Origin of the sequence: Tatumella sp. JGM91 (genome assembly GCF_018257575.1) — a bacterium.
GTDB classification, from domain to species: Bacteria; Pseudomonadota; Gammaproteobacteria; order Enterobacterales; family Enterobacteriaceae; genus Tatumella; species Tatumella punctata.
Map to the genome: position 1 here is coordinate 1 of NZ_JAERJP010000020.1, position 57,671 is coordinate 57,671.

Sequence of the window (57,671 nt, forward strand, 5' to 3'; positions counted from 1 at the left end):
GTGGATGCGCATTATAGGGAGTTAATTTTTTCTGGCAAGGGTTTATTTTAAATTAATTACTGACTGGCGGGTTTTTATGCTTATCGCCGTAAAAACCCACAAACCAGGCCCCTGAGGCAGCAAAAGCGGACATTAAATGTCCGCTTTTGCTGGTAAACAACATCCTGATTACTGATGTGCGACTATTTTTCCGTCACTGACATCCATTTCGATGATTTTTCCCGGCACTAAATCTCCGGACAATATCTGTTGTGCCAGCGGGTTTTCTATTTCCTGCTGTATTGCCCTTTTCAGTGGACGCGCACCATATACCGGATCGAACCCGGTCTGTCCCAGCAGTTTCAGAGCATCATCCGAGATATGCAACTGATAGCCACGCTCCTCAAGACGATGGTACAAACGTTGCAACTGAATCCGGGCAATTGAAGCGATATGTTCTGCCCCCAGCGGATGGAAGACCACCAGTTCATCTATACGGTTGATAAACTCCGGACGGAAATGGTGTCCGACAACACTCATTACCAGTGCTTTCATCTCGCCGTAGTCCAGTTCACCAAACCGTTCCTGAATTAAATCAGAGCCCAGATTAGAGGTCATGATGATAACCGCATTACGGAAATCAACAGTGCGCCCTTGTCCGTCAGTCAGGCGTCCGTCATCCAGCACCTGTAACAGAATGTTGAATACATCCGGATGCGCCTTCTCAACTTCGTCGAGTAAGATAACTGAATACGGACGACGTCTGACGGCTTCGGTCAGGTAGCCGCCTTCTTCGTAACCGACATAACCCGGAGGTGCCCCCACCAGCCTGGAGACCGAGTGTTTTTCCATAAACTCGGACATATCGATACGCACCATGGCTTCATCACTGTCAAACAGAAAATCAGCCAGTGCTTTACACAATTCTGTTTTACCTACCCCTGTCGGGCCGAGAAACAGGAAAGAACCTACCGGCCGGTTCGGATCTGCCAGTCCGGCACGGCTACGACGGATAGCATTAGACACAGCTTCGACGGCTTCATTTTGTCCGATGACACGACTGTGTAACGACTCTTCCATCCGCAACAGTTTATCCCTTTCTCCTTCCATCATCCTTGCCACCGGGATACCGGTCCAGCGGGCCAGTACATCTGCAATTTCAACGTCAGTTACGCGGTTACGTAACATTTTCATTGATTTGCCTTCGGCCTGAGTGGCTGCTGCCAGCTGTTTTTCCAGATCAGGTATTTTGCCGTACTGTAATTCTGACATTTCCGCCAGGTCACCCGTACGACGAGCCTGTTCCAGAGTGATACGTGCCTGCTCCAGTTCAGCTTTAATATTCTGAGTACCGCTTAATGAGGCTTTTTCTGCTTTCCATTCTTCATCAAGCTCAGCATATTCACGTTCTTTCTGGCTGAGTTCCGTCTCCAGCATTTCCAGCCGTTTTACACTGGCATCATCTGATTCTTTCTTCAGTGCCTGCTGTTCCAGTTTTAGCTGGATAATACGACGTTCCAGCCGATCGAGTGATTCAGGTTTAGAATCAATCTGCATACGAATGCTTGACGCGGCTTCATCAATAAGGTCAATGGCTTTATCTGGCAGCTGACGATCAGCGATATAGCGGTGCGACAGATTCGCCGCTGCAACAATTGCCGGATCGGTAATTTGTACGTGGTGATGTAATTCATAACGTTCTTTCAGGCCACGCAGAATCGCAATGGTGTCTTCAACTGTCGGCTCAGCGACCAGTACTTTCTGGAAACGACGCTCCAGTGCGGCATCCTTTTCTATATATTGACGATACTCATCCAGGGTAGTCGCGCCAACACAATGCAGCTCACCTCTTGCCAGGGCTGGTTTAAGCATATTACCGGCATCCATCGCACCATCGGCTTTACCGGCCCCAACCATAGTATGCAGTTCATCAATAAACAGGATGACGTTACCTTCCTGTTTTGACAGATCATTGAGGACACCTTTCAGCCGTTCTTCAAATTCCCCGCGGAATTTTGCCCCGGCCACCAGCGCCCCCATATCCAGAGCCAGTACCCGGCGCCCTTTCAGGCCCTCAGGAACTTCGCCATTAATAATTCGCTGGGCCAGTCCTTCAACAATCGCTGTTTTACCGACCCCGGGTTCACCGATTAATACCGGGTTGTTTTTAGTACGCCGTTGCAGTACCTGAATGGTTCGACGAATTTCTTCATCACGGCCTATCACCGGATCCAGTTTGCCCTGCTCTGCCCGTTCGGTCAGATCGATAGTATACTTTTGTAATGCCTGCCGTTGATCCTCGGCACCTTGTTCATTCACTTTTTCGCCCCCACGCAACTGATCTATCGCACTGGTAAGTTTTTCACCGGTCGCCCCTGTTGATTTTAGTATATCAGCCAGAGATCCGCGTGATTCCAAAGCAGCAAGTACAAAGAGTTCAGATGAAATAAAACTGTCACCGCGTTTCTGCGCCAGTTTGTCGCACACATTCAGGACGCGAATTAAATCCGCAGAAGGCTGAACATCACCATCGCTGCCTTCCACCTGTGGGAGCTGTTTAATCGCCCCGGTGATCTTCTCCTGCATTGCCGCAACATCCAGCCCGGCAGAGGAGAGTAAAGGACGCACCGATCCGCCTTCCTGAGACAGTAATGCACTCATAAGGTGGAGAGGTTCGATAAATTGGTTGTCGTTACCGAGCGCTAATGACTGAGCATCAGCCAGTGCTAATTGAAATTTATTGGTCAGACGATCCAGACGCATAATTCCTCCTGTTAAAGGTCAAAATGCTACAGGAGATTAAATGAGGCCAATCCCTCAGATATTCAAGTTTAATGACCCGGAAAACAAAGAAAAATTAATACGGGCTGGATCGTCCAGCGGCTAAGACTATATCAGCCACACCAAAGTTGCCATACGTCCGGTGATACTCTCTCTGCGATAAGAGAAAAAATCTTCACTTTGCTGATAGGTACAACGCCCGCCGCCCGAAACAGCAGTCACTCCGGCGCGGTTTAATCGCTGAGTAGCAAGTAACCAGAGGTCAGCCATAAATTTATGATTACGCGGACGGAAAGCCTGTCCGGCGGCTTTATCCACCGTCACAAAAGCATCGCGAACTTCAGGCCCTACTTCAAAAGCCTGCTGACTGATCGCCGGGCCCATCCAGGCAAGAATCTCAGACGGCGGGCAGTCAAACCCGTCCACTGTTTTTTCCAGCACACCATCGCACAAGCCACGCCATCCGGCATGGGCCGCGGCGACCTGGCGGCCATCCCTCGAACAGAAGATCACCGGCAGACAGTCAGCGGTCATTACCGCACACACCTGACCGGCGACTGTTGTCCGGCAGGCATCAGCAGTCATCGATTCTTCCGGGCCTGCGGGTAGCGAGACTACCCTGCTGCCATGCACCTGTGTCAGCCAGACAGGCATCGCGGGTAACCCGGCAATCTGGCACAACTGTCGGCGGTTGCTTTCAACATGTTGCGGATCATCCGCAACATGCGCTCCCAGATTAAAGCTGCTCCAGGGGCCCTGGCTGAATCCGCCAGTACGGGTTGTGGAGCAAGCTCTGACATTGGCCGGGGCCGGCCAGTCCGGGATAATCAATGAACTCATAACCAGTCCATTTCATCTTTATGTAATTCGGTGTCGGCTTTCATTGCTTCAATCAGTTCCACCATATCCTCAGGCAATGCCGCATGCCACTCCATCTGAATACCGGTTATCGGATGGTATAAACGCAGCATGGTGGCATGCAGGGCCTGCCGGTCAAATTTCCGTAATACGGAAATAAAGTCGTCAGATGCTCCTTTGGGTGGCCGCGGGCGTCCGCCATATAATTGATCACCAACCAGCGGGTGGCTCAGATGTGCCATATGGACACGGATCTGGTGAGTTCGTCCCGTTTCAAGCCGCAGGCGTAAGCGAGTATAAGCACGAAAATGCTCCATAATGCGGTAATGGGTCACCGCTGGCTTACCCATCGGATGCACACTCATATGAGTACGCTTAGTCGGGTGGCGGGAAATCGGTTCATCGACCAAACCACCAGCCGTCATTGTACCAATCGCCACCGCTTCATATTCACGGGTGATTTCACGACGTTGCAGGCAGTCAACCAGATGTTTCTGTGCCTGTACCGTTTTTGCCACGACCATCAGCCCGGTGGTGTCTTTATCCAGTCGATGGACAATTCCGGCACGCGGTACGTCGGCAATCGCCGGATAATGATACAGTAAGGCATTAAGTACCGTGCCATCCGGATTGCCCGCTCCCGGGTGTACCACTAGACCTCGCGGCTTATTGATAACTAAAATATCATCATCCTCGTAAACAATATCGAGTGCGATATCCTGAGGTTCCCAGCGGGCCTCTTCTTCAATTTCGGCATCAATGTTTACCTGCTCGCCACCAAAAACTTTTTCTTTCGGGATCGTTGCTGTCACCCCGTTAAGGGTTACCCGTCCCTGCAAAATCCAGTCTTTTATGCGAGAACGTGAATAATCAGGGAACAATTCCGCCAAAGACTGATCTAAGCGTTGTCCAAGTTGCGCTTCGGAGACTGTCGCGGTGAGTTGTACTTGTTGTGCCATATAAGCTTCTTTCGTTAACGTTGGGTTTTCACGGCAAAGCCGTTTACTATAATGTGCTATCTTAGCTGATCATCACCGGAAGCTTCACAGAAAGCTTCTGCTAAAACTTTGAGGATAATCATTTCGTCATGACGCGTATGAAACATCTGGTGGCCGTTGCCACTCTGGGCCTGGCATTGGTGGGATGTTCCGGCTCTAAAGACATCGTCCCGGACAACCCACCGTCAGTTATCTATGCAACTGCCCAGCAAAAATTGCAGGACGGGAACTTTAAAGCAGCGATTACCCAGTTGGAAGCTCTGGATAATCGTTATCCGTTCGGGCCTTACTCCCAGCAGGTACAGCTTGATCTGATCTACGCTTATTATAAAAATGGTGATATGCCAATGGCACAGGCAACCATTATCCGCTATATGCGTCTGAATCCGACCAGCCCGAATATTGACTATGTCCTGTATATGAAAGGCCTGACGGACATGTCACTGGATGAATCAGCGTTGCAGCATTTCTTCGGAATCGATCGTTCTGACAGAGACCCGAGTAATGCACGCCAGGCGTTTACTGATTTTTCTCAGTTATTACAAAACTACCCGCAAAGTCAGTATGCGGCCGATGCAAGGCAACGGATGGTGGCTTTGAAAGACCGCCTGGCAAAATATGAACTCTCTGTGGCGCAATTCTATACCAAACGTGGTGCCTATGTCGCGGTTGTTAACCGTGTAGAGGGTATGCTCAGTAATTATCCTGATACCCGGGCTACTCATCAGGCACTGCCTCTGATGGAAAATGCTTACCGTCAAATGCAGATGAATACTGAAGCCGCTAAAGTGGCTAAACTGATCGCCGATAACCGCAGTAAATAACGACTGTCTGAATCTGATTCAGCACAGGCCGTCATCAGACTAATGCTTGTCAGTTAAGCCTTTAAGAACGCCGCTGCGGATAACGCGGCGGCTTCTTTTTTTCCGCCTGCAGATAATCGCTCTGCCGATGTCCGGGTAACACGAAATTTTCAGCCATCGCTCTGAGGTAGCATTTTTACGGCAGACAACAGGTCAGCTGAATTTCTCTGCCATTTTCTCAAAACCACCGCTTTGACAAAAAGTGACTTTATTTTGTGATGCAGATCACATTATTGTTAGCACAAGCCGTTATTCTGGTAGTCAACCTATGGTAACGAGAGAGGTAAGTGCGATGATCATTAATATCACCAGCAAACAAATGGAAATTACCGACGCTATCCGCAACCATGTTGAAGAGCGTATTACCAAACTTGAGAAATGGCAGACACCGTTGATCAACCCGCATATCGTACTCTCGAAAGAACCTAAAGAATTTGTCGCAGATGCGACCATTAATACCCCTAATGGTCCACTGGTCGCGACCGGCCGTCACCAGGATATGTACGCGGCTATCAATGAACTTATTAATAAACTGGAACGCCAGTTGAATAAAGTTCAGCATAAAGGTGAAGCACGAAGAGCTTCAGCCAGTGTAAAAGATATTATTCCTGCCGAATAATCCTTGTGATTGATGACGCGCCTTCGGGCGCGTTTTTAGTTGACGCATCCCGCAGCAAAAGCTACTCTCGGACTCTGTCAGTTAAGGAATATCACATGCAGACTACCCTGTTTTTCTTCTCATTCTTTTTTAGCCTAATCGCTCCCGGGAGATGATTCGTCCTGTAAGAATGAATGAGAAGACGAACAGAAAAGCCTCCCCCAGGGAGGCTTTTTTATTGGGACTAAAATAACAGGATACAGGTGACAATGATGAGTGCCGACCACTCTTTAGAGCATTTGCGGGACAAAATCAGCCAGCTGGATAATCAGCTGCTGGCATTACTGGCCGAACGACGGGATGTTGCAGTCGCAGTCGGTAACTTTAAACTGGCAACCCACCGGCCGGTCCGCGATGCAGAAAGAGAAAAACAGCTGCTTGAATTATTGATTAATAAAGGTAAAAAGCTATCGTTAGACAGCCATTTTGTCACCCGTGTATTTCAGCTGATTATTGAAGAGTCGGTCCTGACTCAGCAGGCATTATTGCAAAAAGCGCTCAATCAGCCTCAGGAAAACAGTGCCAGGATCGCTTTCCTCGGACCTAAAGGTTCGTATTCACACCTCGCTGCCCGCCAGTATGCATCACGGCACTTCGCCCACCTGACCGAGATTGGTTGCAGTAAATTTCAGGATATTTTACAACAGGTGGATTCCGGTCTGGCGGATTATGCCGTGCTGCCACTGGAGAACACCAGTTCAGGGTCGATTAATGATGTCTATGACCTGCTACAACATACCCGGTTACATATTGTCGGAGAAATGACCCAGCCGATTGATCACTGCGTATTAGTCCCTGCAGAAACATCACTGGACGACATCACTACAGTGTACAGCCATCCACAGCCTTTCCAGCAATGCAGTCAGTTTCTGAACCGCTACCCTCATTGGAAAATTGAGTACACAGAAAGTACCGCGGCTGCAATGGAAAAAGTCGCGGCCATGCAGGATAAAGGTGCTGTGGCTCTGGGCAGTGAGGCCGGCGGTAAACTCTATAATCTGCAGGTACTGGAACGTAATCTGGCCAATCAGCAGCAAAATATCACCCGCTTTATTATCCTGGCACGTAAACCGGTTCGCGTATCCGAGCAGGTCCCTGCAAAAACGACCTTACTGATGGCTACGGGGCAACAGTCGGGAGCTCTGGTCGATGCGCTGCTGGTACTGAGAAAACAGGGGCTGATTATGACAAAACTGGAGTCCCGTCCTATTCACGGGAATCCGTGGGAAGAGATGTTTTACCTCGATATTCAGGCCAACGTTCATTCGGCAGCAATGAAACAGGCGATTGAAGAGCTGACGGCACTGACCCGTTTTATTAAGGTTCTGGGCTGTTACCCGGGAGAGGATGTTATTCCCGTCTCCGCAGGCTGACAGCAATTACGGGCACCGGAAAGGTGCCCGTGAAAGATCATCCGCAAATATTATTGGCGATTATCATTCGCCGAACGTAACAGTCCGCGACTTTCGGCAAGAAACGAATCAGCGTAGTCACCAAACCAGTGTTTAATCCCCCGGAAGCTTTCAATAAATGCAGCTTTATCCCCGCTTTCCAGCAGACTTATCGCCTCACCAAACCGCATATAATAACGTTTGATTAATGCCAGATTTGATTCCGAAGACATAATAATATCCGCATATAACTGGGGATCCTGAGCAAATAAGCGCCCCACCATTGCCAGTTCGAGACGATAGATAGGTGATGACAAGGCCAGTAACTGAGCAAGATCGATATTTTCTTCCGCTAAGTGCAACCCATAGGCAAAGGTCGCAAAATGACGTAACGCCTGAATAAAGGCCATATTCTGGTCATGTTCCACGGCACTGGTGCGATGTAAACGTGCCCCCCATACCTGAATTTGTTCAAGCAGCCACTGGTAAGCTTCCGGCTGCCGTCCGTCACACCATACCACCACCTGTTTTGCCAGGCTTCCGCTGTCCGGGCCAAACATCGGATGAAGTCCGAGTACCGGTCCCGGATGCGCAGCCAGCATCGCCTGTAATGGTTTATTTTTGATCGACGAGAGATCCAGCAGAATACAGTTTTCCGGTAACGGTGGCAGCTGATTAATCACCTGCTCAGTCAGATGGATAGGTACACTGATGATCACCATCCCTGCACCGGCAAGCAGCTGTTCAGCCTGTCCCCAGTCATCTTTGTCCAGTGAGCGAACCTGATACCCTGACAAGGTCAGCATTTTGCTGAATAGCTGCCCCATCTGGCCATTTCCTCCGACAATCACTACCGGCCCCAAATCAGGCTTCAGTGTTTTAAATCCTTTATCATTTTCACTGGAGTAGGATTCACGCATCACCCGGCGCAAAACGTCTTCAATCAGATCGGCAGGAACCCCAAGCTGTTCAGCTTCCTTACGCCGCGAAGCCAGCATACTGGCTTCACGTTCAGGGACATAAATGGGTAGCCCGTAACGACTTTTTACTTCACCAACTTCTGCAACCAGTTCAAGACGCTTCGCCAGTAATTCCAGCAGTGCTTTATCTGTTTCATCAATTTTATCGCGTAGCGCGGTCAGCTCTGCCACCATGACTTATAACACCTCTGTTGAGGTCTGCCGCGCAAAGCACATATCCTGATGGATATCGCGTAGCAGATTCTCTGTCGTTTCCCAGCTAATACAGGCATCGGTCACCGAGACGCCGTAACGCATTTCAGAACGTGGCTGTTCGGATGACTGATTCCCTTCATAAATATTACTTTCCAGCATTAATCCAATAACAGAACGGTTGCCGTCTTTGATTTGTGCCATCGCTGACTCTGCTACCGCTGCCTGACGGCGGAAATCTTTACTGGAATTGCCATGACTGCAATCTATCATCAATGAAGGTTTCAATCCTGCCTTCTGCATTTCTTTTTCACAGGCAGCAACGTCTGTCGGGCTGTAATTCGGGGTTTTTCCGCCACGCAAAATCACATGACCATCCGGGTTACCACGGGTCTGTAGTAAACTGACCTGCCCCGCCTGATTGATCCCCATAAAGCGATGGGGCATAGCTGCGGCACGTAATGCATTAATCGCAGTACTCAGGCTGCCATCGGTACCGTTTTTAAAGCCAACGGGTAAGGATAAGCCGGATGCCATTTCACGGTGAGTCTGGGATTCTGTGGTGCGGGCTCCGATAGCTGCCCAGCTGAAAAGATCCCCCAGATATTGTGGCGAATTAGGATCCAGCGCTTCAGTGGCCAGAGGCAGCCCCATCGCTACTAATTTCACCAGCAGTTCGCGGGCAATATGTAACCCCTGTTCAACATCAAAAGATCCGTCCATATGCGGATCATTAATCAGACCCTTCCAGCCGACTGTCGTACGTGGTTTTTCAAAATAAACACGCATCACCAGGCAAAGACTGTCGCTGTATTTATCCGCCAGCACTTTATAACGACGGGCATATTCGAGAGCTGCCTCAGGATCATGAATCGAGCATGGTCCGCACACCACCAGCAAACGACGATCTTTTCCCGAAATAATGTCAGAGATAACCCGGCGGGATTCAGCAACCTGTAATGCCTGCTGTTCTGTGAGCGGAAAGCGGGCTTTCAGCTGTTGCGGGGTAATCATTATCTGTTCATCAGTAATATGTACGTTATTCAGTGCATCTTTGTGCATGGTTAGGATCCTGTTGATATGGCCGCTGACAGTCTGATTATATTTACTGCTCGACAGACTATCACAATAAGTAAAGTATTCAATCCATATGGTGTACACTTATGTTTACAAAAATCAATTTAAAGCCTTAATCTCACTCTTAATGTAAACATTTGATTACACCAATCCTGGATAAACTACTGAAGTTATTAGTGTTCGATAAATAAGAGTAAAAAGCCTGGCGGTGTTGTTTTCTGCTAACGGGAATGACAATAGGCCGGGGTTCCGGGCGCAAGAAAACTATACATAGAAATAAACAGCCCCAGGCTATCCGCAGACTTTCCTGACGGGGATATCGGGAAATGAATGGCTGCGAACTTTTTGTTATGTCTCTATTTCTGAACCTTGCTGATGGCCGAACCCGGCCTTTTTAGTACAGGTTCCGCGTGGCTGATGTCTCTCTGATCGTAGCGGGAATTACCGAAGGATGACAGACAGCACCTTTCCCCGCGCAGCAAAAACGGGACAGGTTAGCGAAGATTAAACGTACTGATGACAGGAACAAAGGGCGTTGCAGACACCGGACAGCTGGCTGAGCAGTACTGAACCTGTTCTTGTTCTGCAACGATCAAAGTATGCGCGGGCAGGTCTCTGGCAACTTTAGCGCCGGAGACCTGCCTGCGTACCCTGTGTTCTAAGGATGAAAAGCATTATTTAAAATAATTGAGGTAATCACCCCGGTCGCGACCGCCACCAGCACATAATTACCATCAATATAGGACCAGCGGTGACCATGGGGTGGTTCCGGTAACCCGCGCCGTTGCCAGTCATCTACACGGTAGTCTGGCCCGCGGAAATCATGGGGAACATAGCCTCCCCGCTCAAAATGATGTCCCTGCCAGGCAAAAGAGTCTCTTTCATCAGGGCCTGGTCCATGCCGGTGTGGTCCGCCATGAGGGCCCGCTGGCCCGTAGTCACCGCCTCTCCATCCGCGGCCATCATGATCATGATATCCGTCGCCGGGTGGTCCGCGGTGATCATAGTCATCCGCACTGGCAGATACAGAAGATATTGCCGCAAAAAGTAGCAGTGCTGAGGTCACTAAGACCTTCCGTGATTTAGCCATCTTTTCCTCCGGAAATTGATATTGCCTGTGCTCATCCGTCAGTGCGACAAAGCACCATTGAGAATGATTGAAGTAATTATTCCGGTCGCTGCGGCCATCAATACATAATTACCGTTGATATTGGCCCAGTAATGACCCTGTGGCGGCTGATTTAATCCGCGGGCACGCCAGTCATTCACACGGTATTGCGGTCCGCGGTAATTTTGCGGCATCTCATGGCCTCTGCGGAAATCGTTACCATGAAAAGCAAAACGCTCAGCCTGCCGGTGACGGGGCGATCCGCCGCCGTGTTCCCCTGCCTGCTGAGACCGGTACTGACCATTATCCGGACGCTGTCCCGGCCCGTTCCCCTGCTGTTGTCTGTTATCCGGACGCTGTTGAGACATATTGCCCTGATGCTGTGGCCCGTTCTCCTGCTGTCGGGGGACAAACTGACCTCCCTGCTGATCGCCGGGAGCTGCCATTGCGGATGAAATCATAACCCCATCGGTGAGCAGTACTGTGGTTAATAAAGCAATAGTGATACGTTTCATTGTTATGTTCCTCACAGGAAATATGCCGGTAATTATGCTGAAGCCCTGTGAGCATGTTATGGGGATTATTCCTGGTTTAATTTTCAGGAGTGTGAACAGGCATTACATCGATGAGTTTTCTTAACGTAATCTTTACTCTGCCGCCATTAACTGACCAGCCACAGACGACAGCGTAAGAATAAAACAACATCGTAAGAAGAAGTGGTGAATAACCGGGGATAGTAATTTCTGCCAGAAATCGCCGGCAGCCCTCTCCCTGCCCCTGAGGACAGGGAGAGCTGTGCAGATTATTTACGCAATGTATCCTCTCCCCAGGCAACCCATTTATAGGTTGTCAGGGCTTCCAGGCCCATCGGGCCACGGGCATGGAGTTTCTGGGTACTTACCGCCACTTCGGCCCCCAGACCAAACTGACCTCCGTCAGTAAACCTTGTACTGGCATTGACATATACCGCTGAAGAATCGACCTTATTGACAAACTGATTGGCATTTTTCAGGCTGCGGCTGAGAATACCGTCTGAATGCTGGGTCCCGTGCTCACGGATATGGCTGACGGCCTGGTCGAGTGAAGAAACCTGTTTGACATTCAGATCCAGGGACAACCATTCATCATCATATTCTGCAGCTCTGACCCGCTGTACGTCCGGCTGAAACTTGCGGATTTCCGGCAAAATATTTTCGTCAGCATGCAGAGTGATCTGCTCAGCAGCCATACGCTGGCAGAAACGCGGTAAAAATTCGGTAACAATATCCTGGTGGATAAGCAGGGTTTCCAGTGAGTTACAGGCACTTGGTCGCTGTTTTTTAGCATTAACAATAATCTCCAGCGCTGCGTCAGTCTCCATTGTTTCATCAACATACAGATGACAAACCCCGATGCCGCCGGTGATCACCGGGATCGTCGACTGTTCACGACAGAGTTTATGTAACCCGGCACCGCCCCGCGGGATCAGCATATCAATATAACGATCCATCTTCAGCATTTCGCTGACCAACTGACGATCCGGATTCTCGATCGCCTGGATAGCAGCTTCAGGGATATCATGGGCCGCCAGTGCTTTCTGAATCACTTTTACGGTCATGGCATTGGTCCGGAAGGTTTCTTTTCCTCCGCGTAAAATAACCGCATTCCCCGTTTTCAGACACAGAGAAGCAACGTCTACCGTTACATTCGGCCGGGCCTCATAAATTACTCCGATCACCCCTAAAGGTACCCGCCGGCGCTCAATGCGCAGACCACTGTCCAGTAAACCACCATCGATTAACTGACCCACCGGATCCTTCAAATGACATACCTGGCGGACATCATCAGCAATCCCTTTTAGCCGTTCAGAGGTAAGGGTCAGACGATCCAGTAAGGCTTCCCCCATACCATTTTCTCTTGCCCGCGCAACATCTTCGCCATTCGCCGCCAAAATAGCAGAAGACTCATGTTCCAGCATACTGGCTATTGTCAGCAGTACCTGATTTTTTTGTTCTGTTGTTAAAACAGATAGCTGATAAGAGGCTGCCCGCGCGGCTTTACCCATAGTTTCCAGCATAACAACTCCTTAACTGACAATCATATCGTCGCGGTGAACCGCAACCGGACCGTATTCATACCCCAGTATTTCACTGATTTGCTGACTATGATGACCAGCAATCATCCGCAACGCATCACTGTTATAGCGTGAAACACCGTGAGCGATATCCCGCCCCTGCAGGCTGCGGATAGAAATAACTTCCCCCCGGGAAAAATCGCCCTGAATCTGGCAAATACCTTTGGGCAACAGTGAACTGCCGCGCTCCAGTAATGCATTCAGTGCACCGTCATCAATGGTAATAGTACCTGCAGGAGGTGCGCCGAAGATCCAGTGCTTACGGTTTTCAAGCCGGTTTTTCTGAGCGTGGAACAGGGTACCGGCAGGCTGACCGTTAAGAATATTGTTGATTAATACCGGCTGGCTGCCACTGGCAATAATCACATCAATCCCGGCGCGACAGGCTACATCAGCCGCCTGCAGCTTGGTTGCCATTCCTCCGGTCCCCAGGCCGGAAACACTTCCGCCGGCGATCATTCTTAATTCATCATCAATAACATGCACATCGCTAATCAGCTGTGCCTCAGGGTTATTTCTTGGATCAGCGGTGAACAATCCCTGCTGGTCTGTCAGCAACAGTAATTTATCTGCGCCGGAGAGTATGGCCGCCAGCGCCGATAAATTATCATTATCACCGACTTTAATTTCTGCCGTTGCAACGGCATCATTTTCGTTGATCACCGGAATAATGCGGTTATCCAGTAATGCATGCAGCATATCTCTGGCATTCAGGAAACGCTCCCGGTCTTCCATATCGGCACGGGTAAGCAGCATCTGACCGACATGTAAGCCGTAAATAGCAAATAACTGTTCCCATACCTGAATCAGCTGACTCTGTCCGACGGAAGCCAGCAGCTGTTTAGAGGCGATAGTGGGGGGCAGTTCGGGGTAATCCAGATGCTCACGTCCTGCCGCAATAGCGCCGGACGTCACAATCACTATCCGGTGTCCGGCATCAATAGCCTGCGCGCATTGCCGTACCAGCTCCAAGATATGTGCACGATCTAACCGGCGTGAACCGCCGGTTAGTACACTGGTCCCCAACTTGACCACCAGGGTCTGACTGCCACTCATAAGTCCTGCCACCTAACCAATAAACAAACCTTCCTTTTAGCAGGTGTCGCACAGGAATCCAACCTTTTATCCATAGGGATCAGCAGATAAAAAATTTTCCTGCCCGCCACAGGGGGGATTTTTATTTTTTTTACCAAAAATACCGGTGTGTCATAAATCTTTAATGGTTGTTAAGTAAAAAGTTGCTGCGCTTTCAGAATTTTTCGATAACAAACATTTAAATAACCGGGATACCACCTTATGAAAAAGACCACTGTGGCACTTTTATTATGCAGCCTGACCTCTGCTGCTCATGCTGCTCAGGTATATAATAAAGACGGCAATACCCTCGATTTTTACGGTAAAGTAAAAGCCGAGCACTACATGAGCGATAATAAAAAAGCTAACGGCGATACTTCATACGCCCGTATCGGCTTTAAAGGTGTCACCCGAATCAATGACCAGTTGTCCGGCTACGGCCAGTGGGAATATCAGTATAACCTGAATAACTCTGAAGGCTCCGATGCCAACTCCGGTAATAAAACCCGCCTTGGCTTTGCCGGTTTGCGTAACCCGACCTTAGGTTCTATCGACTACGGCCGTAATTACGGTGTTCTGTATGACGTTGAAGCCTGGACCGATATGTTCCCTGAGTTTGGCGGAGACGGTACTGCGCGCGCAGATAACTTTATGACCCAGCGTGCAACAGGCTTACTGACCTGGCGTAACAATGATTTCTTCGGCCTGGTTGATGGTTTACGTTTTGCCGTACAGTATCAGGGCAAAAATGATGATAACACCACTAATGCCCGTACAGATATTACCCGTCAGAACGGCGACGGTTTTGGTGCGTCTTTAGGTTATACCCTGGGTGACAGCGGTGTCAGCCTGATGAGTGCCATTACCAGTTCTAACCGTACCAAAAGCCAGCAGGCTGCAACCTATGGTCACGGTGATAAGGCTAACTCTTGGGGCGCAGGCATAAAATATGATGCGAACCAGATTTACCTGGCCGCTATCTTTACCCAGACAACCAATATGACGCCTATCAGTGGTACTAACCGTATTACCGGAACCTCTGTGACCGGCGCAGCCAATAAAGCGCAGGACGTCGAATTGGTGGCACAGTATCAGTTTGACAATGGTCTGCGTCCGTCACTGGGCTATGTACAGACGAAAGGCAAAGATATTGAAAATGGTATTGGCGATGCTGACCTGGTGAAATATATCGATGTCGGCGCTACATATTACTTCAACAAAAATATGTCTACTTTCGTTGACTACAAAATTAACCAGCTGAAAAATGATAACCGTCTGTCACTGAATACCGATAACGTTGTTGCCGTCGGTCTGACCTATCAGTTCTGATATTAATCAGCCAGTTTCTCGGGGGCAGATAATTATCTGCCCCCGAGAGTTATTCGCTTTTCGCCACCAGAGACTCAGCCCCGGCAGCCGGCGTTAATACAACATCCATTTTCTGTAATAACGCATCCAGCCGCGGAAAAAACTTTTGCAATGTCTGTTCAACACTCTGTTGATCTTCCCCGGCCTTAATATCCCGGACTTGCCAGTTGCCTTCTTTATCAAACAATCCGTAATGGTAGTGGTAAGTAAAATGATTTTCTTCTGCTTCCAGTGTCAGCCACCAGCCGAGAAATTCGCGTTTTTCCGGCGCCGGTTTAACGTTGACACAGACGGCCAGACAATCGAAAAAGAAACTCTTATCTCCGCATTTATCTTCTCTGAGATAAGGGCCAAGCTCATTAAAACGTCGTAAAAGACGCCCTCTCAGTTGTCCGCCAGGTAAGGCCATCACGTCATCTCCATTATGTGTTTGGTCAGTTTTTAATAAGCCTGTCAATAATATCAGCGCTTACGTTTAATTACTGCTCAACTGCTGAGCCATCCAGTCACTGATCTGAACCATCCCGTTTTCAAAAGAGGCCATCACCGGAGAATCTGCAATACAGAGTAATTTACCCTGCGCCGATGAATTACAGATCAGGGAGGAGTCTTCCACCGGGCTGTAAATATCATTTTTCCAGTAGGCTGATAATACAGGCACCGGAGTCCTTCGGCCGAGTAATCCCTGAACTTTCAGAGAATAAGCATTCATTTCTGCCGCCAGAGTCGTATCACTGCGGGTGGTTTTTCCCAGCCTGCTGGCCAGAATATCCAGAAACATATCTGGCACAGCCTGTTGCAGTGCTTCGTCGGTCAGCAGACTATGGACGATCGGCGCCTGACAGGCAACAGCGCGTATACGCGGAATTTCAAGATAGGCCAGCCGGACCGCGACATTCGCCCCGAAGCGTTGTCCCCAGACGCCGACCCGGTGATGATCAATCCACGGAATATCAGCCAGTTGTCGTAATACCTGCTGATGCAGCATACTGGTATCCTGAGTTAATCGCCAGCGGGAACTGTACCCCACCGAGGGCATATCGATGGTTAACATAGCCATCCCCCGGGGAGCAAGGTAGTCGTGAAACAGGCGGAAGTGATCGAGTTGCAGGGTATCCAGACCACCACATAACATTACCGTCGGATAAGGGGGCTTTACCTGCTCCGGCATATGCAGGAAGGCGTTAATCGTCTTACCATCGTCCAGTCTGAAACTGAGTGCTTTCAGCTCTCCGGATAAGAAGCGGGTGGCCTGTTCATAGGCACGGTATCCGAGTAACTGGGCCTGATCCGCCAATTCATCACCACTCAGATGTGGATAGGCACCGACACTGAATAAATTAGCCGCATGCAGCCAATACTGACCAGCGAGAGCGCTGTCCTGTTGCTGCTGCGCCAGTTGCTGCCAGTGTGCCGCCTGCACAGACCATTCATAAATCCAGTTACCGTTACGGTATCCCTTTATCGTGTCCAGCTGTTGCTCATTAGTTCTGGCCAGCGGGCTGGCGGCAATTCGTGATAAGACTTCATTGATTTCGACCAGAGGTAATCCACGCCAGTGCCAGACCAGTGGCATCAGCGTCCGATACCAGCACCGGGGCGATCTGGCGGCCATAGAAGAAGAGGCCCCTGCCGTGCTGCACTGAAGATGGCGTACTAACGATGAGGTTTCAGGGTGTTCAAATCTGGGTTTAAATAATTCTTCACTAAGATTCTTTTCCTGCATGATCACAACTCCGCTACCGGATGATGATTAAGCAGTGTACCTGAGGGAAGACGCGGAGGCGATGGCAGGAAATAAAAAGTAGCATCCTGAATTTTCAGAATGCTACAACAGAAACAGTTAATCTTTTACGATAGGTTCCACATAAGACACACCCATATCCCAGGGTTGTTCAATCCAGGTGTTCTGTGGAATATCGATCACATAATCATCGACTAACGGGCGCCCTGCCGGTTTCGCGAAAATAGTGACAAAATGCGCTTTCGGATACATATCACGGATAGCTTTAGCGGTGCCACCGGTATCCACCAGATCATCAATCACGATAAACCCTTCGCCGTCACCTTCAGCACGTTTAACCACTTTCATCTCACGCTGATGGTCATGATCGTAACTGGAGATACAGACCGTATCTACGTGGCGGATCCCTAATTCGCGGGCCAGCAGTGCCGCAGGAACCAGACCACCACGGCTGACAGCAATAATACCTGTCCACTGTTCAACTGGCAGCAGACGACGGGCGAGGTTACGGGCATGGATTTGTAACATATCCCAGGTAACTACGTATTTTTCGCTCATTTAAAGGAGTCCCCGGCCAATACAGATGACCTGAATTAAGTGCAATAAAAAAGTTTGCGCGGGATTATAAGGATATGCCGCACTAAAAACCAGCATCCGCTGCCGTCAGGGGCTTTTTTTCCCCGACAACACCCCCGCCAGCCGCTAATCAATGGTATTCTCAGGAAATACTGACAGAGAGTCGTTTACTTCCTCTGTCCCCCTATTGATACTGCCGGGTCACGCTGATCCGGAATGTTACAGGAGAGTTATTGTGTCTGAACTTTCTCAACTTTCTCCACAGCCTTTGTGGGATATTTTTGCAACCATCTGTTCAATCCCCCACCCTTCTTACCATGAAGAAGCGCTGGCAACACATATTGTGGCTGTGGCCAGACAGCAGGGTTTATGGTGTGAACGTGATCAGGCAGGCAATATCCTGATCCGTAAACCGGCAACCCCCGGCATGGAGAATCGTACGCCGGTAGCATTGCAGGCACATCTGGATATGGTGCCGCAAAAAAATAACGACACGGTGCATGATTTTACCACTGACCCTATCCGCCCTTATATCGATGGTGAATGGCTGAAAGCCCGCGGGACAACGCTCGGTGCGGATAATGGTATTGGTATGGCCTCTGCACTGGCCGTTCTGGCCGATGACAGCGTCGAACATGGCCCTCTGGAAGTACTGCTGACCATGACCGAAGAAGCCGGCATGGAAGGTGCTTTCGGTTTACAGCCCGGCTGGTTACAGGCCGATATTCTGATCAATACGGATTCAGAAGAAGAAGGCGAAATCTATATGGGATGCGCCGGCGGTATTGATTGTGTCACCGAACTTCCGCTACAGCGTGAACCGATTGCTGCAGATGCTGAACAGGTCAGACTGACCTTAAAAGGCCTGCGAGGCGGACATTCCGGGGCCAATATCCATATGGGGCTGGGGAATGCTAATAAATTACTGGCCCGTTTACTGGTCAGCCTGAGCAAAACGATCAGTCTGCAATTAACCGGTTTTTCCGGCGGTACACTGCGTAATGCTATACCGCGAGAAGCCTTTGCAACTCTGGCATTCCATCCCCGCGACCGTGCTGCGTTTGAACAGGCAATCAGTGAATATCAGCAGTTACTGAGAACTGAAGCCGGCCCTAAAGATCAGAATGTGGTACTGCTGACAGAAGCCGATGACAGTACTCAGCAGGCTCTGACTTCCGCCAGCCGCGATAGCTTCCTGAATTTACTCAATGCGACGCCGAATGGCGTGGTGCGCTTTTCCGATGTTGCGCCAGGTGTGGTGGAAACGTCCCTGAATGTCGGCATCGTTACCCTGAGCGATGATAAAGCAGAAATATTCAGCCTGATCCGTTCATTAATTGATAGTGGTAAAGATTACGTCGTGGATACTCTGAGCTCTCTGGGTGAACTGGCCGGGGCAACGACTATCGCGTCAGGCAGCTACCCGGGCTGGGAGCCGGATGAGAAATCACCAATAATGGCTAAAACACGGGAAATCTATCAGTCGCTGTTTGGCAAAATGCCGGATATTCAGGTTATCCATGCCGGTCTGGAATGCGGCCTATTTAAAAAACCTTATCCTCATTTAGATATGGTGTCTATCGGCCCGACAATTACCGGTCCTCATTCACCGGATGAACAGGTGCATATCGGCAGTGTCGGCTTATACTGGCAGCTACTGACCGGGCTGTTAAAAGCAATACCGGTAAAATAACCCCCCGTCCGGATCACTGAAACAACACATCAAGCCAGAGTTCGCTCTGGCTTTTTATCCGCCGGACATTTTTGCCTCCCCCCGCATATCCCTTGCTGCACCGCGTTCTGAATAAACCCGTTTTCTGTCATCAGTCAGCGAATTAACAATAAATACTTATCCCACCATCATAAACCGATGATTACGCCACTCAGTTAATAGAAGCTGAATTATTACACCAGAATAATAACTGACTGCAGATGATATCGCTTTTATTTGCGGACTTCTGGATGGCTAAACGTCTTTATGGTAGTTTATGCCTCCTGTCAGCCCTCATCAGAGGACGCAGAAACCGGTTACCGATCATCTCCGTAACTATGACTAACCAGGTAGCGAATTAATTATGGCTGAGACTCACCGCCTCGAGATGCGCAATATCTCGATCAATTTTGCCGGGTTCAGCGCGCTGGATAAAGTTGATTTTATTCTTGAAGGTCACTCTGTTCATGCCCTTACCGGGGCTAACGGGGCCGGAAAATCAACCCTGATGGCCGTATTATCCGGTGCTCATCATCATTATCAGGGCGAAATATTACTGGATGGCAAACCACTGTCTATTCGTACCCCGCTACAGGCAAAACAAGCCGGTATTCACCTGGTGCAGCAGGAAGTCGATAATGGCCTGATCCCCGCCCTCAGTGTGGCCGAAAATATTATGCTCGATAATCTGGCCGGTGGCGGGCAGTTTTATCACTGGGGTGAAATTTATCGCCGCGCGGGTGCCCTGTTAACTCAGCTGAATGTCACCCTCGATCTCCGTCAGCCGGTCGAACGTTGCTCTCTGGCAGAAAAACAGCAGATTCTGCTAGCCCGCGCATTGTCTCATGAATGCCGGTTTTTAATTCTTGATGAGCCGACAGCGCCTCTGGATCAGCACGAAAGTGAACAGCTGTTTAAGGTGGTTCGTCATCTGCAACAGCAGGGGATCGGGATTGCCTTTATCTCTCACCGTATCCACGAATTAAAGACTGTCTGTGATCAGCTGACAGTACTGCGTGACGGCAGATTAATCGAAACTACGGCCATGAATGCCCTGAGCGGCGAGCAGATCGTCGAAAAAATGATTGGTCATACACTGACTGACTTATACCCTCCCCGTCGTCCGCCACATTCCGCCGACGAACTGCTGAGTGTCGAGGGTCTGCATGACCATAAACTGTTGCGGGAGATTAATCTCACCCTGCGTAAAGGCGAGATTCTCGGTATTGCCGGCCTGGCAGGCGCGGGAAAAACGGAGCTTTGTAAAGCCTTATTCGGTGCCAGCAAAAGCCGGTTAACTCGCGGACGCCTGCTGGGTAATGACTGGTCCCCCCGCTCGCCGTCACATTCCGTGGCGGCAGGTATCGCCCTTGTTCCGGAAGAACGGCGCAAAGAGGGCATTTTTATTGATGAATCCGTGGCGATGAATCTGTCAGTCAGCGCCGATAATCGTTTTTCTTCACAGGGATTTTTCAACGTCCGTCAGTCTGTGCAATGGGCGCAGGAGATTATCCGTAAACTGTCGGTAAAAAGCCGCGGACCACACCAGACTCTGCGACGCTTATCCGGCGGTAACCAGCAAAAGGTGGCTATCGGTAAATGGCTGGCCACCCGCTCAGATATCCTGATTTTCGACGAACCGACCAAAGGTGTCGATGTTAAAGCAAAGTCCGATCTGTTCCTGTTAATCGATCAGCTCGCCAGAGAAGGTAAAGGCATTATCTATGCTTCCGGCGAATTTGCGGAGCTGACCGGACTCTGTGATCGTATTTGTGTCCTCTGGGACGGGCGGATCGTCGCCGAACTGGAGGGAAAACATGCCACTGAAGAAACTCTTTTGCTTTATTCAACCGGAGGAACCCCTGCGTGAGCAGCAACCCTGAATCTACCCCGTTATCCCCTGTATGGCATCACCGGTTGTTTGATTTCCTGTATAAATGGGGCATGTTACTGACTGTCGCTATTCTGTTGATCGGTTTTGGTCTGACCGCTGACGGTTTTCTGGCACCGGACAATTTACTCAATATTCTGAGATCGATTGCCATTGTGACGGTTATTGCCATGGCCGTTGCTATTTCGCTGACCGTCGGTGGCTTTGACCTGTCGGTAGGCTCCACCGCCTCGCTGGCAAATGCGCTGGTGATTTCGATGTTCGTCTGGCACGGCTACGGCATGACCGCGGCCATTCTGATCACCCTTGCCCTGTGTTTACTGGTCGGCCTGTTTAACAGTTTTTTAATCGTTATTCTGCGGATTCCGGATATGCTGGCCACGCTTGCCACCCTGTTCGTGGTACAGGGTGTGGCGATGACCTACAGCTACGGGGGATCCATCACCCAGAATATGGTTATGCCTGACGGTGATATGGCGGAAAGTGTTATTCCGGCAGGTTTCAGCTGGCTGGGAGAGATCCCCGGCATTGTCATCATTATGCTGGTGGTGACGGTGGTCACTCAGATCGGACTTTCCCTGACCAAACATGGACGCCGGATGTATGCGTTAGGCGGAAATCCTGAGGCGGCCCGTCTTTCGGGGATTAAAACCACCCGCTACCGGGTCATCGCTTATTTGCTGGCATCACTGCTGGCCGGGCTGGGTGGCATATTATTAGCCTCACGTATCGGTTCATCTCAGGTCAGCGCGGGCAGTGGTTATCTGATGGATGCTGTTGCCGCGGCATGGATCGGGTTGTCCCTGGCAGGCTCAGGGAAACCCAATGCGCTGGGCACACTGATTGGGGCCATTATTCTCGGGGTACTGCAAAACGGACTGGTCATGCTGTCGGTCCCCTATTATGCAATGGATATCATTAAGGGGCTGGTACTGGCGCTGGCGCTGGCGCTGACCTATTTCCGCGGACGACAGGCATAATACTGCCTGCCGGCCCACAGGGTATCCGCTCAGTGGGCCGGCTTATAATCCCAGCGGCAGCTGCTGTTCTGAGCAGGGGTCTGGCAGGGTGATATGTAATCCCACCAGTCTGACGCCCCGGCCAGCCCGTCGCTCATTCCAGCTTTCCCGAGCAATGGTCAGCAGATCCTGCTTATTCAGTACCGGCCAGATATGCTCACGGGTCGTTTGCTGAAAATCGGAAAACTTAAATTTCACCCCCTGCCGTGAAATCCGTAAATCAGGGCGTACTTTTTCCAGCCGCCGCTCCAGTTCCGGATACAACTGTTCCATAACCGCAGCACATTGTTCCCACTGATCAATATCCTTTTCCAGAGTCGTTTCCACCCCTACAGATTTGCGCTGGCGGTCGGCAATAATTTTGCGTTCATCAATACCATGACTGCGTTCCCACAGAATATGCCCGAACTTCCCGAAACGCTTCAGTAACAGCGACAGATCCGCCTGCCGTACATCCGCACAGGTTTGCAGCCCCATACCGGCCAGTTTTGCGGCTGATACTTTTCCCACCCCGGGGATTTTCTCCAGCGGTAAGCGGCAAATAAAGTCGTCCATAACCGCAGGGGTGATCACATACTGCCCATCCGGCTTATTTAAATCTGAGGCAATTTTGGCAAGGAATTTCACCGGGGCAATACCTGCGGAAGCCGTCAGTTGCAATTCCTGCCATATAGCCTGACGAATCTCCTGAGCTATCAGTGTTGCGGACCCGCGGGCATGTAAGCAGTTACTGACATCCAGATAGGCTTCATCCAGGGAAAGCGGTTCAATCAGCGGGGTATAACGCAGAAAAATCTGGCGGATATGCTCTGACACCTGCTTATACACCGCAAAGCGTCCGGGCAGCAGAGTGAGCTGCGGACAAAGCCTGAAGGCCGTGGCTGTCGGCATCGCGCTTCTCACACCATATTTTCTCGCCGGATAGTTGGCTGTACTGATAACCCCCCGTCGTTCCCGGCTGCCGCCTATCGCCAGCGGCACCTCACGCAACTCAGGATTATCACGCATTTCGACGGCTGCATAAAAACAGTCCATATCAACATGAATGATCTTACGCATTCGCCGCAGCCCTCTGAAAATCAACCAATGCACTGTATAAATATTCAGTGTAAAAATCAACCACTGACCATCAGCGCGATGGTTTGGTGGTTAAACATTTATCCCTTCGCCCGCTGCAGCTACTGACATAAATTTATCCATCTGCTGCTTGCTAAAACTGAGAACAATGCTAATGTGGCGCTTATCCGGCCTGAAGCCGGGTGACTCTGCCCACACGGCGAAAAGAAAAATAGCTCTCTATATCTCCCACTCTTTGTTCAAGGTAGCAGTAGCATGCGTAAAATCGCACTCCTTCTTGCGATGTTTTTAATCCCGGCCTGTTGCCTGGCAATAAGCGAAAATCCGGTAACCCCGCAGCTGCCCGTCAGCAAACAATTAAAACAACAATTACTGGGTACTCAGGTATTTATTCAGATATTTAAAGAAGAACGTACTCTGGATTTATACGGTAAGATTGGTAATGAATATCGGCTGCTGGATAGCTTCCGTATCTGTGACTTTTCCGGCGGACTGGGACCCAAACGGACAGAAGGTGATTTTAAAAGTCCTGAAGGGTTTTATTCAGTACATTTTAATCAGTTAAAACCCGACAGCCATTTCTACCGTGCGATTAATCTCGGTTTCCCGAATCAGTTTGACCGTGAGAATGGCTACAGCGGCAATTACCTGATGATCCATGGAAACTGCGTATCGATCGGCTGCTATGCAATGACTAATGCCTATATGGATCAGATTTATACCTACGTAAATGCGGCTCTGCGCAATGGCCAGTCAGAAGTCGAAGTGAATATTTTTCCGTTCCGTATGACAGAAAACAATATGCAGCGCCATCGTGACTCGGCGTATATCAGTTTCTGGAAACAGCTCAAACCCGGTTATGACTATTTCCTGAAATATAAACGACCGCCGACAATGACGGTCAGTAACGGGCAGTATGTACTCAGCCAGACACCGTTCAGCGCGCCCCCTGAGGCCGCTTCAAAACATTTCCTGGCGCTCACCCAGACAAAATAACTGCCATTCGCCTGGTGCAATTCTGTGCCAGGTTTCATTACCTGTCAGCGGCTGTGTCGCGACTACACTGACCACATCCCGCGGGGTGGTTTGCTGCTGAAAATCAATTTCAACATCCTGATCAATCAGGGTCGCCTTGCCAAAAGGTGCCCGGCGGGTGATCCAATGCAGGTGGGTGGAACAATAGGCCATCAGATAACGTCCGTCCGAGAGCAACATATTAAACACCCCCATTTCCCGTAATTCGTCAGCCAGACTGGCAATATAATCAAAGACAACCGGCCAGTCATCGGGAGTATCGGGAAAGCGCCCCGCCAGTTTATGCAGTATCCAGCAAAATGCTTTCTCACTGTCCGTTTCGCCCACCGGCCGAAAATGGCCACTGTCCAGTTCCTGATAACCGGTTAACTGGCCATTATGTGCATAAGTCCAGTGTCTGCCCCATAACTCACGGGTAAAAGGGTGGGTATTTTCCAGCGAGACATTTCCCCGGTTTGCCTGGCGAATATGGGCAACGACGGAATGTGATTTAATCGGATAATCGCGAACCAGGCAGGCTATCGGCGAATGAATACTCGGCAACGGATCTTTAAATGTCCGGCAGCCCTTCCCTTCATAGAAAGTAATTCCCCAGCCGTCTTTATGCGGCCCGGTACCGCCGCCGCGCTGTACCAGCCCGGTAAAACTGAAACAGATATCCGTCGGTACATTAGCGCTCATCCCGAGCAATTCACACATCAGTTAAACCTCTTACATTCAGGCAGTCAGGTATTTTATTTTGGTCTCTGAATAAAAGGAATAACACGCGGGCCACACTCTGGCAAGTCGTCACAAACTGTCAGCCTGCGTATTTTTAGTGAGGGCGCGAGCCTGATTATTTTGCCATCTCTTTTTCGATCAGCAGAATCAAAATATGGATAACTTTAATATGAATTTCCTGAATACGATCAGCAAAACCAAAATGCGGGACGCGAATTTCAATATCCGCACTGCCAGCCATTTTACCGCCGTCTTTCCCGGTCAGGGTAATCACTTTCATACCACGCGCACGCGCAGCGTCAATGGCTTTAATAATGTTCGCTGAGTTACCGGATGTCGAAATACCTAACAACACATCACCTTTACGGCCGACTGCGTCGGTATAACGGGAGAAAACATGATCATAACCAAAGTCATTGCTGACACAGGATATATGACTGACATCCGAAATCGCAATTGCCGGGTAGCCACGACGGTTTTCACGGTAACGGCCGGTCAGTTCTTCAGCAAAATGCATCGCGTCACAATGAGAACCGCCATTTCCGCAAGAAAGTACTTTCCCGCCGGATTTAAAGCTGTCGGCCAGCAAAATAGCAGCCTGCTGAATTGCCTGAATATTGTTTTCATCTTTCAGGAAGTTGTTAAGCGTTTCTGCGGCTTCATTCAGTTCTGAACGAATAATATCCTGGTACATAGGGAATGTCCTTCATCGGAAAATTAACGCCGCCAGTGTAGCCCAACTACCGGACAGTGCAAGCCTGTGCAGGGGGATTCCTGCACAGATTGTTATCCCTGTCGTGATCCACAGAGAATCCGGCAGAAGATATTCTCTGGTGAATAAAGGATCTGTATCAGGCAGTCTGACGAATACGCGCCACTAATGCTTCGGCATTATGAATATGATCGGCGGCCAGAATCAGTGTTTGTCCCAAAGTAATCCCATGGCGCAGACAATCCGTCCGCATCATTTCATCAGTAATATTATTGATATCAGCCACATGAGACATACCGACGGTACGGCGTATCAATTCGGTTCCGCAAAAACCAATCGCATCACACCATACTTTTTGCAGAAATGCTTCCGCGTATCCGGCTACGGATAATGCCGGATCACTGGTTTGCTGCCGGCTGCGGGCTAAAAATTCTTCAGAGAAGGTCTGCCACAAGGTAATCACATCTGACAGACGCTGCTCACGGGCTTCCGCTGCTTCCCGTGGCGGCAGTAGCCCCGGTAGCCCGCAATAATTCAGCAGCAGATTACCTAATGCGGTACCAATATCAAAGCCCATCGGGCCATAGTAACCAAACTCAGCATCAATCGCTTTTAATCCGTCATCAGAAATAAATACAGACCCGGTATGAATATCACCGTGCAGTAATGCTTCACTGTGGGTCAGGAAGGTATATTTCAGAGCCGCAACCCTGACCCGTAACTCTGTATCTTCGCGTAATGAAGCGACCAGCGGTTCCAGAGCGACCGGGTAGTTATTACGCGGATGCTTAATATAGGGATCGTTAAAAAACAGGTCTTCGGTAATTTCACACATTTCAGGATTAATAAATTGCGCCACCTGTGCTTTCTTTTTATGGGCATGCAGTGCGAAATCAGAAGAGGCAAACAGAACACTGGCCAGATAGTGCCCCAGCCGGGCAGCCGCCTGTGGACAGGCGCGGCCACTGACCAGCTCGCTGCGCCAGATACGGTAATCAGACAGATCTTCCATCACCATGACCGCCAGTCCGGCATCGTAGTGCGTCACTTTTACCGTATGTTCCGGGCAATACTGGTAGTGTTCAATCAGGGTTTCAGCTTCCAGTCTGGCACGATCCAGGGTCAGTGGCCAGGATTCACCCACGCAGCGCACATAGGGTAATGCCTGCTTCACAATCACACGGCTGATACCTTGCTGATCAAGGATTTTGAATACCAGATTCAGATTACCGTCTCCCACCTCCAGCGCATCCGCCAGTGTTTCCGGATGCTCCAGCCCGGAAAATTTTCTGGCATATTCCACGGCGTCTGTGGCGGTGAAGGTACGGTATTGCGACATTGCCTGTTCCTCTCTGACGGGTAGCTTATAATATTAAGACGTTCAGACGTCTACACATCTATAGCGCATATTGGCATACTATCTGCCAGTGAAGCAACACGGAAATGATATTGATGCAAACTCTGCAAACCACCAGCCTGAAGATTATTGATAACCAGTTATGGATCCTTGACCAGCAGGCGCTACCTCAGCAAAAGAACTGGTTAATTGCTGCCACCACCGAACAACTGGTGGACCACATCCATGCTTTACGCGTCAGAGGCGCTCCGCTTATTGGCCTGTCAGCGTCTCTGTTACTGGCCATTCAGGCCCGGCAGGGAATGTCGCGCCAGGCGCTGACAGAGTCACTGAAAACACTGCGAGCATCACGTCCGACTGCAGTCAACCTGATGAATAACCTGGACCGGATGCTGCAGGCCTTGTCTGCTGAAGACTATGTCACGGCAATGGTGACTGAAGCCTTACGTCTGACCGGGGAAGATCGCCAGTTGTGCGAGCATATTGCCGACGCCGGTACGCCGCAAATCCCTGCCGGCAGCCGGATACTGACACATTGTAATACGGGCGGACTGGCAACAGCAGGCATTGGAACGGCACTGGGGGTGATCTTAAGGGCCTGGCAACAGGGGAATGTCGCTCAGGTGTGGGTCGGTGAAACTCGCCCGTTACTACAGGGAGGGCGGCTGACGGCATGGGAGTTATCAGAAGCCGGTGTCCCTTGCCAGCTGATTACAGACAGCATGGCGGCCGCACTGATGGCCGAAGGAAAAGTCGATGCGGTGTGGGTCGGGGCCGACCGGATTGCCGCAAATGGTGACGTCGCCAATAAGATTGGTACTTACAGTCTGGCGGTACTGGCCCACTATCACCGGATTCCGTTCTATGTTGCCGCACCGCATACCACTCTGGACCGCCAGTGCCCTTCCGGCAGCCATATTCCGATTGAGCAACGTGCGGCCAGTGAAGTGACCGGGGTATCCGGCAGTTTCGGCACCGTCAGCTGGGCTCCGGAAAATATCCGAGTGCATAACCCGGCCTTTGATGTGACCCCGGCGGCCTTGATCAGCGGCTGGGTACTGGATACAGGTATGGTCACACCTCAGCAAGTGGCCGGGGGGATTTTCCGGCCGGCAGTGGCAGACTAATCCGCCAATAATTACTCCCGGCTACGCCAGCCGGGGATAATTGTCAGCAATGCTGTCACCGGTAAACCGGGCAATCCAGCCTTCCGGATTATCAAAAATACGGATAGCGGTGAAATCAGGTGCCGGCCCCATATCAAACCAGTGGGCTGTCCCCGCCGGGACCGAGATCAGATCATTCTTAACACACAGGATCTGGTATACATGACCGTCGAGGTGCAGACAAAATAACCCCGCCCCTTCCACAAAAAAACGCACCTCATCTTCTGCATGGGTATGCTCAGACAAAAACTTCGCCCGCAGGGTCTGCTTGTCAGGATGATCAGCCCGCATGCTGATGACATCCCAGCTCTGGTAGCCCTTTTCTGCCACCAGCTTCTCTATCTCATGCTGATAGGCATGCAGAACCGTTTCCGCTGCAGGGTTATCACCCAACTCCCTATCCGCAGCCCAGCGCTCAAAACGTATCTGTTTCTCCGCCAGCTTATCGCGGATTTGTGCCGCATCTTCGCTGTACCAGACCGGCTGGCTGGCATCACTGTCAGTAAAAATCGTCAACGCGCTCATCTCAGACCTTCTCCGGGTTAATTTGCTCAAAGCTGCTGACCTGAGGATGCACGCTGACACTGTCAGCCTCTCCCCGGATTAACTGCAGCGTATGCCAGCCCGCCTGCTTAGCCGCATCCAGTTCCTGATAAATATCGGATAAGAACAGTAACTGTTGCCCTTCCAGCCCGAGCTGGCTGGCTATCTGCTGATAAGAACCTGTCTCACGTTTTGCCCCTGTCCGGGTGTCAAAATACCCGCTAAATAATCCGGTAATATCACCTGCATCGCTGTAGCCGAATAATAATTTTTGTGCCGGTACCGAACCCGAAGAATAGACATATAACGCCAGCCCCTGTTGCTGCCAGCGTTTCAGAGCCGGCACAACGTCCGGATACAGATGACCGGTAAAACTGCCGTTCAGATAGCCTTCGCGCCAGATCATTCCCTGTAATGCTTTCAGGGCGGTTGATTTCCGGTCTTCATCCATAAACCGGTGTAATACGCTAATCAGTGATGCGGTATCTGCTTCCGGCTGACCACGTTCCGATTTCAGGTTATCAAGTGCCTGAACAACTTCCGGTTGTTCAATATTACGCAGGATCCAGCTGTCCAGATGCTGACGTGCATAAGGAAACAGCACCTGATGGACAAAACGAATGTCGCTGGTTGTCCCTTCAATATCCGTCACAATTGCTCGAATCATTTACCCTCCGCAGCATGGCTGCATATGGTCTGCTGAACAGACCGTCTTTTTCGGGCTCCGCCCGGGAAAATGGCATTTAGCCATCTAAGTGTCTTGATTGCCAAATATTAGCATCCTGTTTATAGTGGCTTCAATAAAGCGATGACAGACAAATGCTAATCACCGTTGACCCGGATAGCCGCAAATAAGGCAGAGTAATCATGACGCAGCAGACTTTAACCCCCGAAAGTAAACTCCCTGCACTGGGAACCACCATCTTCAGCCAGATGAGTGCTCTTGCACAACAACACAATGCGATCAACCTGTCTCAGGGATTCCCTGACTTTGACGGTCCGGAATATTTGCAACAACGTCTGGCCTGGCATGTCAGCCAGGGGGCGAATCAGTACGCCCCGATGACCGGCGTGCAGCCGTTACGCGAAGCGATTGCCGAAAAGACTCAGTGTTGTTACGGCTATACGCCGGATATCACGACAGATATCACCGTCACCTCCGGGGCGACAGAGGCCCTGTTTGCTTCAATAACCGCGCTGGTCAGACCCGGGGACGAGGTCATTTGCTTCGACCCAAGCTACGACAGTTATGCCCCTGCAGTCGAATTATGCGGGGGGATATTAAAACGAATTGCCCTGCAACCACCGGGATTCCGCCCAGACTGGCAGGCGTTTCATCAGTTACTCAGTGATAAAACCCGGTTAGTGATCCTGAATACGCCCCATAACCCTACGGCAACAGTCTGGCAGGAGAGTGACTTCCATAGCCTGTGGCAGGCTATTCAGTCACAGGAAATCTATGTCCTGAGTGATGAAGTCTACGAGCATATCTGTTTTGCCCCGGAAGGCCACAGCAGTCTGCTGCAACACCCTCAGTTGCGTGAACGCGGTATCGCCGTGTCGTCATTCGGCAAAACCTTCCATATGACAGGCTGGAAAGTGGGTTACTGTATCGCGCCTGCTGCCATTTCTGCCGAAATACGTAAAGTACACCAGTACCTGACCTTCGCTGTGAATACACCGGCACAGCTGGCGCTGGCAGATATGCTGCGTGAAACACCTGAGCATTATCTGGAATTACCGGCGTTTTATCAGAGCCGTCGTGATTTTCTGATCAATGCCTTAAAAGAGAGTCGCTTTAAAGTTCTGCCCTGTGAAGGCACCTACTTTTTACTGCTGGATTATAGCGCCATTTCCGGGCTGGATGATGTCAGCTTCTGTCAGTGGCTGACCAGTGAAGTCGGAGTTGCCGCTATCCCGTTATCAGTATTTTGTGCCGGAGAGTTTCCGCATAAACTGATCCGTCTGTGTTTTGCCAAACAGGAACCGACCCTTCAGGCCGCTGCGGAGCGCTTATGTCAGATTTAAAGGTCGTATTATTACAGCAGCCCCTGGTGTGGATGGATGGCGAAGCTAATTTCCGTCATTTTGAACAGGCACTGGCTGAGATAGCGACAGCCGACCTGATCCTGTTACCGGAAATGTTCACCACCGGCTTTGCAATGGAGGCCGCTGCCAGTTCACTTCCCGAGCCGGTGGTGATTCAGTGGTTACAATGCCAGGCTATCCGGTTTGATGCCATGATTGGCGGTAGCGTGGCATTACACACCGAAACCGGTGCAGTGAATCGTTTTCTGCTGGTCACTCCGCAGGGCGTGGTACACCGCTACGATAAACGCCATCTGTTCCGCATGGGAGATGAGCACCAGTATTATCAGGCTGGCCAGCAACGGGTAACCGTCGAGTGGCGGGGATGGCGTATTCTGCCGCAAATCTGTTATGACCTGCGTTTCCCGGTATTTTCCCGTAACCGTAATGACTATGATTTGGCCCTGTATGTCGCCAGCTGGCCGGCGCCACGCAGCCAGCACTGGCAGGCGTTATTACTGGCCAGAGCTATCGAGAATCAGGCCTATGTGATGGGATGTAATCGTGTCGGGGAAGATATCCACCGGCAGAGCTACAGCGGTGACAGCCGGATTATCAGCCCGACCGGCGAACTGCTGGCTGCCCCGCCGGCACATCAGCCGGCAGTGCTGCAACAGGTGCTCTCACTGGATGAACTGCGGGCCTTCCGCGACCGCTTTCCGGCCTGGCGCGATGCGGATAATTTTAGTCTCAGTGATCAATAATCCGCTTCTGGTCAGCTGCCACGATAGGTTGACCATGACCAGGGGGTAACCAGAAACGGCAGATGGTAATGGCTGCCGGCTTCCGGAATCAGGAAATCGATTTGTGCGGTCAGATACAGCGACTGGCGGCCAGTGACGGCAAAATAGTCACCGGTCTCCGCCGTCAGACGATAATGGCCCGGTGTGACTGGCTCTGAGGTAAGATTTTTTAGTCGCCCGTCACTGTCTGTTTTCCCCTGTCCGATCACCGACCACCCCTCCGGAGATTGCTGTTCGAGGGTGATACTGACATCCGTGGCCGGTTTACCCAGCGCAGTGTCCAGTATATGTGTCGTAATAGTGCTCATAACAGTATCTCCTGCAAACGCAATAACGTAATCTCTCGCAACTGCCGGAGACTTTCCTGCCGTTCTGCCACTTCATTATTGCCTAAGCGGCGCTGTAACTGGGTCAGGATCTCCTGCGGGCTGCGCCCTTTCGCCCGGATCAAAAAAATACGACCAAACCGCTGTTCATAAGCACGGTTCCCCGCCGTCATCAACTGTTTTATCTGGCTGCCGGCCGACAGTACCGCTGACTGCTCAGCCCGTGATGCAGTGTGATGGGACATACTGCCTGCCGCCGTTTCACCAATCCGCGGGTGAGCACTAAGCGCCAGACATAATTCAGACTCCCCCCAGCCTTCGGTTAACCGCCTGGCCGTCGCCATCGCCTGTTGCAGGGAAAGAAACGGCCTCGCCGCCACCAGTTGCTGCTGCCACCCGGCTATTGCAACACAGCCCTCAATCACTGATTTAGCTTCTGATGGCGAAAGCTGATTAAACTGTTCAATGTTCATCAGCAAACAACCTCCCCAATCACAATAACTTATCCCGGATAATGCCCGGCAGCCACCTGCATAATCGCCTGCAGGTAAGCACGGATAGCCAGCGCCACATCATCACTAGTGACAGATTCGTCCGGATGATGGCTAATCCCCCCCGCACAGCGTACAAACAGCATCGCCACCGGCCAGCATTCGGCAATCGCAATCGCATCATGCCCGGCACCGCTGGGCAGTAACACGGACTGTCCCTGTACTTCGGCCACCGCATCACTGAATGCATCCCGCAGGCGGGGATCGCAGGCAGTGGCCGGGATCCCATAGTATTCTTCGGCGGTAAACCGCAGACCCCGCCGTTCAGCAATACGCTGACCCTCTTCAAGTAAGCACGCCTGTAATGATGCCAGCGGGCCATCTTCAGGTCCGCGGATATCCAGAGATAACCGGGCTTCTCCGGCGATAACATTGACTGCGCCGGGCTCACAGGCAATGGTCCCGACGGTTGCCACCAGCGGTGCCCCCCGCTGCTGTGTACAATTCTCGACAAATACCATCCATTCGGCCGCTGCTGCCAGAGCATCTTTGCGGTGGGTCATCGGTACCGTGCCCGCATGGCCGGCCTGACCAGTGAACTGGCAATTCAGACGCCGCGCACCATTAATCGCGGTGACAACGCCCAGAGCCAGCCCCGCCTGTTCCAGACAAGGCCCCTGTTCAATATGCAACTCAAGATAAGCGATAATCGCGTCCCGGTGACGGGCCGCAGTGGCAATCTTCGTGGCATCCAGTCCTGAGGCCTGCATAGCCTGTGCAACAGTCACTCCCTGGTGATCAGGGTGATCCACCCATGCCGCAGGCCAGCGACCGGTAATGCCTTTACTTCCCAGTAAAGTGATCCCAAACCTTGTCCCTTCTTCATCAGCGAAACCAATGACCTCGATCGCGACCGGTAAGCGAATTTGCTGTTCATTCAGCCAGCTGACCGTTTCTATTGCGCTCAGTACGCCCAGGGGGCCGTCATAACGACCGGCATTTCTTACACTGTCCAGATGCGATCCCAGTAAAATAGCCGGGGCATTGGCCGTCTGCCCTTCATAACGGCCACAAATATTCCCCACCGCATCCTGCCAGGTCTCCATTCCGGCTTGACGCATCCATTCAGCCACCTGCCGGTTAGCCCGAAAATGTTCGGCTGAAAGATATACCCGTGTTAACTGACCGTCATCCTCGCTGATAGCCGCCAAATCATCACTGCGGGCCATCACCCGTAATGCGGCCTGCCTGGCCTGAGAAGGATCTATCCGGTTATGCATGGTTGTCATCCGCCAGATAATGATCGAGGACAGTCTGTATGGCAGCTCCCCGCGGGGTGCTGAACCTGAGACTGTTCAGTACCGCTTCGAGGGCGGTCAGGGTCTGCAACACAGATTGTTTACGTGCATTATAGCCCATGGTTCCGATACGCCAGACTTTGCCATGTAACGGACCAAAGGATGTACCGATCTCGATCCCGAAATCATTCAGCATCCTAGCGCGTACTTGATCACCGTTGATCTGATCAGGGATCATCACACCCAGAACATTATTCATTTTATGTCTGATATCGCCGAATACCTGTAATCCCATGGCCTGAATACCTTTCAGCATGGCATCACCGTGCAGCCGGTGGCGGGCAATACCGGCTTCCAGCCCTTCCTGCAGAATGATTTGTGCACTTTCACGTGCACCAAACAAGGCACTGGTGGCTTCTGTATGGTGATTCAGACGTTCCGGCCCCCAGTAATCCATCACCATCCCCAGATCAAAATAATTGGAGTAGATCATCTCATCGTCACCTTCCGCATGATCGACAGTACGGATCCCCTGTTCGACACGTTTGCGCCGGCGGATCACGGCTTCCATTTCAGGACTGAGGGTGACCGGCGAGGTGCCGGAAGGACCTCCCAGGCATTTTTGCATCCCCGCAGAGACGGCATCCAGCCCCCATGCATCGACTTCCAGAGGATTTCCGCCCAGAGATGCGGTGGCATCCGTATAAAAAAGCACCCCGTATCTGCGGCAAATATCACCCAGTTCATGCAGCGGCTGCAGCATAGTGGTCGAGGTATCACCCTGCACTGTGAGTAATAACCGTGGTTTTATACGGCGAATAGCATCTTCGATTTGGTCTGCAGAAAATACCTCGCCCCACGGCACCTCTATCGTATGGACTTCGGCACGACAGCGATGGGCTATTTCACAGAGTAAATGGCCGAAGCGCCCAAAGACCGGCACCAGAACTTTATCGCCCGGCTTTATTGCCGACACCAGTATCGCTTCGATACCGGCACGTGAAGTTCCGTTAACCAACATGGTCCACTGATTTTTGGTACAAAACACCTGCCGGTACAGGGCCATCACTTCATTCATATAACCGGTCATTGCCGGGTCATACTGTCCCAATAACTGGCTGGACATCGCACGTAATACCCGCGGGTAAGCATTGATCGGACCAGGGCCCATCAGTAAACGTTGTGGCGGATTGATTTGTGAAAACGGGCTGAGATCCATAACGGGTTCCTTAACGATTGAGGTTACATATGCACCGACGAAATAAACTGTTTTAATTCTGCGGTTTCCGGATTAGCAAACAGGGTTTTACTGTCCCCCTGCTCCCGGACTTTCCCCTGATGCATAAACACCACACGGTTACCGACATTTCTGGCAAAATTCATTTCATGAGTCACCAGAATGAGTGTCATACCCTCCGCGGCTAATTGCTCCAGTACACGCAATATTTCACCGGCGCATATTTTCCTCTGGCTATCATTGAAACAAAAGATTCTTATAAATCCATGTTTGCAACTAATGTGCCAAAGTCTTTACTCAAAAAAACCGGTGACTGGCGGTTAATTATCGGTAATCCCTGCTGTACGCCCCTTTTTTCGCCCGGTGAAGACGCACAAAAACAATGCAATGCACCACAATGACGCCCCGTTATCGTCTTTCAAGCTCATCCAGTTGCTGATAGAGACCGGCTATCTTATGGATACGCTGTCTTCCGTCGGCCAGCATTTCATGAAGCAGCGCATTGGAAACTAAATTCACCAGACTCATTGCGGCACTGTAACTGTCAAATGCAGATACACTTTCCAGCGGAGCAACCAGCTGCCAGCGGGAAAGATCCTGTAATCCCGCGCCCCGTGGCTCAGTGATCAGTACCACCGGGACTGACTGGCGCTGTAGCTGTTCCAGCAACGGACGGATAATTGCCGGCCTGCGGCGAAAAGCCACCACAACGGCAACATCATGACTGCTTAAGTCGGCCAGCTCTTCAGATAACGTCTGGCCCGGTAAAGGCAGTAATACGACCTGGCTGCGTACCTGCATCAGTTGCAGGCGCAGGTGCATTGCTACCGGATATGAATTACGTAACCCGATAATAACCACCCGACGGGAATCAGCCAGCGACTGAATAACCTCACTAAATTGCAGGGGATCGATGGCGGTTGTCCAGTGGGTCAGATTGGCTATTTCCTGCTTATAATGACGGGATAACAGAGTGTTACCCTGCACTGCATCACGGTTATCCGTTAACGGCATCCCGGACTGCCGCAGAGTCCGCATTTCATCATGCATATCTTTGTATTTTTCATAACCCAGCCGTTTAAATAAACGGCTAACGGTCGCCTTGGATACACCGCTCAGTCTGGCTAGTTCTGCACTGTTGTAACTGATCACATCATCAAAATGATCAAATACAAAATCGGCCACCCGCTTCTCTTGCGGCGACAGCCGGGGGTAATGGCTTTCCAGCCGTTGATCCAGTTGTTTCATCATCACTCCTGCTGCATTTGTTAGCGCAAAACTAGCACAATTTGATCCATTGTTATTCTCCGCGAACCAAAAAGCCCGGAAACGGAACAAAAATTGCTTACCACTGACTCTCTCTGCAAGATTTGAACTGAGGAACCAATGATCCAAAGCAATATTGCCCCTAATGGCATGGCAGTGACTCCCCATCATCTGGCCAGCGAAAGCGCCCTGGCCGTATTACGTGCCGGAGGAAATGCGATAGAAGCCATGGTCGCGGCAGCGGCAACTATTGCCGTTGTGTACCCGCATATGAATGGCCTCGGAGGTGACAGTTTCTGGCTGATTGTTCCGCCTGAAGGTGATCCGATCGCTATTGATGCCAGCGGTGCTGCCGGCAGCCAGGCAACTCCCGATTTTTATGCGGGGATGACAGCGATTCCGTACCGCGGCCCGCACGCCGCCCTGACCGTCGCTGGCACCGTTAGCGGCTGGCAGGAAGCACTGGCTTTTTCTCAGGAGTCCGGATTTTCCCCGTCACCGGTCGCTGAGTTACTGAGAGATGCTATCCATTATGCCCGCCACGGGATCCCGGTAACAGAATCACAGTCTGCTGCCAGCGCCGGTAAGTTAAGTGAGCTGCAACATCAGCCCGGCTTCGCTGATATCTATTTACCACAAGGCAGGGTACCCACCCCCGGAAGCAGGTTTACACAGGAAGCACTGGCGGACACCCTGCAGGCACTGGCAGAGGATGGTCTGGACAGTTTTTACCGCGGCCCCTTATCAGAAAAAATAGCCGCAGGTATGGCTGATCTGGGCATGCCGGTGACCTTAAGGGATCTGCAACAGCATCGGGCGCAGCGTAAAAAACCGCTGCAACTGGCCCACAGTGAAGGCACACTGTATAACCTCACTCCGCCAACCCAGGGCCTTGTTTCTCTGGCCATCGCCGGGATTACTGACCGTCTGAATATGCCAGAAGCAGATGAAACCGGCAGTATTCACCGGATCGTCGAAGCAACCAAACAGGCATTCAGGTTGCGGGATCGCTATCTGACCGATCCCCGCGAAATGCGTATTGATCCACAAATGCTGCTGGAAGACAGTTATCTGGATCAGCTGGCCGGCGGGATTAACCTCAGCCATGCAACACCAGATACAGGCTGCCGTGCGCCGGGCGATACGGTCTGGATGGGAATAATCGATAACCGGGGAATGGCCGTTTCGTTTATTCAGAGTATTTACCATGAATTCGGCAGTGGTGTGGTGATCCCTGAGACCGGCATTTTATGGCAGAACCGCGGTGCCTCTTTCACCCTGCAACCGGAACAGCTACTGACACTGGCCCCGGGTAAACGTCCTTTTCATACCTTAAACCCGGCTGCTGCACGTCTGCGTGACGGCCGGGTAATGGTTTATGGATCGATGGGAGGCGACGGGCAACCCCAGACTCAGGCCACCGTATTTACCCGCTATGTCCAGCAGAAAATTCCGTTACAACAGGCGATTACTGCCCCGCGCTGGCTGCTTGGCCGGACCTGGGGGCAAACATCGGAGTCGCTGAAAATGGAGGGGCGTTTTAGTCGCGAGACCCTGCAGACCCTGAAACAGATGGGTCATGATATTGAAGTAATTGCTGACTTCAGTGAAGCCGTGGGACATGCCGGTGCCATTGTCCGGCACTGTAACGGCATGCTGGAAGGGGCATCCGATCCACGCAGTAACGGCAGTGCCGCCGGTTTTTAAGGAGAAACTGACAATGACACATCCCATTGAATGGTCAGCATATCTGACCCAAATGGAACATATCTCGGATATTGAACTGACAGAAGATCGTCGTGCAGAAGTACTGGTACAACTTACCCGTATCGCCAGGATGGCTCAGCCTCTGATGGATTACCCGCTGGATGACCGTATTGAAGTCGCAGGGGTATACCGGTTATGAATCTCAGCGAAATGACTATTAGCGCACTGCAACAGGCCAGATTACGCGGTGAAATCAGTGCCTGTGAAATCGCCAGCCACACTCTGCAGTCAATTGCGCAGCATAATCCGCAACTCAATGCCTGGACCGAAGTGACCCGTCAGCGCATGTTGCAGGAGGCCGCCGTCGTTGACCGGAACTTCCGTCAGGGAGATCACGGCAGCCCCCTGAGTGGCATACCTTACGGGGTCAAAAATCTGTTCGACGTTCAGGGATATACCACTGTCGCCGGGGCTAAGTTATTTGCTGCCCGTCCGGCCGCCCGCCAGGATGCCCGTGCCGTATCACGCCTCCGTCAGTCAGGCGCTCTGTTGTCCGGCATGCTGAATATGGATGCTTATGCCTACGGCTTCACCACCGAAAACAGCCACTACGGCCCCAGCCATAACCCGCGAGATTTACAGCGTATTGCCGGCGGTTCTTCGGGCGGATCGGCGGCGGCAGTGGCTGCAGGACTGATACCGTTTTCTCTGGGGACAGATACCAATGGATCAATACGCGTTCCTGCCGCATTATGTGGTGTTTTTGGTCTTAAACCGACCTACGGACGATTATCCCGCCAGGGTTCGCATCCGTTTGTCGCCAGCCTCGATCATATCGGCCCTTTTGCCCGTAACGTCACTGACCTGAGTCTGGTTTATGATTGCCTGCAGGGCAACGATCCTGATGATGCCTTTCAGTCGCCGCGTCCTGCGGAACCTTCATTTACACAACTTGATCACCCCGCCAGCGGCCTGAGGGTCGGTGTACTGGGGGGGTACTTTTCCCAGTGGTGTGATGAAGAATCCCGCAAGGCCGTAGCAACAGCAGCACGCGCCCTGAATGCCTCAGAAGACGTTGAGTGGGCTGATGCAGAGCTGGCCCGTTCAGCGGCATTTATTATCAGTGCCAGCGAAGGAGGGAATCATTATCTGCCGGCATTACGCCAGTTCCCTGAATTGTTCGAAATTCATTCCCGTGAACGGTTGCTGGCAGGAGCCATGCTACCCGGCAGCTGGTATGTGCAGGCACAGCGTTTCCGGCGTCATTTCTGCCAGCAGATCCTGCCATTGTTCGATAATATCGATATTCTGCTGGCCCCGGCGACGCCATGCAGTGCGACACTGATTAATCAGCAGACAATGCGTATTAATCAGCAGGACCTGCCGGTGCGCGCCAGTATGGGGATGCTGACACAGCCGGTCTCTTTCATCGGGTTACCTGTCTGCACTGTGCCCCTGCCGGCTGCCAATGGCCTGTCCGTCGGCGTCCAGATCATCGCCGCTCCTTTTAAGGAAGCCCATGCATTACAGGCCGCCAGAGCACTTGAACAGCAGAAGATCACCCTGCCTCCTTTCAGCTTCAGGAATATAACAGAATGACAGCACCCATCATTAATTCCCCGCGGGTATTACAGCAAGTCACCGCCCAGTTTTATCGCTATGAAGCAGCCCTGACCGGTAATGATATTGAAGTACTTGATGAATTATTCTGGCACAGCGCTTGTACCGTTCGGCTGGGGGCCGGAGAAAACCTGTACGGTATTGAGCAAATTCAGGCATTCCGTGCTTCACGCCCCTCCGCGAATCTTGACCGTACACTGCATAATACCGTGATCACTACCTACGGCGACGACTTTGCCGTATGCAGTACCGAATTTACCCGCATTGGCAGCGATAAAATCGGCCGGCAACAACAAAGCTGGGTGCGTTTTCCTGAAGGCTGGCGAATCGTCGCCGCCCAGGTCAGCCTGATGACATAATCTGCCGCCCCCCGCCACCACGGGGGGGCGAAGCCCTAAGGTGCAGGGTGGTGTCTGGTCCAATGCTCTGCTATTTGCTGGCGGGTACATACCCAGACATCGGGATACTGACTGATATGGTCAAGGAAACGTTGCAATGCACGAAAACGACCCGGACGGCCGAGGATCCGGCAATGCATACCAATGGACATCATTTTCGCTGCACTTTCACCTTCGGCATACAGCACGTCAAAACTGTCCCTCAGGTAAGTAAAGAAGTGATCTGCCGTATTAAATCCCTGCGGAGTCGCAAACCGCATATCATTACATTCCAGAGTATAAGGGATCACCAGGTGCTGACGGGTCTCACCTGATGTACATTGTACCGGTGTCCAGAAAGGCAGGTCATCGCCATAATTGTCACTGTCATACAAAAAGCCCCCTTCCTCGACCAGCAGCCTGCGGGTATTGGGACTGTCACGCCCGGTATACCAGCCCGAGGGTGCTTTACCGAATAATGCCGTCAGTACCTCAACTGCCTGTTGCATGTGCTGGCGTTCTGCCTCCGGCGGCATATCCTGATAATGGATCCAGCGCCAGCCATGACTGACCACATCGTAATCAGCCGCTTTAATCGCCGCAACAATCTGCGGATGTCTTGCCAGCGCCATCGCAACCCCGAAGACGGTCAGGGGTAAACCGCGCTTTACAAATTCGCCATGGATCCGCCAGAACCCGGCCCGCGAACCGTACTCATACATTGAATCCATTGACATATGCCGGTCAGGAAAACTGGCAGCACCGACAATATCGGACAGAAATTGTTCAGAACCTGCATCACCATGCCAGATATGATTTTCAGCACCTTCTTCATAATTAAGGACAAACTGTACCGCTACTCGTGCCCCGCCCGGCCATTTCACTGCCGGAGGCTGCCCCGCATAACCGATTAAATCCCGCGGATAATCATCCGTCAGACCAAATTGCTGTAGACTGTTTTTTGACATTACTGCTTTCTCCCGGCTCAGAAGAGAACCACCCTCCTCTGAAATATGTAGCAGAACAATGCAAGCTCTGTGCCAGAGAGATCTTTCTCTGGCAGAGCAGATTCAGGCAGTTACAGGTCTGCGGAAAACAGCCCGTGACAGAAGCTCTTCAGGAAGATTAAATAAGGAACAGATAATGACAATTAAACTTCGTCCGCTGGAACGGGAAGATCTGCATTTTGTCCACCAGCTGGACAATAATGCCAGTGTAATGCGTTACTGGTTTGAAGAGCCCTATGAAGCCTTTGTCGAGCTCTCAGATCTGTATAATAAACATATCCATGACCAGACCGAACGACGTTTTGTCGTCGAGCATAACAGCGAGAATGCCGGATTAGTCGAACTGGTGGAAATAAATCATGTCCACCGCAGGGCTGAATTTCAGATAATTATCGATCCGCTGCATCAGGGAAAAGGGCTGGCAAGTCAGGCGGCTAAACTGGCGATGGAGTATGGATTTTCGGTACTGAATTTGTACAAGCTTTATCTGATTGTTGATCAGGAAAACGAAAAAGCTATCCACATTTACACTAAACTCGGTTTTGAAACCGAAGGGGTGCTGAAACACGAGTTTCTCATTAACGGCGAATACCGGAATACTATCCGGATGTGTATTTTTCAGCACCAGTTTCTGGAAAAATATAAGGCCGGACGGGAACCGATGGTTATGCCTGCCGCCCGGTAATCCCTGTACCGTCAACAGCAGACGTACTCTGCTGTTGATCTTGTCAGTGCTCAGCCAAATACTCCGCTGAGATAACGCTCTAACGCCATCCGTGAGCTGAACCCATGAGGAATGCCATAATGCTGCTGGTTTTCGGCGGCCAGATATAAAGGAAATTCTTTATAGTGTTCGCAGGTTTTCATCTCTGAAGCAGGTTCAGCAAACGTCTGACTTTTTTCTTTTAAGGTCGGATGAATAACCAGTGCCGTTCTGCCGAGCCGCGCTTCCCGGTTAACATAGACATAGTTTTCACCGCGACGATATCCGTAAGCTTTAGGTGTGACCAGATCCATTTCAAATCCGGCATTTTCCAATACCCGGGCGACTTCATCCGGACGTAAATACATAGTTAATCCCCTTATATTTTTTTACCGGCTCACTGTAGCCCGGCAAGAAAAACTTGTAGCTCAGACCATTCGGAATTTTCTCGGTCTGCCTGCAAAATGCCAATAGCTGGCTATAATTATTAACCGGAACCGGAAATAACGGAGATAAAAATGGCAACTGAAGCAGAGAAATCACAGATTAATAAAAGTGAACTGGAAATTGGTGAACTGGCGGACAGTCTTGAAGCACTGCTGAATTCGTACAGCGATGACGCAAAAGACGGTTTAGAGGACGCCCGTAAAAATGCTGAACGATTACTGAAAAAAGCCCGGACCTCTCTGGATGACGGTCAGGAAAAGTTAAAAGATAAGTTTTGCCAGTCCGGATGCAGCGTTGATAGCTGGGTACGCGAGAACCCGCTGCCGGCAACCGGCATAGGTGCTGCGCTGGGGGTTGTATTCGGCTTTCTGCTGGCAAAACGCTGAGCGCTCAGGATTTAGCCTGACCGGCCCGTCACTCTGCCGGTCACGTCACCTGCTCTGATAAACGACAGGGCATGATATTAGCGCCCTGTCGTCTAATCTTTGCCTGTATATTTGCGATACTGACCCTCTGTCATCGGCTCCGCACGGTCTGACTGCCGTCCTGCATCATTGCTGTTATTCAGGCTGCCATCACCCCCTATGCTGACCACCCAGGCCCCCTGTGATCATTTTATTTTTCTGTCCGTCCTGTGAGCAAGTGCGGGAACCCCCCTCGAAATACCATATATTGTGTGTGTTGATATATTTAAAATCCAGATATAGTATCTTCAGCAGGGATGGTGATGCAAACCCTGCTATCTCTCAGGTGCGTTCTCTCCGGTGCTTTTTTTAACCCACAGATGAGAATGAGAATCACAATAATACTGATTGATAGTAAAACCAAGAGCACCAGGCCATAGCGCCAGCATAAAGGAGATCATAACCAGTGTTTCCGTTGATTTACTTTTCCAGTCGTTCTGAAAATACCCATCGTTTCGTACAGCGGCTGGGGCTCGAGGCATACCGCATCCCGCTGGACAACCCCGTCAGCTTTGCGGTAACACGCCCTTTCCTGCTGGTTGTACCAAGCTATGGGGGTGGAGAGATACGGGGCAGTGTGCCTCGACAGGTTATTCACTTTTTAAATAATCCGGATTACCGGAAATATCTGTGCGGGGTTATCGGGACCGGAAATCGTAACTTTGGCGCCGGTTACTGTCTGGCGGCAAAGATTATCGCAAGAAAATGTGCTGTTCCCTGTATCAGCAATACAGAGCTGCTGGGCACAGCCGAAGATTTAATTAACGTTCGTCGCGGAGTCGAGAAATTATGGCAACAATATACCCAACCCTAACCCCGGCAGAAGATTTTCACGCGCTGAATGCGATGCTGAACCTCTACGATGCACAGGGAAATATCCCTTTTGAAAAAGATCAGCAGGCTGCTGATCTTTATACCCGTGAACATATTGCTGCACAGACCCGCCATTTTTCAGGTATTGCTGAACGGCTGCGTTATCTGGCGGATGAGGGTTATTACGATGCCGGTGTTTTTAATCAGTATCCGTTGCGTTTCATTACCGATCTCCACCAGCAGGCGGAACAGGCAGGCCACCGGTTTACCACCTTCCTCGGCGCACTGAAATTTTATCAGAGCTATGCTCTGAAAACCTTCGATGGCAGCCAGTATCTTGAGAACTTCCCCCAGCGTTGTTGTATGGTGGCATTAACCCTTGCCCGCGGAAATCAGCAACTGGCGACCGATATACTGCATGATATTTTGCAGGGGCGCTTTCAGCCGGCGACACCGACCTTTCTGAATTGCGGTAAACAACAACGGGGAGAGTTTGTCTCCTGTTTTCTGTTACGCATTGAAGACAATATGGAATCGATTGGCCGGGCGGTGAACTCTGCACTGCAACTTTCACGACGCGGCGGCGGTGTCGCATTTTGTCTGAGTAATTTAAGAGAACAGGGCGCGCCGATCAAAAAAATAGCCCGTCAGTCTTCCGGGGTGATTCCGGTGATGAAGATACTGGAAGATGCCTTCTCATATGCTAATCAGCTGGGTGCTCGCCAGGGCGCGGGGGCCGTATGGCTGCATGCTCATCATCCGGATATTTTACCTTTCCTCGACACTAAGCGGGAAAATGCAGACGAAAAAACGCGGATCAAAAGCCTGTCTCTGGGCGTTGTATTACCGGATATAACCTTCCGTCTCGCCAGAGAAAACCAGTCTATGGCTTTATTTTCGCCTTATGATATCCAGCGGGTGTATGGCAAAGCCTTCGCCGATATCAGTATCAATGAACAGTATCATCAATTGGTCGCCGACCATCGGATCCGTAAAACCTATATTTCTGCCCGTGGATTATTCCAGACTCTGGCCGCTATCCAGTGTGAGTCTGGTTATCCGTACCTGATGTTTGAAGATACGGTTAACCGGCACAATCCCCTGCCCGGACGGATCAATATGAGTAATCTGTGCTCGGAAATCCTGCAGGTGAATCAGGCCAGTGAATACCATGAAGATGGAAGTTATCGTGAAACAGGGAAAGATATTTCCTGTAATCTCGGATCCCTGAATATCGCCAACGTGATGGATGCCGGCAGGTTAGAACAAACAGTTAACGTGGCTGTCAGGGCATTAACTGCCGTCTCGGACATGAGTGAGATCAATGCAGTCCCTTCGGTGGCAGCCGGTAACCGGGCTTCCCATGCGATCGGTCTGGGTCAAATGAACCTGCATGGGTATCTGGCACGTGAGGGGATCCTCTACGGCTCACCAGAGGCTCTCGATTTCACTAACCTCTACTTTTATTGCATTGCCTATTATGCCATCAAAACCTCCTGCGAAATTGCCTGCCAGCGTCAGCAGCGTTTCAGTGGTTTTGAACAGTCAGCCTATGCCAGTGGCCATTTTTTTGACAAATATACCGAACGTCGCTGGCTGCCACGTACCGAAACAGCCGCGGCACTGTTTCGTAAGGCAGGTATAACCCTGCCTGATTGTGATGACTGGCTGCGTCTGAAACAGCAAGTGATGGCCTGCGGCCTGTATCACAGTAATTTACAGGCCGTCCCGCCAACCGGATCAATCTCTTACATAAACCACGCAACGTCGAGTATCCACCCGATTGCCGCCAGGATAGAGATTCGTAAAGAAGGAAAACTCGGGCGGGTGTACTACCCGGCGCCTTATCTGACAAACGAAAATCAGGCTTACTATGCCGATGCGTATCAGATTGGCCCGCAGGCGATTATCGATACTTATGCCGAAGCAACACAACATGTCGACCAGGGGCTGTCACTGACACTCTTTTTCAATGCCGATGTCACGACCCGTGATATTAACAAAGCGCAGATTTACGCCTGGAAAAAAGGGATCAAGACCCTGTATTACATCAGACTCCGTCAGACAGCACTAAAAGGGACTGAACTGCAAGGTTGTGTCGCCTGTGCACTGTAACCAGAAAAGAGAATATATTATGCGAAATATGACACAGGTTCAGGCAATTAACTGGAACCGTCTTGAAGATGACAAAGATCTGGAAGTCTGGAACCGGCTAACCAGTAATTTCTGGCTGCCGGAAAAAATTCCCCTGTCCAATGATAAGACCAGCTGGCAAACCCTGAGTCCTGCCATCCAGACGCTGACCCTGCGGGTCTTTACCGGTCTGACACTACTGGATACGCTGCAAAATACTATCGGTGCCGTGGCAATGATGGCTGATGCTGTGACGCCTCACGAAGAAGCTGTTTTTTCCAACATCTGCTTTATGGAAGCCGTCCATGCCCGCTCATACAGTTCTGTATTTTCCACACTTTGTCACTCTGCGGATGTCGATAACGCTTATCTCTGGAGTGAGAGTAACCCGGCGTTGCAGGACAAAGCAGCAATAATTCTGCAGAATTATTGTGCAGATAACCCGCTGAAAAAGAAAATTGCCAGTGTTTTCCTCGAGTCTTTTTTATTCTACTCTGGATTCTGGTTACCGATGCATCTGTCCAGCCGCGGGCAGCTGACCAACACAGCAGATCTTATCCGTTTAATTATCCGCGATGAGGCGGTCCACGGCTATTATATTGGTTATAAATATCAGCAACAATTGCAACAATTGTCCACACAACAACAGGATGAATTACAACAGTATGCACGGGAATTATTACAGCAGTTATATCATAATGAACTGGAATATACAGACCAGCTGTATGGGGAAACTTGCTGGTGTGATGAAGTAAAGATGTTCCTGCGCTATAACGCTAACAAAGCACTAATGAACCTTGGCTATGAGGCATTATTTTCTGCCAACGAAAGCCATGTCAGTCCGGAGATTCTTACCGCATTATCTCCAAATGCAGATGAAAATCATGATTTTTTCTCCGGATCTGGTTCATCTTACGTCATAGGAAATATGACAGTTACCGAAGATGACGACTGGAATTTCTGATCAAAAATAACGGGGATATCTTCCCCGTTATTTCCTGAAAAAACGTATCCGCCCCTCTGAAATAACAGGGAAATGAAAAAATAATAATAGCGAAAATCCTGTGCCCGCAGCACTTTATTTCCCCTCCGCCAGAGAAGAAGTACCGTACTTTATTATTAACAATGAATTAACCACAACAGTCAAATAATCATCACTCATGGTATTTCTTCTTATCCCTTGATATCACTGGCATCAGCCGGAATATCAGTCACTTTCAGAGTCAAAATATTTAAATCAAGGGTTGTCAGATAATCTCAGTATGGTACGGTTAAATACGTATATCACCCTCCGGACACCATAACCCCATGAAAAAATAAATATAACTCAGGATAATACGACTGAATGGCAATTAAACTCGAAGTAAAAAATCTTTATAAAATTTTCGGTGACCACCCGGGCAAAGCGTTTAAATATCTTGAACGGGGACTCAACAAAGAACATATTCTGGAAAAAACAGGGCTGTCTGTTGGCGTCAACAATGCCAGTCTGGCCATTGAAGAAGGCGAGATATTTGTGATCATGGGATTATCCGGTTCGGGTAAATCCACTATGGTTCGCCTTCTCAATCGTCTGATCGAGCCCACTCGCGGTCAGGTTCTTATCGACGGACTGGATATCGCTAAAATTCCGGAATCCCAGCTAAGAGATATTCGTCGCAGTAAAATCAGTATGGTCTTCCAGTCTTTCGCATTAATGCCACATATGACGGTACTTAATAATTCCGCATTTGGTATGGAACTGGCGGGTATTCCGTTACAGGAACGCGAAGAAAAGGCACTGGAAGCTCTGAAACAGGTCGGGCTGGAAAAATACGCTCACTCCTGGCCGGACGAATTATCCGGAGGTATGCGTCAGCGCGTCGGGCTGGCTCGTGCACTGGCAATAAACCCGGATATCTTATTAATGGATGAGGCATTCTCAGCCCTCGACCCGTTAATCAGAACCGAAATGCAGGACGAATTAATCAAATTACAAACCCGTCAGCAACGTACCATTGTTTTTATTTCTCATGACCTTGATGAAGCAATGCGTATCGGTGACCGGATTGCAATTATGCAAAATGGTGAAGTTGTTCAGGTAGGTACTCCGGATGAGATCCTGAATAACCCGGCCAATGATTATGTGAAAACATTTTTCCGTGGTGTCGATATTAGCCAGGTATTCAGTGCGAAAGATATCGCCCGCCGCGGAGCAAATACGCTAATGCGTAAAGCTCCCGGTTTTGGTCCGCGTACTGCATTACAATTATTACGTGATCAGGATCGGGAATATGGTTATGTACTGGATAAGCAAAAATTTGCCGGTATTGTCTCGGGTGATTCGTTACAACAAGCCCTGGATTCCGGATCTCCGCTGGAAAGTGCTTTTCTTAATTCCCCGGATCCTATTCCTGCTGCAACACCGCTGAATGAAATATTCTCCCATGTGGCCGCCGCACCCTGTGCTGTTCCGGTCACCGACGAAGATAACCAATATATCGGCATAATTTCAAAAAGCAGTCTGTTACGGGCTCTGGATCGCGAGGGAAATGAGTAATGAGTAAACCAGATAATAATCCATGGGGTGACAGCGCATCATCCGGCAGCACTTCTGCCGCACCGGCGACAACCGGCAGCAGTGACCCCTGGTCATCCTCTCCTCCGGCTTCCGGGTCCGGCGGCACTGGTTCTGCAGATGCCTGGGGCTCTGCGGGTAACAGCGGCGGTCATGATGCCGCAACATCCGCTAATGACTGGCTGAATACGCCGCCACCGGTTACCCATGAACATTTTAATATTATGGATCCCTTCCATAAAACGTTAATCCCGCTGGATAGCTGGGTTACCCATGCGATTGACTGGGTGGTCGGTAATTTCCGTCCTGTATTCCAGGGCATTCGTGTGCCGGTGGACTTTATCCTCAGCACCTTCCAGCACTTGCTGACAGCAATGCCATCTCCGGTCGCGATACTTATTTTTACCCTTATCGCCTGGCAGATGACCAACCCCGGTATGGGCATTGCCACCCTGGCATCACTGGTGATTATCGGTGCTATCGGTGCCTGGAGTGATGCGATGGTGACTTTGTCACTGGTATTAACCTCATTACTGTTCTGTGTGGTTATCGGTTTACCGGTGGGAATATGGCTGGCGCGTAGTGATCGGGCGGCAAAAATTATCCGTCCGTTCCTTGATGCGATGCAGACAACTCCGGCCTTCGTTTACCTGGTCCCGATTGTGATGCTGTTTGGTATCGGTAATGTTCCCGGAGTGGTTGTCACCATTATTTTTGCACTGCCGCCAATTATCAGGCTGACTATTCTGGGGATTAAACAGGTTCCTGCCGATCTGATTGAAGCGAGTGAATCTTTTGGTGCCAGCCCGCGACAGATGCTATTCAAGGTACAGCTGCCGCTGGCGATGCCCACCATTATGGCCGGTGTTAACCAGACACTGATGCTTTCTTTGTCGATGGTTGTTATTGCATCAATGATTGCCGTCGGGGGCCTGGGCCAGATGGTACTGCGCGGCATTGGTCGCCTGGACATGGGACTGGCAACAGTCGGCGGTGTCGGTATTGTTATCCTGGCGATTATTCTTGACCGCCTGACACAGTCTGTCGGTAAAGATAAACGTACCCGTCCCCAACGCCACTGGTATCTGACCGGCCCTGTTGGTCTGCTGCTGCGTCCTTTTGTAAAAAGTTCACCCGCTAAATAACCGACGGATGCCCGCGCAGTGCGGGCATCCATCGCACAATGAGGAATGACTATGCGTAAGTTAATTATGACAGCAACCACTCTGACCCTGCTGATGGCTGGTCAGAGTTATGCCGCCAGCCTGCCGGGCGAAGGGATCACCGTTAAACCGGTACAGAGCACTATCAGCGGCGAAACCTTTCAGACGCTGCTGGTCAGCCGTGCGCTGGAAAAACTGGGCTATAAAGTTGATGCGCCCGATGAAGTTGATTATAACGTCGGCTATACCTCAATTGCCTCCGGTGATGCGACCTTTACCGCCGTCAACTGGCAACCACTGCATGATGATATGTATCTTGCTGCGGGCGGCGATAAGGTCTTTTATCGGGAAGGTACCTACGTTACCGGCGCGGCTCAGGGTTATCTGATTGATAAAAAAACCGCTGAGAAATATCACATCACGAATATTGAACAACTGAAAGATCCGAAAATCGCCAGACTGTTTGATGCCAACGGTGACGGTAAAGCTGATCTGACGGGTTGTACCCCGGGCTGGGGTTGTGAAGCAGTCATTAACCATCAGGTAAAAGCATACCAGCTGGAAAATACGGTCCAGGCAAATATGGGTAACTATTCGGCGATGATGGCGGATACGATTGCCCGTTATAAACAGGGTAAACCTATCCTTTATTATACCTGGACACCTTACTGGGTGAGTGACGTTCTGAAACCGGGCCGTGATGTGGTCTGGCTGCAGGTGCCATTCTCCTCACTGCCTGGCGCCCAGAAAAATGTCGATACCAAACTGCCTAACGGTGCCAACTACGGTTTCCCTGTAAATACCATGCATATTGTTGCCAACAAAGCATGGGCAGAGAAAAACCCGGCAGCAGCCAGACTGTTCGCTGAAATGAAGCTGCCGCTGGCGGATATTAATGCCCAGAATGCCCGAATGAATGCTGGCGAAAGCAGCGATGCTGATGTTAATCGTCAGGTTGATGGCTGGATCCACGCCCATCAGGCAGTATTTAACCAATGGATTAATGATGCTTTAGCCGCCGCTAAATCCTGATCCACGGGTCATCATTTCCAGGGGCAGCTTCGGCTGTCCTTTTTATATCTCCTCTCCTGTTGCTGTTATCCGTTTTCCTTTATCGCAGCCTTCACCAGTCCGCGCCGGATCGCACATTCCTGCCACCAGACCCGACAAAAAAGCCCTCATAGTCTATTAACCTGACCGGGGGTCTGATATCGTTAGCGACATATAGTTTTAGTCAGGTGACTTTCCCATCAGTAATAATTACATGATGATAATATCCCTGTTTTCCCGGGGGTAATTAAGTGACGGTCGCTATCAACGCAGAGCGGTCACAGTGATCTGTCTGAAATAACATCCTGAAAAATTTTGCAATGAGGTATTTGCGTGGAAAGTTCATTTACTCCGATTGAAGAAATGCTGCATGTTCTGGTCCAGCGCCATAACAATTATCCGTTAAGAGAGATGCTGCTGACCCGGTTATGTATGCATATTCAGGGAAAACTGCTCGATAACCGCAACAAAATACTGAAAGAACGCGGAATTAACGACACTCTGTTCACTGCACTGGTCACACTGGATGCACGTAAAAATCAGAGTATCCAGCCTTCCGAACTCAGTTCAGCATTAGGTTCTTCCAGAACCAACGCCACCAGGATTGCCGATGAGCTGGAAAAACGTGGCTGGATTGAACGTCAGGAAAGCAGCGATGATCGTCGCTGCCTGCATTTACACCTGACGGAACAGGGATATGAATTTCTGTGTGAAGTCATGCCCCCCCAACACCAAAGCCTGAAGCATCTCTGGGCGGTACTGTCGGATGAAGAACAGCAACAATTAGAGAGTATTACCCGTAAGTTACTTGGCCGTCTTGATCAGATGGATCGTAAAGCATAACTATTCAGTAACCTGATAGTAATAAGTCACCAAGTGCTAAAGACAGGCGCTCCGTTTTCGTTATGCTTGCGCGCCTTTACCAGCAAAAAAATGCTGGTATCGCGGGATGTTAGGCTGTTGAAAATTTATGACGGGTGGGAAATTCTATGAGTGCAGGTGAAGAAACTCTGCAATCCGGGGCAGCACGTCCCCACAGTAAAAAGAAAAAACGTAAAACCCTGCTGATTCTGTTAGCCGTGGTTTGTTGTATCGTTGCTATCGGCTATCTGGCCTATTGGTTTTTAGTCCTTAGCCATTATCAGGATACAGATGATGCTTATGTGGCCGGTAATCAGGTCATTATTATGCCTCAGGTTTCCGGTAGCGTGACAAAAGTATGGTTTGAAGATACAGACTATGTGAAAAAAGGCGATACCCTGGTGACGCTGGATAAAACCGATGCACAGCAGGCATTTGAAAAAGCCACGACGGCGCTTGCGTCCAGCGTCCGTCAGACCCGCCAGCAGATGGTTAACAGTAAACAGTATCTTGCCAATATAACCCTGAAGAAAGTCGCGCTGTCTCAGGCTGAAGCTGATTTACAAAGACGTATCCCGCTGGGTAAGGCTGAGTTAATTGGCCGTGAAGATTTACAACACGCCCGTGATGCAGTGACCAGTGCTCAGGCAGCTCTGGATGTCGCGACACAGCAATACAATGCTAACCAGGCAATTCTGCTGAATACCTCACTGGAAAACCAGCCAGCGGTACAACAAAGTGCCGCTGCATTGCGTGATGCATGGCTGACCTTACAACGTACCGATATCCGCAGCCCGGTTGACGGTTATGTTTCCAGACGCAGTGTTCAGGTCGGATCACAAATTTCCCCTTCCAGCTCACTGATGGCGGTAGTGCCTGACAAACAATTATGGGTTGATGCCAACTTTAAAGAAACCCAGCTGGCAGATGTCAGGATCGGTCAGCCGGCGACAATTGTTTCCGATATCTATGGCGACGATGTGGTATACCACGGCAAAGTTGTCGGCCTGGATATGGGAACCGGCAGTGCCTTTTCTCTGTTACCGGCCCAGAATGCTACCGGTAACTGGATCAAGGTTGTCCAGCGTCTGCCGGTCAGGGTCGATATCGATGCTCAGGATTTGGCCAGACATCCGCTGCGAATTGGTTTATCAACACTGGTGACCGTCGATACTTCCGATAAAAACGGAGCAGTACTGGCCAGCGTCGTCCGTAAAACACCGGCCTATGAAAGTAATGCCCTGGAATTACCGCTTGATAAGGTTAATCAGATGATCTCTGCCATTATCAAGGCCAATGCCGGCTGATGGCCGGGGAGAAAGTCATGGCGCAAAAACCGCTTGAAGGTGCTCAGCTGGTTCTGATGACGATTGCCTTATCTCTGGCAACCTTTATGCAGGTACTGGACTCCACCATTGCCAACGTCGCGATCCCCACCATTGCCGGTAACCTGGGAGCCTCAAACTCCCAGGGCACCTGGGTGATCACTTCCTTCGGGGTAGCCAATGCTATCTCGATCCCACTGACTGGCTGGCTGGCAAAACGCTTCGGTGAAGTGAAACTGTTTATGCTATCGACCGTCGCATTTGCTATTGCCTCCTGGGCATGCGGAATGTCGAGCAGCCTGACTATGCTGATCTTTTCCCGTGTTATTCAGGGGGTAGTCGCAGGCCCGCTGATCCCTCTTTCCCAAAGCTTACTGCTGAATAACTATCCGCCGGCCAAACGCAGTATCGCCCTGTCATTATGGGCGATGACGGTGATTGTTGCGCCGATTTGTGGCCCGATACTGGGTGGCTGGATCAGTGATAACTACCACTGGGGCTGGATATTCTTTATTAACGTCCCTATTGGTGTTGTGGTTATTTTCTTAAGTCTGCAAACCATCCGCGGCAGAGAAACCAAAATCACCCGTCAGCCCATCGATATGGTCGGATTAATCAGCCTGATCATTGGTATTGGCTGCCTGCAGGTTATGCTGGATCGCGGCAAAGAACTCGACTGGTTTAATTCAGACGAAATTATCACGCTGACGGTGTTTGCGGTAGTGGCACTATTGGTCCTGCTGATTTGGGAACTGACAGATGACCATCCGATCGTCGATTTATCGTTATTTAAATCGAGAAACTTCACCATCGGCTGCGTCTCTATCAGTCTTGCTTACATGCTCTATTTCGGCACCATTGTCCTGCTGCCACAACTATTACAGGAGGTCTTTGGTTATACCGCCACCTGGGCAGGTCTGGCTTCGGCACCTGTAGGGATATTACCGGTGATCCTTTCACCTGTTATCGGTCGTTTCGCCCATAAAATAGATATGCGCTGGCTGGTCACGTTCAGCTTTATTATGTATGCCGTCTGTTTTTACTGGCGGGCCTATACTTTCGAGCCGGCGATGAATTTTGCAGCCTCAGCCTGGCCTCAGTTTATACAGGGGTTTGCAGTGGCCTGCTTCTTTATGCCATTAACCACCATCACGTTGTCCGGACTGCCTCCGGAGCGAATGGCTGCAGCATCCAGTCTGTCTAATTTTTTAAGGACGTTAGCCGGATCGATCGGAACCTCGATCACGACAACTCTGTGGAGTAACAGGGAATCCCTGCACCACAGTCAGCTGACTGAGTCGGTGAATCCGTTTAATCCTAATTCACAGCAGATGTATCAGCAGCTGGAATCTCTGGGGATGAGCCACCAGCAAGCCTCCGGTTATCTGGCACAGCAAATCACTAACCAGGGACTGATTATTTCAGCCAATGAAATTTTCTGGGTCGCAGGAGGGATCTTTATTTTACTGCTGGTCACCATCTGGTTTGCCAGACCGCCATTCGGCAGCGGTGGTGGCGGGAAAAGCGAGGCTGAAGGGGCTCACTGATGCCCTGAGTTATCACGGTATTCTGCTAGTCAGTCGCCGCAGGTAACGGGCAACAGTACAATTCGCCGACCAAAAAAAAGCGCCGCGAGGCGCTTTTTTACTGATTAATGATTCTGCCGCCACCATTCGGCCAGCAGAATGCCGGTTGCCACCGAAACATTCAGGCTTTCAACACTGCCTGTACCATCAATCGACAAACTGATATCACCCTGTTTCAGGGTCGACTCTTTCAGACCATCACTTTCCTGGCCCAGCACCAGTACCATTTTTTCCGGCAGTTCAGTGGCCGATAATGGTTTTCCTGCATGACTGGAGGTGGTCACTATGGTGTAACCTGCCTGACGGAATGCATCCAGCCCTTCGGCGAAACTGCCGGCGGTAATGGCCTGCACATGCTCTGCCCCGCCTTCTGCCGTACGAACAGCAGCACCGGACTCCAGCAAAGAAGCATCATCGACCAGAATACCTTTGGCACCGAAGTGAGCACAGCTACGCATGATGGCACCCAGGTTATGTGGATTACCTACGTTTTCCAGCGCCAGCACACATTCTTTCTCCGCCGCCTGTTCCAGCCATTCACTGACGGACTGCCCCATGTGCTTTTTAATGATAAAACAGACGCCGCCGTGATGATCAGTCCCTGACGCTTTAACCAGTTCAGCATCTTCGACCACATGATAGGCTTTGCGGTTAGCCGCCAGCCAGCGCAGCGTTTCACGAAAACGCGGTGTCACACTCTGAATAAACCAGGCGCGGACAATGGATTCCGGACGACTCTGGAACAATGCCTGGCAGGCATTCTCACCGTAAACCCGGGTTTCTTCCTGACGCTGTTTACGGATAACTTCCGGGTCAACAATATTTCTGACGCCGGTATCCGGTTGTGGTTTCAGGGGCGCTTCCGACGGAGCACGGGATACGGTACGCCACGGGGAACGGGATTTCTCTTCCTGACGACGACCTGGCTCCTGCTGACGTGACGGAGAGTGACCTCCTTTGCCTGTCCGCGGGTTACCGGTACGTTGACGGGTATTATCCTCGTTGCGAACATACATCACTTTTACTTTACTGCTTTTGCCTTTTAAATCGTCGCTCATTCTTTCCTCCTGTTCCTCGAGCGCGAAGATTACCTGATGTCAGGCTTCTAATCTATCAACTTTGTTTTTAATGCCGTCATCTATTATAGCTATCGACAGATCCTGCTGGCTCCGTCTGTCATGATCTCTGATAATAATAGGTAGTTTTACCGGATAATCCCAACCCGAGGTGATGATGAATACTGTATGCAGCCACTGTCTTGCCACCAACAGACTCGCAGAAGAACAGATCAGCGAAGCTGCAAAATGTGGTCGCTGTAAAGCTCAGCTGTTTGACGGCGAGGTTATTAATGCCACCAGCGCTACGCTGGACAAACTGTTACAGGATGACCTGCCGGTAGTGATCGATTTCTGGGCGCCCTGGTGTGGCCCCTGTGTCGGTTTCGCCCCGGTTTTTGAAGAGGTTGCAGAACAGCGCGCCCGACAAATCCGTTTTATTAAAGTAAACACAGAACAGGAAACTGCGCTCAGTAGCCGTTTTCGTATCCGCAGCATACCGACACTGATGATATTCCGTAAAGGTCAGCATCTGGATACCCTGGCCGGAGCACTGCCGAAAGCGTCGTTTGAACAATGGCTGGACGAATCATTATGATTTGTCATTAAACAACCGGGCCGGACTACGCAGGAATGCGCTTTTCTATTACACTGCGCTTTTTCCCTGTTAGTGAAAAGTTATGTTGGAAAATGCCGTCCTGACACTCAGGGCACAACGTCTGGCAAGAGCTACACGTCCGTTTCTGGCCCGCGGAAACCGGGTAGTCCGTTGTCAGCGCTGCCTGTTACCGGTTCCCCGCTGCCTGTGCCAAACTATTACGCCGGTACCTGCCCGCAGCCAGTTTTGTCTGGTGATGTTTGATACCGAGCCGATGAAACCCAGCAATACCGGCCGGTTAATTGCAGATATTTTACCCGGTACAACTGCTTTTGAATGGTCACGTACCGCCCCGCCACAGCCATTACTGGATGCAGTGAACGATCCCCGGGTCAGCCCTTTAGTGGTATTTCCCGGTCATTATGCCGCTCCGGGCAGAGAGGTGATGACCACTCCGCCTCGCAGTGGAAAACCGCCGCTATTTATTATGCTGGATGGTACCTGGACTGAAGCGGCGAAAATGTTTCGCAAAAGCCCCTGGCTGGATAAATTTCCGGTAATGTCATTAAATGTTACCCGTCCCTCTGATTACAGCCTGCGTGAATCCCCCTCTGCCGGACAGCACTGTACCGCCGAAATTGCGATAGCACTGCTGGAGCAATCGGGAGACAGCGCCGCTGCCAGCGGACTGCTTACTCATTTTGAAAATTTCCGGCAGCGTTATCTGGCAGGGAAACCTTCACATCAGGCCTCCCTCACGAAACAACAGCCACAAACCGGTTAAACTCAAATAGTTGATGTCCGGAGGATAACGATGAGCCAGAAAGGCCTGGAAGCATTACTAAAACCCAAATCCATTGCAGTTATTGGCGCATCAGATAAACCTGGCAGTGCCGGTCATCTGATGATGCGTAACTTACTGGCAGGGGGATTCAGCGGTCCGATACTTCCGGTAACCCCTGGCTGGCAGGCTGTGTGTGGCGTACTGGCCTTTCCTGATATCGCACAACTTCCGCTGGTGCCGGATCTGGCCGTTATTTGTACCCATTCAAAGCGTAATATTGACATACTGCAACAGCTGGCAGAAAAAGGCTGTAAAGCCTGTATTATTCTTTCCGCATCGCGTGACCAGTTCCGTGAGCTGAAAGCCTGTGCCGGACGCTGGAGTATCCGGATCCTCGGCCCCAACAGCCTGGGACTGTTATCGCCCTGGCAGGGGGTGAACGCCAGTTTCTCTCCGGTGCCTATCCGGTGCGGTAAGCTGGCCTTTATTTCACAGTCTGCCGCCGTCTCTAATACCCTGCTGGACTGGGCGCAGCAAAGAAATCTCGGGTTTTCGTGGTTTATCGCCCTCGGAGACAGTATCAATATACATGCGGACGATTTACTCGACTTTCTTGCCAGGGACAGTAAAACCAGTGCCATTCTGCTTTCTCTGGAACATTCAGACGATGCCAGGCGGTTTGTTTCTGCCGCGCGCAGTGCTGCACGTAACAAGCCTATCCTGGTGATAAAAAGCGGCAGATGCCCGCAGGCAAGGCAATTACTCGGTACCCCGGACAGTCTTGATGCTGCCTGGGATGCAGCCATTCAGCGGGCAGGTATGCTGCGGGTCAAAGATACCCATGAGCTGTTTTCAGCGGTGGAAACACTGAGTCATATGCGCCCTCTGCGCGGGGAACGCTTATTCATTATCAGTAACGGTGCGGCACCTGCCGCGCTGGCGCTGGATGAACTGGCCGACAGAAACGGCACCCTGTCAGTA

Annotated in this window: 55 protein-coding genes, 1 pseudogene and 1 other annotated feature (1 of these 57 running past the window's edge); of the genes and pseudogenes, 29 read left to right on the forward strand and 27 right to left on the reverse strand. The window is 50.8% G+C overall.

All coding sequences use genetic code 11. The features are described 5' to 3' along the window. Positions 1–168 precede the first annotated feature (168 nt). The 3 genes from clpB to rluD all read right to left on the reverse strand — a co-directional run bounded on the left by clpB (position 169) and on the right by rluD (position 4,577). On the reverse strand, positions 169–2,742 hold the full coding sequence (gene clpB / locus JK198_RS13270) for an ATP-dependent chaperone ClpB (protein WP_212708766.1): 2,574 nt from the start codon (positions 2,740–2,742) through the stop codon (positions 169–171). Positions 2,743–2,868: 126 nt separating this feature from the next. Continuing rightward, entirely contained in the window at positions 2,869–3,600 is a 732-nt protein-coding gene (yfiH, locus tag JK198_RS13275) for a purine nucleoside phosphorylase YfiH (RefSeq protein ID WP_212710736.1), read from the reverse strand. Then, positions 3,597–4,577, reverse strand: coding sequence for a 23S rRNA pseudouridine(1911/1915/1917) synthase RluD (gene rluD / locus JK198_RS13280; protein WP_212708768.1), 981 nt, complete (start codon positions 4,575–4,577; stop codon positions 3,597–3,599). Before rluD ends, yfiH begins: the two co-directional genes overlap by 4 nt. Positions 4,578–4,705: 128 nt before the next feature. On the opposite strand from rluD, the gene bamD reads away from it, so the two are divergent. From bamD to pheA, 3 genes are all read left to right on the forward strand, one after another. Further along, positions 4,706–5,440, forward strand: a complete 735-nt coding sequence (bamD, locus tag JK198_RS13285) for an outer membrane protein assembly factor BamD (protein ID WP_212708769.1) — start codon at positions 4,706–4,708, stop codon at positions 5,438–5,440. A gap of 331 nt (positions 5,441–5,771) precedes the next feature. Further along, positions 5,772–6,098, forward strand: a complete 327-nt coding sequence (raiA, locus tag JK198_RS13290) for a ribosome-associated translation inhibitor RaiA (protein WP_212708816.1) — start codon at positions 5,772–5,774, stop codon at positions 6,096–6,098. Positions 6,099–6,192: 94 nt separating this feature from the next. After that, positions 6,193–6,317 (forward strand) — a sequence feature (Phe leader region). A 32-nt stretch (positions 6,318–6,349) separates the two neighbouring features. Further along, complete coding sequence (gene pheA, locus JK198_RS13295) at positions 6,350–7,510, forward strand: bifunctional chorismate mutase/prephenate dehydratase (protein ID WP_212708817.1); 1,161 nt, start codon at positions 6,350–6,352, stop codon at positions 7,508–7,510. Between the two features lie 50 nt (positions 7,511–7,560). Here the strand turns inward: pheA and tyrA are convergent, their stop codons facing one another. From tyrA to proB, 6 genes are all read right to left on the reverse strand, one after another. Then, complete coding sequence (gene tyrA / locus JK198_RS13300; RefSeq protein ID WP_212708770.1) at positions 7,561–8,682, reverse strand: bifunctional chorismate mutase/prephenate dehydrogenase; 1,122 nt, start codon at positions 8,680–8,682, stop codon at positions 7,561–7,563. A 3-nt stretch (positions 8,683–8,685) separates the two neighbouring features. Continuing rightward, positions 8,686–9,762, reverse strand: coding sequence for a 3-deoxy-7-phosphoheptulonate synthase (locus JK198_RS13305; RefSeq protein WP_212708771.1), 1,077 nt, complete (start codon positions 9,760–9,762; stop codon positions 8,686–8,688). A gap of 673 nt (positions 9,763–10,435) precedes the next feature. Continuing rightward, a complete protein-coding gene (locus tag JK198_RS13310) occupies positions 10,436–10,867 on the reverse strand; it encodes an RcnB family protein (RefSeq protein WP_212708772.1) in 432 nt (143 codons plus the stop codon). 38 nt (positions 10,868–10,905) lie between these two features. Then, positions 10,906–11,400, reverse strand: coding sequence for an RcnB family protein (locus JK198_RS13315; protein WP_212708773.1), 495 nt, complete (start codon positions 11,398–11,400; stop codon positions 10,906–10,908). Positions 11,401–11,687: 287 nt separating this feature from the next. Continuing rightward, positions 11,688–12,941, reverse strand: a complete 1,254-nt coding sequence (proA, locus tag JK198_RS13320; protein WP_212708774.1) for a glutamate-5-semialdehyde dehydrogenase — start codon at positions 12,939–12,941, stop codon at positions 11,688–11,690. Positions 12,942–12,950: 9 nt separating this feature from the next. Further along, positions 12,951–14,054 carry a glutamate 5-kinase gene (gene proB / locus JK198_RS13325; protein ID WP_212708775.1) on the reverse strand — a complete coding sequence of 368 codons (1,104 nt, stop codon included), beginning with the start codon at positions 14,052–14,054 and terminating at the stop codon, positions 12,951–12,953. A gap of 240 nt (positions 14,055–14,294) precedes the next feature. Between proB and JK198_RS13330 the strand changes: the two genes are divergently transcribed. Beyond that, the gene (locus JK198_RS13330) at positions 14,295–15,401 is read left to right on the forward strand and encodes a porin (protein ID WP_212708776.1); all 1,107 of its coding nucleotides are present in this window, start codon (positions 14,295–14,297) and stop codon (positions 15,399–15,401) included. 49 nt (positions 15,402–15,450) lie between these two features. Here the strand turns inward: JK198_RS13330 and crl are convergent, their stop codons facing one another. The 3 genes from crl to gpt form a co-directional block, all read right to left on the reverse strand. Continuing rightward, on the reverse strand, positions 15,451–15,849 hold the full coding sequence (gene crl / locus JK198_RS13335; RefSeq protein WP_212708818.1) for a sigma factor-binding protein Crl: 399 nt from the start codon (positions 15,847–15,849) through the stop codon (positions 15,451–15,453). A 66-nt stretch (positions 15,850–15,915) separates the two neighbouring features. Continuing rightward, a complete protein-coding gene (gene frsA, locus JK198_RS13340; RefSeq protein WP_212708777.1) occupies positions 15,916–17,166 on the reverse strand; it encodes an esterase FrsA in 1,251 nt (416 codons plus the stop codon). Between the two features lie 117 nt (positions 17,167–17,283). Continuing rightward, positions 17,284–17,742: a xanthine phosphoribosyltransferase gene (gene gpt, locus JK198_RS13345; protein ID WP_212708778.1), complete on the reverse strand. Its 459-nt coding sequence runs from the start codon at positions 17,740–17,742 to the stop codon at positions 17,284–17,286. 253 nt (positions 17,743–17,995) lie between these two features. Here gpt and pepD point away from each other — a divergent pair, with 253 nt between their 5' ends. The 3 genes from pepD (at position 17,996) to JK198_RS13360 (ending at position 22,342) form a co-directional block, all read left to right on the forward strand. After that, the gene (gene pepD / locus JK198_RS13350) at positions 17,996–19,453 is read left to right on the forward strand and encodes a beta-Ala-His dipeptidase (RefSeq protein WP_212710737.1); all 1,458 of its coding nucleotides are present in this window, start codon (positions 17,996–17,998) and stop codon (positions 19,451–19,453) included. Positions 19,454–19,835: 382 nt separating this feature from the next. Then, a complete protein-coding gene (locus JK198_RS13355) occupies positions 19,836–21,341 on the forward strand; it encodes a sugar ABC transporter ATP-binding protein (RefSeq protein ID WP_212708780.1) in 1,506 nt (501 codons plus the stop codon). Next, positions 21,338–22,342, forward strand: coding sequence for an ABC transporter permease (locus JK198_RS13360; RefSeq protein WP_349290194.1), 1,005 nt, complete (start codon positions 21,338–21,340; stop codon positions 22,340–22,342). Before JK198_RS13355 ends, JK198_RS13360 begins: the two co-directional genes overlap by 4 nt. A gap of 42 nt (positions 22,343–22,384) precedes the next feature. On the opposite strand, the gene dinB is transcribed toward JK198_RS13360, so the two are convergent. Next, complete coding sequence (dinB, locus tag JK198_RS13365) at positions 22,385–23,440, reverse strand: DNA polymerase IV (RefSeq protein ID WP_212710738.1); 1,056 nt, start codon at positions 23,438–23,440, stop codon at positions 22,385–22,387. A 273-nt stretch (positions 23,441–23,713) separates the two neighbouring features. Here dinB and dpaA point away from each other — a divergent pair, with 273 nt between their 5' ends. Then, positions 23,714–24,454 carry a peptidoglycan meso-diaminopimelic acid protein amidase gene (dpaA, locus tag JK198_RS13370; RefSeq protein WP_212708782.1) on the forward strand — a complete coding sequence of 247 codons (741 nt, stop codon included), beginning with the start codon at positions 23,714–23,716 and terminating at the stop codon, positions 24,452–24,454. On the opposite strand, the gene JK198_RS13375 is transcribed toward dpaA, so the two are convergent. From JK198_RS13375 to mtnK, 3 genes are all read right to left on the reverse strand, one after another. Beyond that, positions 24,419–25,192: a class II glutamine amidotransferase gene (locus JK198_RS13375; protein WP_212708783.1), complete on the reverse strand. Its 774-nt coding sequence runs from the start codon at positions 25,190–25,192 to the stop codon at positions 24,419–24,421. The two genes, dpaA and JK198_RS13375, sit on opposite strands and share 36 nt — an antisense overlap. Positions 25,193–25,328: 136 nt before the next feature. Beyond that, complete coding sequence (gene lpcA, locus JK198_RS13380; RefSeq protein ID WP_212710739.1) at positions 25,329–25,907, reverse strand: D-sedoheptulose 7-phosphate isomerase; 579 nt, start codon at positions 25,905–25,907, stop codon at positions 25,329–25,331. A 157-nt stretch (positions 25,908–26,064) separates the two neighbouring features. Next, on the reverse strand, positions 26,065–27,264 hold the full coding sequence (gene mtnK, locus JK198_RS13385) for an S-methyl-5-thioribose kinase (RefSeq protein ID WP_212708785.1): 1,200 nt from the start codon (positions 27,262–27,264) through the stop codon (positions 26,065–26,067). Between the two features lie 113 nt (positions 27,265–27,377). Here mtnK and mtnA point away from each other — a divergent pair, with 113 nt between their 5' ends. Further along, positions 27,378–28,409 carry an S-methyl-5-thioribose-1-phosphate isomerase gene (mtnA, locus tag JK198_RS13390; RefSeq protein WP_212708786.1) on the forward strand — a complete coding sequence of 344 codons (1,032 nt, stop codon included), beginning with the start codon at positions 27,378–27,380 and terminating at the stop codon, positions 28,407–28,409. Between the two features lie 21 nt (positions 28,410–28,430). Here the strand turns inward: mtnA and JK198_RS13395 are convergent, their stop codons facing one another. Both JK198_RS13395 and mtnC read right to left on the reverse strand, forming a co-directional pair. After that, positions 28,431–28,973: an acireductone dioxygenase gene (locus JK198_RS13395; protein WP_212708787.1), complete on the reverse strand. Its 543-nt coding sequence runs from the start codon at positions 28,971–28,973 to the stop codon at positions 28,431–28,433. Position 28,974: 1 nt separating this feature from the next. Next, entirely contained in the window at positions 28,975–29,658 is a 684-nt protein-coding gene (gene mtnC / locus JK198_RS13400) for an acireductone synthase (protein WP_212710740.1), read from the reverse strand. Between the two features lie 200 nt (positions 29,659–29,858). Between mtnC and JK198_RS13405 the strand changes: the two genes are divergently transcribed. After that, positions 29,859–31,019 carry a pyridoxal phosphate-dependent aminotransferase gene (locus JK198_RS13405; protein WP_212708789.1) on the forward strand — a complete coding sequence of 387 codons (1,161 nt, stop codon included), beginning with the start codon at positions 29,859–29,861 and terminating at the stop codon, positions 31,017–31,019. Next, positions 31,007–31,783, forward strand: coding sequence for an amidohydrolase (locus tag JK198_RS13410; protein ID WP_212708790.1), 777 nt, complete (start codon positions 31,007–31,009; stop codon positions 31,781–31,783). The genes JK198_RS13405 and JK198_RS13410 overlap by 13 nt, the downstream gene beginning before the upstream one ends. A gap of 11 nt (positions 31,784–31,794) precedes the next feature. Here JK198_RS13410 and uraH read toward each other — a convergent pair whose 3' ends face one another. From uraH to JK198_RS13440, 6 genes and pseudogenes are all read right to left on the reverse strand, one after another. Further along, complete coding sequence (gene uraH / locus JK198_RS13415) at positions 31,795–32,130, reverse strand: hydroxyisourate hydrolase (protein WP_212708791.1); 336 nt, start codon at positions 32,128–32,130, stop codon at positions 31,795–31,797. Next, positions 32,127–32,621: a 2-oxo-4-hydroxy-4-carboxy-5-ureidoimidazoline decarboxylase gene (uraD, locus tag JK198_RS13420; RefSeq protein ID WP_212708792.1), complete on the reverse strand. Its 495-nt coding sequence runs from the start codon at positions 32,619–32,621 to the stop codon at positions 32,127–32,129. The genes uraH and uraD overlap by 4 nt, the downstream gene beginning before the upstream one ends. 29 nt (positions 32,622–32,650) lie before the next feature. After that, on the reverse strand, positions 32,651–33,919 hold the full coding sequence (gene hpxK / locus JK198_RS13425) for an allantoate amidohydrolase (RefSeq protein WP_212710741.1): 1,269 nt from the start codon (positions 33,917–33,919) through the stop codon (positions 32,651–32,653). After that, positions 33,912–35,156, reverse strand: coding sequence for an alanine--glyoxylate aminotransferase family protein (locus tag JK198_RS13430; RefSeq protein WP_212708794.1), 1,245 nt, complete (start codon positions 35,154–35,156; stop codon positions 33,912–33,914). Before JK198_RS13430 ends, hpxK begins: the two co-directional genes overlap by 8 nt. A gap of 23 nt (positions 35,157–35,179) precedes the next feature. After that, positions 35,180–35,389: pseudogene (locus JK198_RS13435) on the reverse strand (amino acid ABC transporter ATP-binding protein); the annotation flags it as partial. 193 nt (positions 35,390–35,582) lie between these two features. Continuing rightward, complete coding sequence (locus JK198_RS13440) at positions 35,583–36,422, reverse strand: MurR/RpiR family transcriptional regulator (protein ID WP_212708820.1); 840 nt, start codon at positions 36,420–36,422, stop codon at positions 35,583–35,585. Between the two features lie 138 nt (positions 36,423–36,560). Here JK198_RS13440 and JK198_RS13445 point away from each other — a divergent pair, with 138 nt between their 5' ends. Genes JK198_RS13445 through hpxZ form a run of 4 tightly spaced genes read left to right on the forward strand, consistent with a single transcriptional unit; the run spans position 36,561 to position 40,126 of the window. Continuing rightward, positions 36,561–38,147, forward strand: a complete 1,587-nt coding sequence (locus JK198_RS13445; RefSeq protein ID WP_212710742.1) for a gamma-glutamyltransferase family protein — start codon at positions 36,561–36,563, stop codon at positions 38,145–38,147. A 13-nt stretch (positions 38,148–38,160) separates the two neighbouring features. Beyond that, a complete protein-coding gene (gene hpxX / locus JK198_RS13450; protein ID WP_212708796.1) occupies positions 38,161–38,346 on the forward strand; it encodes an oxalurate catabolism protein HpxX in 186 nt (61 codons plus the stop codon). Then, on the forward strand, positions 38,343–39,746 hold the full coding sequence (locus JK198_RS13455; RefSeq protein ID WP_212710743.1) for an AtzE family amidohydrolase: 1,404 nt from the start codon (positions 38,343–38,345) through the stop codon (positions 39,744–39,746). Before hpxX ends, JK198_RS13455 begins: the two co-directional genes overlap by 4 nt. Beyond that, the gene (hpxZ, locus tag JK198_RS13460) at positions 39,743–40,126 is read left to right on the forward strand and encodes an oxalurate catabolism protein HpxZ (RefSeq protein ID WP_212708798.1); all 384 of its coding nucleotides are present in this window, start codon (positions 39,743–39,745) and stop codon (positions 40,124–40,126) included. Before JK198_RS13455 ends, hpxZ begins: the two co-directional genes overlap by 4 nt. Before the next feature lie 35 nt (positions 40,127–40,161). On the opposite strand, the gene puuE is transcribed toward hpxZ, so the two are convergent. Next, positions 40,162–41,112, reverse strand: a complete 951-nt coding sequence (puuE, locus tag JK198_RS13465) for an allantoinase PuuE (protein ID WP_212708799.1) — start codon at positions 41,110–41,112, stop codon at positions 40,162–40,164. A gap of 175 nt (positions 41,113–41,287) precedes the next feature. On the opposite strand from puuE, the gene speG reads away from it, so the two are divergent. After that, positions 41,288–41,836 (forward strand): spermidine N1-acetyltransferase, encoded by a 549-nt coding sequence (speG, locus tag JK198_RS13470; protein ID WP_212710744.1) that lies wholly within the window; start codon positions 41,288–41,290, stop codon positions 41,834–41,836. Between the two features lie 50 nt (positions 41,837–41,886). On the opposite strand, the gene JK198_RS13475 is transcribed toward speG, so the two are convergent. Further along, entirely contained in the window at positions 41,887–42,222 is a 336-nt protein-coding gene (locus JK198_RS13475) for a DUF2002 family protein (protein ID WP_212708801.1), read from the reverse strand. Between the two features lie 150 nt (positions 42,223–42,372). Between JK198_RS13475 and JK198_RS13480 the strand changes: the two genes are divergently transcribed. The 10 genes from JK198_RS13480 to emrB all read left to right on the forward strand — a co-directional run bounded on the left by JK198_RS13480 (position 42,373) and on the right by emrB (position 54,214). Then, entirely contained in the window at positions 42,373–42,687 is a 315-nt protein-coding gene (locus JK198_RS13480) for a DUF883 family protein (protein ID WP_212708802.1), read from the forward strand. Positions 42,688–43,171: 484 nt separating this feature from the next. Then, complete coding sequence (nrdI, locus tag JK198_RS13485) at positions 43,172–43,579, forward strand: class Ib ribonucleoside-diphosphate reductase assembly flavoprotein NrdI (protein ID WP_212708803.1); 408 nt, start codon at positions 43,172–43,174, stop codon at positions 43,577–43,579. After that, positions 43,555–45,693 carry a class 1b ribonucleoside-diphosphate reductase subunit alpha gene (gene nrdE, locus JK198_RS13490; RefSeq protein WP_212708804.1) on the forward strand — a complete coding sequence of 713 codons (2,139 nt, stop codon included), beginning with the start codon at positions 43,555–43,557 and terminating at the stop codon, positions 45,691–45,693. The genes nrdI and nrdE overlap by 25 nt, the downstream gene beginning before the upstream one ends. A 19-nt stretch (positions 45,694–45,712) precedes the next feature. Further along, a complete protein-coding gene (gene nrdF / locus JK198_RS13495; RefSeq protein WP_212710745.1) occupies positions 45,713–46,675 on the forward strand; it encodes a class 1b ribonucleoside-diphosphate reductase subunit beta in 963 nt (320 codons plus the stop codon). Positions 46,676–47,056: 381 nt separating this feature from the next. Beyond that, positions 47,057–48,250 (forward strand): glycine betaine/L-proline ABC transporter ATP-binding protein ProV, encoded by a 1,194-nt coding sequence (gene proV / locus JK198_RS13500; protein ID WP_212708806.1) that lies wholly within the window; start codon positions 47,057–47,059, stop codon positions 48,248–48,250. Continuing rightward, positions 48,250–49,413: a glycine betaine/L-proline ABC transporter permease ProW gene (gene proW / locus JK198_RS13505; protein ID WP_212708807.1), complete on the forward strand. Its 1,164-nt coding sequence runs from the start codon at positions 48,250–48,252 to the stop codon at positions 49,411–49,413. The genes proV and proW overlap by 1 nt, the downstream gene beginning before the upstream one ends. 51 nt (positions 49,414–49,464) lie before the next feature. Next, positions 49,465–50,463 carry a glycine betaine/L-proline ABC transporter substrate-binding protein ProX gene (gene proX, locus JK198_RS13510; RefSeq protein ID WP_212708808.1) on the forward strand — a complete coding sequence of 333 codons (999 nt, stop codon included), beginning with the start codon at positions 49,465–49,467 and terminating at the stop codon, positions 50,461–50,463. A gap of 351 nt (positions 50,464–50,814) precedes the next feature. After that, on the forward strand, positions 50,815–51,324 hold the full coding sequence (gene mprA, locus JK198_RS13515; RefSeq protein ID WP_212708809.1) for a transcriptional repressor MprA: 510 nt from the start codon (positions 50,815–50,817) through the stop codon (positions 51,322–51,324). A gap of 146 nt (positions 51,325–51,470) precedes the next feature. After that, positions 51,471–52,649, forward strand: a complete 1,179-nt coding sequence (gene emrA, locus JK198_RS13520) for a multidrug efflux MFS transporter periplasmic adaptor subunit EmrA (protein ID WP_212708810.1) — start codon at positions 51,471–51,473, stop codon at positions 52,647–52,649. Then, positions 52,649–54,214 (forward strand): multidrug efflux MFS transporter permease subunit EmrB, encoded by a 1,566-nt coding sequence (emrB, locus tag JK198_RS13525; RefSeq protein ID WP_249213330.1) that lies wholly within the window; start codon positions 52,649–52,651, stop codon positions 54,212–54,214. The genes emrA and emrB overlap by 1 nt, the downstream gene beginning before the upstream one ends. Before the next feature lie 104 nt (positions 54,215–54,318). Here emrB and JK198_RS13530 read toward each other — a convergent pair whose 3' ends face one another. Further along, entirely contained in the window at positions 54,319–55,311 is a 993-nt protein-coding gene (locus tag JK198_RS13530; RefSeq protein ID WP_212710747.1) for a tRNA/rRNA methyltransferase, read from the reverse strand. A 175-nt stretch (positions 55,312–55,486) separates the two neighbouring features. On the opposite strand from JK198_RS13530, the gene trxC reads away from it, so the two are divergent. From trxC to JK198_RS13545, 3 genes are all read left to right on the forward strand, one after another. Next, the gene (gene trxC / locus JK198_RS13535) at positions 55,487–55,906 is read left to right on the forward strand and encodes a thioredoxin TrxC (RefSeq protein WP_212708821.1); all 420 of its coding nucleotides are present in this window, start codon (positions 55,487–55,489) and stop codon (positions 55,904–55,906) included. A gap of 82 nt (positions 55,907–55,988) precedes the next feature. Then, positions 55,989–56,690 carry a tRNA-uridine aminocarboxypropyltransferase gene (locus JK198_RS13540; RefSeq protein ID WP_212708813.1) on the forward strand — a complete coding sequence of 234 codons (702 nt, stop codon included), beginning with the start codon at positions 55,989–55,991 and terminating at the stop codon, positions 56,688–56,690. A 30-nt stretch (positions 56,691–56,720) separates the two neighbouring features. Further along, positions 56,721–57,671 carry the start of a bifunctional acetate--CoA ligase family protein/GNAT family N-acetyltransferase gene (locus JK198_RS13545; protein WP_212710748.1) on the forward strand. Its footprint extends 1,707 nt past the window's final position, so only the first 951 of its 2,658 coding nucleotides appear in the window; the start codon lies at positions 56,721–56,723; its stop codon lies beyond the right edge, outside the window.

Coding starts and splice junctions, on each gene's coding strand:
- clpB (WP_212708766.1), bottom strand. CDS start 2,742: ATGCGTCTGGATCGTCTGACCAATAAATTTCAATTAGCACTGGCTGAT.
- yfiH (WP_212710736.1), bottom strand. CDS start 3,600: ATGAGTTCATTGATTATCCCGGACTGGCCGGCCCCGGCCAATGTCAGA.
- rluD (WP_212708768.1), bottom strand. CDS start 4,577: ATGGCACAACAAGTACAACTCACCGCGACAGTCTCCGAAGCGCAACTT.
- bamD (WP_212708769.1), top strand. CDS start 4,706: ATGACGCGTATGAAACATCTGGTGGCCGTTGCCACTCTGGGCCTGGCA.
- raiA (WP_212708816.1), top strand. CDS start 5,772: ATGATCATTAATATCACCAGCAAACAAATGGAAATTACCGACGCTATC.
- pheA (WP_212708817.1), top strand. CDS start 6,350: ATGAGTGCCGACCACTCTTTAGAGCATTTGCGGGACAAAATCAGCCAG.
- tyrA (WP_212708770.1), bottom strand. CDS start 8,682: ATGGTGGCAGAGCTGACCGCGCTACGCGATAAAATTGATGAAACAGAT.
- JK198_RS13305 (WP_212708771.1), bottom strand. CDS start 9,762: ATGCACAAAGATGCACTGAATAACGTACATATTACTGATGAACAGATA.
- JK198_RS13310 (WP_212708772.1), bottom strand. CDS start 10,867: ATGGCTAAATCACGGAAGGTCTTAGTGACCTCAGCACTGCTACTTTTT.
- JK198_RS13315 (WP_212708773.1), bottom strand. CDS start 11,400: ATGAAACGTATCACTATTGCTTTATTAACCACAGTACTGCTCACCGAT.
- proA (WP_212708774.1), bottom strand. CDS start 12,941: ATGCTGGAAACTATGGGTAAAGCCGCGCGGGCAGCCTCTTATCAGCTA.
- proB (WP_212708775.1), bottom strand. CDS start 14,054: ATGAGTGGCAGTCAGACCCTGGTGGTCAAGTTGGGGACCAGTGTACTA.
- JK198_RS13330 (WP_212708776.1), top strand. CDS start 14,295: ATGAAAAAGACCACTGTGGCACTTTTATTATGCAGCCTGACCTCTGCT.
- crl (WP_212708818.1), bottom strand. CDS start 15,849: ATGGCCTTACCTGGCGGACAACTGAGAGGGCGTCTTTTACGACGTTTT.
- frsA (WP_212708777.1), bottom strand. CDS start 17,166: ATGCAGGAAAAGAATCTTAGTGAAGAATTATTTAAACCCAGATTTGAA.
- gpt (WP_212708778.1), bottom strand. CDS start 17,742: ATGAGCGAAAAATACGTAGTTACCTGGGATATGTTACAAATCCATGCC.
- JK198_RS13355 (WP_212708780.1), top strand. CDS start 19,836: ATGGCTGAGACTCACCGCCTCGAGATGCGCAATATCTCGATCAATTTT.
- dinB (WP_212710738.1), bottom strand. CDS start 23,440: ATGCGTAAGATCATTCATGTTGATATGGACTGTTTTTATGCAGCCGTC.
- dpaA (WP_212708782.1), top strand. CDS start 23,714: ATGCGTAAAATCGCACTCCTTCTTGCGATGTTTTTAATCCCGGCCTGT.
- JK198_RS13375 (WP_212708783.1), bottom strand. CDS start 25,192: ATGTGTGAATTGCTCGGGATGAGCGCTAATGTACCGACGGATATCTGT.
- lpcA (WP_212710739.1), bottom strand. CDS start 25,907: ATGTACCAGGATATTATTCGTTCAGAACTGAATGAAGCCGCAGAAACG.
- mtnK (WP_212708785.1), bottom strand. CDS start 27,264: ATGTCGCAATACCGTACCTTCACCGCCACAGACGCCGTGGAATATGCC.
- mtnA (WP_212708786.1), top strand. CDS start 27,378: ATGCAAACTCTGCAAACCACCAGCCTGAAGATTATTGATAACCAGTTA.
- JK198_RS13395 (WP_212708787.1), bottom strand. CDS start 28,973: ATGAGCGCGTTGACGATTTTTACTGACAGTGATGCCAGCCAGCCGGTC.
- mtnC (WP_212710740.1), bottom strand. CDS start 29,658: ATGATTCGAGCAATTGTGACGGATATTGAAGGGACAACCAGCGACATT.
- JK198_RS13405 (WP_212708789.1), top strand. CDS start 29,859: ATGACGCAGCAGACTTTAACCCCCGAAAGTAAACTCCCTGCACTGGGA.
- JK198_RS13410 (WP_212708790.1), top strand. CDS start 31,007: ATGTCAGATTTAAAGGTCGTATTATTACAGCAGCCCCTGGTGTGGATG.
- uraH (WP_212708791.1), bottom strand. CDS start 32,130: ATGAGCACTATTACGACACATATACTGGACACTGCGCTGGGTAAACCG.
- uraD (WP_212708792.1), bottom strand. CDS start 32,621: ATGAACATTGAACAGTTTAATCAGCTTTCGCCATCAGAAGCTAAATCA.
- hpxK (WP_212710741.1), bottom strand. CDS start 33,919: ATGCATAACCGGATAGATCCTTCTCAGGCCAGGCAGGCCGCATTACGG.
- JK198_RS13430 (WP_212708794.1), bottom strand. CDS start 35,156: ATGGATCTCAGCCCGTTTTCACAAATCAATCCGCCACAACGTTTACTG.
- JK198_RS13440 (WP_212708820.1), bottom strand. CDS start 36,422: ATGAAACAACTGGATCAACGGCTGGAAAGCCATTACCCCCGGCTGTCG.
- JK198_RS13445 (WP_212710742.1), top strand. CDS start 36,561: ATGATCCAAAGCAATATTGCCCCTAATGGCATGGCAGTGACTCCCCAT.
- hpxX (WP_212708796.1), top strand. CDS start 38,161: ATGACACATCCCATTGAATGGTCAGCATATCTGACCCAAATGGAACAT.
- JK198_RS13455 (WP_212710743.1), top strand. CDS start 38,343: ATGAATCTCAGCGAAATGACTATTAGCGCACTGCAACAGGCCAGATTA.
- hpxZ (WP_212708798.1), top strand. CDS start 39,743: ATGACAGCACCCATCATTAATTCCCCGCGGGTATTACAGCAAGTCACC.
- puuE (WP_212708799.1), bottom strand. CDS start 41,112: ATGTCAAAAAACAGTCTACAGCAATTTGGTCTGACGGATGATTATCCG.
- speG (WP_212710744.1), top strand. CDS start 41,288: ATGACAATTAAACTTCGTCCGCTGGAACGGGAAGATCTGCATTTTGTC.
- JK198_RS13475 (WP_212708801.1), bottom strand. CDS start 42,222: ATGTATTTACGTCCGGATGAAGTCGCCCGGGTATTGGAAAATGCCGGA.
- JK198_RS13480 (WP_212708802.1), top strand. CDS start 42,373: ATGGCAACTGAAGCAGAGAAATCACAGATTAATAAAAGTGAACTGGAA.
- nrdE (WP_212708804.1), top strand. CDS start 43,555: ATGGCAACAATATACCCAACCCTAACCCCGGCAGAAGATTTTCACGCG.
- nrdF (WP_212710745.1), top strand. CDS start 45,713: ATGCGAAATATGACACAGGTTCAGGCAATTAACTGGAACCGTCTTGAA.
- proV (WP_212708806.1), top strand. CDS start 47,057: ATGGCAATTAAACTCGAAGTAAAAAATCTTTATAAAATTTTCGGTGAC.
- proW (WP_212708807.1), top strand. CDS start 48,250: ATGAGTAAACCAGATAATAATCCATGGGGTGACAGCGCATCATCCGGC.
- proX (WP_212708808.1), top strand. CDS start 49,465: ATGCGTAAGTTAATTATGACAGCAACCACTCTGACCCTGCTGATGGCT.
- emrA (WP_212708810.1), top strand. CDS start 51,471: ATGAGTGCAGGTGAAGAAACTCTGCAATCCGGGGCAGCACGTCCCCAC.
- emrB (WP_249213330.1), top strand. CDS start 52,649: ATGGCCGGGGAGAAAGTCATGGCGCAAAAACCGCTTGAAGGTGCTCAG.
- JK198_RS13530 (WP_212710747.1), bottom strand. CDS start 55,311: ATGAGCGACGATTTAAAAGGCAAAAGCAGTAAAGTAAAAGTGATGTAT.
- trxC (WP_212708821.1), top strand. CDS start 55,487: ATGAATACTGTATGCAGCCACTGTCTTGCCACCAACAGACTCGCAGAA.
- JK198_RS13540 (WP_212708813.1), top strand. CDS start 55,989: ATGTTGGAAAATGCCGTCCTGACACTCAGGGCACAACGTCTGGCAAGA.